Source organism: Metapseudomonas otitidis (genome assembly GCF_900111835.1).
Taxonomy (GTDB): Bacteria; Pseudomonadota; Gammaproteobacteria; order Pseudomonadales; family Pseudomonadaceae; genus Metapseudomonas; species Metapseudomonas otitidis.
Map to the genome: position 1 here is coordinate 223,718 of NZ_FOJP01000007.1, position 55,009 is coordinate 278,726.

A 55,009-nucleotide genomic window follows, 5' to 3' on the forward strand; every position below is an offset into this window, starting at 1 on the left:
GTCGGCCTGGCCACCCTGGCGGCCAGCGGGCTCGACCTGCAGGTGAACCGCGTGCAGGTGCCGGCCACCCTCGGCGAGGCCATCGACTGGCTGCAGCCGGCGGACCTGCTGCGCCTGGCCGATCCGCAGCTGCTGCTGGCGGCGCTGGTGCTGGCCTTCGTCGCCAGTGCCGAGACACTGCTCTCCGCCGCCGCCGTGGACCGCATGCACAGCGGCCCGCGCTCGGACCTGGACCGCGAGCTGTCGGCCCAGGGCGTCGGCAACCTGCTGTGCGGGGTGCTCGGCGCGCTGCCGATGACCGGGGTGATCGTGCGCAGCTCGGCCAACGTCCAGGCCGGCGCGCGGACCCGCCTCTCGGCGGTGCTGCACGGCGCCTGGCTGCTGGCCCTGGTGGCGCTGCTGCCGGGCCTGCTGCAGCAGATCCCCATCGCCAGCCTGGCCGGTGTGCTGGTCTACACGGGGATCAAGCTGGTGGACTTCAAGAGCCTGCGCGGCCTCGGCCGCTACGGGCGCGCACCGCTGGCGATCCATGCCGCCACGGCGCTGGGCATCGTCGCCTTCGACCTGCTCACCGGGGTGCTGATCGGCTTCGGTTTGACCCTGGCCAAGCTGGCCTGGAAGGCCTCGCGGCTGAAGATCGTCCTGGCGCCCATCGGCCCGAACGAGGCGGAGCTGCGCCTGGTGGGCGCAGCCACCTTCCTGCGGGTGCCGCAGCTGGCCGCGACCCTGGAGGGCGTGGCACCGAGCATGCGGCTGCATGTACCGCTGGACCGGCTCAGCTACATCGACCACGCCTGCATGGAGCTGCTGCAGGACTGGGGCCGCAACGCCGAGCGTCAGGGTGGCGAGCTGTGCATCGAGGCGCACGGGCTCAACCGGCGCCTGGAGGGGCGACGGCTGAGCCTGCGGGGGCGGACGGTCTGAGGGTCAGGCGGTGGCGCAGGGCGCCGGGTCCAGCTGCAGCTCGACGCCGAGCTGGCGCGACAGGCAGGGCCAGCGCTTCCACGCCGCCTCCACTTTCGGGTCGTGCAGCCGCGCGCGGTACTGCTGCACCGACTCGCGCTGGAACACGCCCGGGTCCAGCATGCCGTCCACCGCCAGGTGGACGGCCTCGTCCAGCTGGTTGGCGAAGGGCTCGCCGATGAGCTGGTGGGCGATCAGGTTGGCCACCGTGGTGTCCAGCGGGATCAGCGGCTCGCCCAGGTGGGCGATGTAGCGGTCGTTCACCTCCTCCACCAGGCGATGGGCCAGGTAGGCCTCGTCCAGCAGGCCGTCCAGCCCCTCGTGCCCGTGTACCACGCTGGGCGGCTGCAGGAAGAAGTGCTCGGCCACCTTCAACACCGGCTTCACCTCCGCCTCGATACCGGCTTCGGCCGCGACGCTGGCGGCGGCGTCGAGCACGTCCGGCACCTGGTCGATGTAGGCCGCGACGAAGCGCGAGAGCACCCCGTGGGCATCGTCGCCGGGCAGGCGGATGGCCGGGTGCAGGCGGGACAGCTGGGCATCGAGCAGGCGCGCCAGGTGGCCTTGGACGGCTTCCTGGGCGTGGGCCTGGCGGATCAGTTCGCGCAGGGCGAGGGTGTTCATGACTGCTCCTGATTCAGGACATGGGATGGGAAGAACAGACCTTAGCCTGCCGTGGCCGGCGGCTAAGACCGGATTGTCATAATCGCTTAACGCTTATGCATCCAAGCGATAACGGGTCCCATTTACTTTACCAGCGAAGCCACGTCCGGCGCGGTCTGCAGCGTTGGGAACGTTCCGCACAGGATAAATTTCCCCGCGAATTGCCAGGTCGGACCCCCTGTCTATACTCCGACCCGAAGGCGTTACCTGATGACACCCGACTGTGCACCACGTGCTAGAGGTCGGCCGTTAAAGTCAGCCGTATTGACGACCGTCCCCCAGCCGCTGGCCCAGCCGGCGGGAAGAACAAGAACGATAAGGGGAACCCGCAATGATGCGACATCCGCGTGCCTGGATGGGATTCCTGCTGTGGTTGACGTTGACCCCGGTCCAGGCGGCCTGGACGGTCAACATGACGCCCGGCGCCACTGAAGTCAGCCAGACCGTTTTCGACCTGCACATGACGATCTTCTGGATCTGCGTCGTGATCGGCGTGGTCGTCTTCGGCGTGATGTTCTGGTCGATGCTCGTCCACCGGCGCTCCACCGGCCAGGAACCGTCCCACTTCCACGAAAGCACCACGGTGGAGATCCTCTGGACCGTCGTGCCCTTCGTGATCCTGGTGGCGATGGCGGTGCCGGCCACCCGCACCCTGATCAACATCTACGACACCTCCGAGTCGGAGCTGGACATCCAGATCACCGGCTACCAGTGGAAGTGGAACTACAAGTACCTGGGCCAGGACGTGGAGTTCTTCAGCAACCTGGCCACGCCCACCGACCAGATCCACAACAAGGCCGAGAAGGGTGAGCACTACCTCTTGGAGGTGGACGAGCCGCTGGTGATCCCGGTGGGCACCAAGGTGCGCTTCCTGATCACCGCCGCCGACGTGATCCACTCCTGGTGGGTGCCGGCGCTGGCGGTCAAGCGCGACGCCATCCCCGGCTTCGTCAACGAGGCCTGGACCCGCATCGAGAAGCCCGGCCTCTACCGCGGCCAGTGTGCCGAGCTGTGCGGCAAGGACCACGGCTTCATGCCCATCGTGGTCGAGGCCAAGTCCCGCGAGGACTTCGCCAAGTGGCTCGACGAGCGCAAGGCCGAGGTGGCCAAGGTCAAGGAACTGACCGAGAAGGACTGGACCCTCGACGAACTGGTGGCCCGTGGCGACAAGGTCTACCACACCACCTGCGCCGCCTGTCACCAGCCCGAAGGGCAAGGCATGCCGCCCATGTTCCCGGCGCTCAAGGGCTCGAAGATCGCCACCGGGCCGAAGGAAGGCCACCTCGACATCGTCTTCCACGGCAAGCCCGGCACCGCTATGGCCGCCTTCGGCAAGCAGCTGTCGGAGGTCGACATCGCCGCCGTGATCACCTACGAGCGCAATGCCTGGGGCAACGCCAAGGGCGACATGGTCACGCCCAAGGAAGTCCTGGCCCTCAAACAAGCCGAGGAGAAATGACATGAGTGCAGTGATCGATCCGGACCACACTGGTCACGATCATGCCGGGCATGATCACCACCACGGCCCGGCCAAGGGCCTGATGCGCTGGGTGCTCACCACCAACCACAAGGACATCGGCACCATGTACCTGTGGTTCGCCTTCACCATGTTCCTGGTGGGTGGCTCCATGGCCATGGTGATCCGCGCCGAGCTGTTCCAGCCCGGCCTGCAGATCGTCGAGCCGGCCTTCTTCAACCAGATGACCACCATGCACGGCCTGATCATGGTCTTCGGCGCGGTGATGCCGGCCTTCGTCGGCCTGGCCAACTGGATGATCCCGCTGATGATCGGCGCGCCGGACATGGCCCTGCCGCGCATGAACAACTTCAGCTTCTGGCTGCTGCCGGCGGCCTTCGGCCTGCTCATCAGCACCCTGTTCAGCGCCGGCGGCGGGCCCAACTTCGGCTGGACCTTCTACGCCCCGCTGTCCACCACCTACGCGCCGGAGAGCGTCACCTTCTTCATCTTCGCCATCCACCTGATGGGCATCAGCTCGATCATGGGGGCGATCAACGTGATCGCCACCATCCTCAACCTGCGTGCCCCGGGCATGACCCTGATGAAGATGCCGCTGTTCGTCTGGACCTGGCTGATCACCGCCTTCCTGCTGATCGCGGTGATGCCGGTGCTGGCCGGCTGCGTGACCATGATGCTGATGGACATCCACTTCGGCACCAGCTTCTTCAACGCGGCAGGGGGTGGCGACCCGGTGCTGTTCCAGCACGTGTTCTGGTTCTTCGGCCACCCCGAGGTGTACATCATGATCCTGCCCGCCTTCGGCGCGGTCAGCTCGATCATCCCGGCCTTCGCCCGCAAGCCGCTGTTCGGCTACACCTCGATGGTCTACGCCACCGCCTCCATCGCCTTCCTCTCCTTCATCGTCTGGGCGCACCACATGTTCGTGGTGGGCATCCCGCTCACCGGCGAGCTGTTCTTCATGTACGCCACCATGCTGATCGCCGTGCCCACCGGGGTGAAGGTGTTCAACTGGGCCACCACCATGTGGCAGGGCTCGATGACCTTCGAGACACCCATGCTGTTCGCCGTGGCCTTCGTCATCCTCTTCACCATCGGCGGCTTCTCCGGGCTGATGCTGGCCATCGCCCCGGCGGACTTCCAGTACCACGACACCTACTTCGTGGTGGCCCACTTCCACTACGTGCTGGTGCCCGGCGCCATCTTCGGCATCTTCGCCTCGGCCTACTACTGGCTGCCCAAGTGGACCGGCCACATGTACGACGAGACCCTCGGCAAGCTGCATTTCTGGATGAGCTTCATCGGCATGAACCTCGCCTTCTTCCCCATGCACTTCGTGGGGCTGGCCGGCATGCCCCGGCGCATCCCGGACTACAACCTGCAGTTCGCCGACTTCAACATGGTGTCCTCCATCGGCGCCTTCACCTTCGGCGCCACCCAGCTGCTGTTCCTGTTCATCGTCATCAAGTGCATCCGTGGCGGCAAACCCGCCCCGGCCAAGCCCTGGGACGGTGCCGAGGGCCTGGAATGGAGCGTGCCCTCGCCGGCGCCCTACCACACCTTCAGCACCCCGCCCGAGGTGAAGTGACATGGACGGCGAGCTGGGAACCCGCCGCCTGATCCTGCGCCTGCTGGTGCTGGTGGTGGCGATGTTCGGCTTCGGTTTCGCCCTGGTGCCGATCTACGACGTCATGTGCGTCGCCTTCGGCATCAACGGCAAGACCAACGCCAGCGCCTACGAAGGCAGCCAGGTGCAGGACGCCCAGCGCCAGGTGCGGGTGCAGTTCCTCGCCACCAACGCGGCGGACATGACCTGGGAGTTCCGCTCCAAGGCGGACGACCTGGTGGTGCACCCGGGGGCCAGCAACGAAATGCTGTTCATCGCCCACAACACCACCGACAAGCCCATGACCGCCCAGGCGATCCCCAGCATCTCGCCGTCCAAGGCCGCCGCCTATTTCCACAAGACCGAGTGCTTCTGCTTCACCCAACAGGTGCTGCAGCCGGGCGAACGCATCGAGATGCCGGTGCGCTTCATCGTCGACCGCGACCTGCCGGCGGACGTGCACCACCTGACCCTCGCCTACACGCTGTTCGACATCACCGCCCGCAAGCCGCCAGTCGCCAAGAACTGAGGCGCGCAAGGAGAACGACACGATGGCTAGCCACGAGCAGTACTACGTCCCCGCCCAGAGCAAGTGGCCGATCATCGCCACCCTGGGCATGCTCATCACCGTCTACGGACTGGGCACCTGGTTCAACGACCTCAAGGCCGCGCGGCCCGAGTCCAACGGCCCGCTGATCTTCTTCATCGGCGCCCTGTGCCTGGCCTACATGCTGTTCGGCTGGTTCGGCGCGGTGATCAAGGAAAGCCGCGGCGGGCTCTACAGCCCACAGATGGACCGCTCGTTCCGCTGGGGCATGAGCTGGTTCATCTTCTCCGAGGTGATGTTCTTCGCCGCCTTCTTCGGCGCCCTGTTCTACATCCGCATGTGGTCCGGCCCCTGGCTCGGCGGCGAGGGCGCCAAGGGCGTGGCCAACATGCTCTGGCCGAACTTCCAGTACACCTGGCCGCTGCTGAACACCCCCGATCCCAAGCTGTTCCCCGGACCCAAGGCGGTGATCGACCCGTGGCACCTGCCGCTGATCAACACCATCCTGCTAGTGTCCTCCAGCTTCACCGTCACCTTCGCCCACCACGCGCTGAAGAAGAACAACCGCAAGCTGCTGAAGATCTGGCTGGCCCTGACCATCCTGCTCGGCGCCAGCTTCCTCGCCCTGCAGGCCGAGGAATATGTGCACGCCTACCACGAGCTGGGCCTGACCCTCGGTTCCGGCATCTACGGCGCCACCTTCTTCATGCTCACCGGCTTCCACGGCGCCCACGTGACCATGGGCACCCTGATCCTCACCGTGATGCTGGTGCGCATCCTGCGCGGCCACTTCGATGCCGAGCACCACTTCGGCTTCGAGGCCGCCAGCTGGTACTGGCACTTCGTGGATGTGGTCTGGGTGGGGCTGTTCATCTTCGTCTACGTGCTCTGAACCGCACGCAGGCATTACCAGGTGGCGTGGGACACCAGCTGGCCGCTGTAGAAGCCCCAGGCCACCAGCGCCAGGATCGACGCGGCCAGCACCACACGGAGGGTCAGGGCGTTCACCAGGCGGGGGCCCTTGCCGGCGTCCTTGACCAGGAAGAACAGCCCGCTGAACAGGCTGGCCACCATGGCCAGCAGCAACACCAGGATGAGCGCCTTGAGCATGGGGCGACTCCGTCGACAGAAGGGGGACGTCGTGCAGTATAGCCAGCCCTACCCGGGCACCCGGCGACCCCGGGCCCGGCGCTTCCGACCCGGCTGGGGCCCCACCCTGGCGGTGCTCCTGTTGCTGCCGCTGCTGGTCGGCCTGGGCCTCTGGCAGCTCGGCCGCGCCGAGGAGAAGCGCCAGCTGCTGGCCGGCTACGAAGCCCGCCGGCAGGCCGACCCGGTGAGCGTGCTGGACCTGGAGCGCCAGCCCGACCCCGCCTTCATGCGGGTGCGCCTGCAGGGCCGCTTCGACGCCCAGCACAGCCTCCTGCTGGACAACCGCATCCGCAACGGCCGCCCCGGCGTCGAACTGCTGCAACCCTTCTACGACCCCGCCAGCGGGCTCTGGGTGCTGGTCAACCGGGGCTGGCTGCCCTGGCCCGACCGCCGCACCCCGCCGACCTTCGACACCCCCGCCGCCGCCCAGGTGCTCGATGCCTGGGCCTACGTCCCGCCCGGTGCCAGCCTCGAACTGCGCCACGTGGAGAGCCGCGACTGGCCGCAGCTGATCAACCAGGTGGACGCCACCGCGCTCTGGCAGCGCCTCGGCCGTGGCGGCCTGCCCCTGGAACTGCGTCTGGAGCCCGGCAGCGCCGCCTACGACACCGACTGGCCGGTGGTGGCCATGGGCCCCGAACGCCACCTGGGCTACGCCGTGCAATGGTTCGCCATGGCCGTCGCCCTCTGCGCCCTGTACCTCTACCTCGGCATCCGCCAAGCACGGGAGCTTCCTGATGACGCCCGCCCTCGCTCTGCCTGAACGCCCGCGCCGCGCCCGTGGGCGCCTGCAACTGCTGCTGATCCTCGCCGTGGTGATCGGCCCCATGGTGCTGGCCTCGGCCATGTACCACCTGCGCTTCTGGGTGCCTGACGGGCGCAGCTACCACGGCACGCTGATCGGCAACGGCCAGCAGCGCGAAGACCTCGGCGTGCAGGGCGCCGCCGCCCCCGAGCGCTGGCAGTTGCTGGTGACCGCCCCGGCCGGCTGCGCCGCCGACTGCCAGCAGCTGGTCTACCTCGCCCGGCAGATCAACATCGGCCTGGGCCGCGAAGCCAATCGCGCCGACCACGCCCTGGCCCTGAGTGGCAGCCTCGACGAAGCCTTCCGCCAGACCCTGGAGCGCGACTACCCGCGCCTGGCCCGCTACGGCCTGGACCCGTCCATCTACAGAAAGGCCAGCGGCGGCAGCGTCCCGCAGCTGTGGATCGTCGACCCCCACGGCAACCTGGTGCTGCGCTACGACGGCCAGGTACCCGGCAAGCGCGTGCTCGACGACCTGCGCCACCTGCTGAAGCTGTCCAACATCGGCTGACCCGGCCCGCAGGAGACTGCCATGCCCCGCACCTCCCGACCCGGTTTCCCCCTCGCCGCCGTCGCCACGGTACTGGCCCTGGTGGTGGTGCTGCTCGGCGCCTACACCCGGCTCACCCACGCCGGCCTCGGCTGCCCCGACTGGCCGGGCTGCTACGGCTTCATCGGCGTACCGCAGACCGACGCCCAGCTGGCCCACGCCGAGCGCCACTTCCCCGAAGCCCCGGTGGAGGCGCAGAAGGGCTGGAACGAAATGGTCCACCGCTACTTCGCCGGCACCCTCGGCCTGGCCATCCTCGGCCTTGCGGTGCACGCCCTTGTGCGGCGCGGGCGTGACGGCCAGCCCCTGCGCCTGCCGCTGGTGCTGCTCGGCGTGGTCATCACCCAGGCCGCCTTCGGCATGTGGACGGTCACCCTCAAGCTCTGGCCCCAGGTGGTCACCGCCCACCTGCTCGGCGGCTTCACCACCCTGGCCCTGCTGTTCCTGCTCAGCCTGCGCCTCTCCGGTGCGCTGCCGGCGCTCGGCCTGCCGGCGGGCCTGCGGCGGCTGGCGGCAGCGGCCCTGGCCCTGGTGATCGGGCAGATCGCCCTGGGTGGCTGGGTCAGCTCCAACTACGCGGCGGTGGCCTGCGTCGACCTGCCCACCTGCCACGGCCAGTGGTGGCCGGCGATGGACTTCGCCAACGGCTTCCACCTCACCCAGCACATCGGCCCCAACTACCTGGGCGGCCAGCTGGACAGCGACGCCCGCACCGCCATCCACATGACCCACCGCCTCGGCGCCCTGGTGGTGACCCTGACCCTGCTGGCGCTGGCTTGGCGCCTGCGCGGCGAAGGCCTCGGGCGCCTCGCCGGGCTGCTCCTGGCGGTGCTGGCGCTGCAGGTGGGGCTGGGCATCAGCAACGTGCTCTTCCACCTGCCGCTGCCGGTGGCCGTGGCCCACAACGGCGGCGGCGCCCTGCTGCTGCTGACCCTGGTGCTGGTGAACTACCGCGTGCGCGCCCCAGCCCTGGCAACCGAACCGGGCGACCCCGCCCTGCGCCTGCCTGCCGGCAAGCCCGCCTGACGACAAGAAGAAGGAGAGACGCCATGGCCACGCTGCTCCAGCATGGACACACCCAGGTCCACGCCACCTGGCGGGACTACCTGGAACTGACCAAGCCCAAGGTCGTGCTGCTGATGATCATCACCTCCCTGGTGGGGATGTTCCTCGCCACCCGCGCCGGCGTGGCCTGGGAGGTCCTGGTATTCGGCAACCTGGGTATCGCCCTCTGCGCCGGCGCGGCGGCGGCGGTGAACCACGTGGTGGACCGGCGCATCGACGCCATCATGGCGCGCACCCTCAAGCGCCCCGTCGTCAGCGGGCGCGTCTCGCCGCTGGCGGCCCTGGCCTTCGCCCTGTTGCTGGCGGTGGCAGGCCTGGCCCTGTTGCTGCGCTTCACCAACGAACTGGCGGCCTGGCTCACCCTCGCCTCGCTGCTGGGCTACGCCGTGCTCTACACCGGCTTCCTCAAGCGCGCCACGCCGCAGAACATCGTCATCGGCGGGCTGGCCGGGGCCGCCCCGCCGCTGCTGGGCTGGGTTGCCGTGACTGGCCACGTCTCCGCCGAGCCGCTGCTGCTGGTGCTGATCATCTTCGCCTGGACCCCACCGCACTTCTGGGCCCTGGCCATCCACCGCAAGGCCGAGTACGCCAAGGCCGACATCCCGATGCTCCCGGTCACCCACGGCGAGCACTACACCAAGGTGCACATCGTCCTCTACACCCTGGTGATGTTCGCCGTCAGCCTGCTGCCCTACGCCATCCACATGAGCGGGCTGCTCTACCTGGCCTGCGCCGTGCTGCTCGGCGGGCGCTTCCTGCAGTGGGCCTGGAGGCTCTACCGCGACAGCCGACCGCACGCCGCCATCGGCACCTTCAAGTACTCTATCGCCTACCTTTTCCTGCTCTTCATCGCCCTGCTGCTGGATCACTACCTGCTGCTGGCGGTCTGAGCCCCCGGGCCCTGAGCAGGTCCTGATGCATCGCCCCTCGCGCCCCGTGCCGCGAGGGGCAGGCCGCATCCCCGCGTTCGGACGAGCCCCGGCCCACCGGGCCTGATAGGCTTGCCGGCACCGCCCATTCCAAGCGAAGAGCAACCATGACCCGCGTGCAGAAAACCGTATTCGTCCTCATCGCCCTGGTGGCCCTGGTCCTGGGCCTGACCGTGAACAAGGTGCTCAACGGCCAGCGCCAGGCCGACCCCACCCGCCTGCTCGACGCCGGCATCGTCCTGCTGCCCCAGCCGCGCACCGTGCCCGCCATCAGCCTGACCGACCAGGACGGCAAGCCGATCGCCATGAACGAACTGAAGGACAAATGGAGCCTGCTGTTCTTCGGCTACACCTTCTGCCCCGACATCTGCCCCACCACCCTGGCGCAGATGCGCGAGCTCAAGGGCCTGCTGCCCGAGGCCGCGCGTGACCGCGTGCGCATCGTCATGATCAGCGTCGACCCCAACCGCGACACCCCGCAGCAGCTCAAGCAGTACCTGGGCTACTTCGACCCGGCCTTCCTCGGCGCCACCGGCGAGCTGGCCAGCATCCAGAAGCTGGCCAACGCCGTCAGCATCCCGTTCATCCCGGCCGACACCAGCAAGGAGAACTACACCGTCGACCACAGCGGCAACCTGGTGGTGATCGGCCCCGACGGCACCCAGCGCGGCTTCATCCGCGCCCCGCTGAACAACCAGAAGCTCAAGGAACAGCTGCCGGTTCTGGTGACCCCAGCCAGCTGATTCCGTATCGATTTCTTATTTGAAATTGATTCTCAATAAAACTAGGATGGCGCTCCCTTCTCCTGTCAAAGCCAGGGAGCGCGCTTGTCGGAGCCCGATCTCAAGAGCCTGTTCATCCAGCACGCCAAGGCCCTTCGCAGCCTGCTGACGCGCAAGGTACGGGACCCGCAACTGGCCGCCGACCTGGTGCAGGAAAGCTTCCTGCGCCTGGCCGAGCAGCGCGGCAAGGACGCCATCGACAACGGCCCCGCCTACCTCTACCGCACCGCCCACAACCTGCTGGTGGACCACGTGCGCCAGCAGGCCCGCCGGCGCACCGACCTGGTCCCCCAGGAAGCCCTGCACGAGATCGTCGAAGACGCCCCGCCCCTGGACGAACAGGCCGCCGCCGAGCAGCATCGGCGCCGCCTGCGTGAGGCCCTGGCCGAGCTGCCGCCGCGCACCCGCGAGATCTTCCGCCTCAACCGCCTGCACGGCCTGACCCACGCCGAGGTGGCGCGCCAGCTGGATATCTCAGACAGCTCGGTGCAGAAGCACCTGGCCAAGGCCCTCGCCCACGTCATGCAGCGCCTGCAGGACGGCCCGCGGAGCGACTGACGGATGGTTTACGGTGAATGGCGTCCCCGAACGTCAGCCTTCCTATAACGAGAAACGAGAGACCGACGTGATCAGCCAGCACCTGCGGGAGCAGCAAATACGCGAGGAAGCCGCCGACTGGGCGGTGCGCCTCAGCCAGGGCGACCCGGACCCGGCGACGGCCGAGGCCCTGGCGCGCTGGTGCCAGGCCGACCCGCGCCACCCCGAGGCGCTGGCCTTCGCCCAGGCCACCTGGGACGCCCTCGGCCAACTGGCCGACGGACCGGCTGCCGGTGAACCGCCGCGCCGCCGTGCGCCCAGGGACGCCGCGCGCCCGGCCACCCGCACGCGCCGTCGCTGGCGCTGGGCCAGCGGGGTCGCCGCGCTGCTGCTGGTGGCGGTGCTGGGCGTGGACGCGGGCCGCCCGCTGCTGATGCCCCTGCTGGCCGACTACGCCTCCGGCACCGGCGAAGTGCGCCGGGTCACCCTGCCCGACGGCAGCGAGGTGGAGCTGGACTCCCGCAGCGCCATCGACGTCCTCTACAGCGACGGCGAGCGGCGCGTCCGCCTGCTGGCCGGGGAAGCCTGCTTCAGCGTCGCGCCCATGGGTGGCGACGAACGCCGGCCCTTCGTGGTGGAAAGTGCCGGTGGCACCACCCGCGCCCTCGGCACCCGCTTCCTGGTGGGGGAGCGCGGGCAAGGGGCCTGGGTCGGCGTGCTCGAACACAGCGTCGCGGTGAACCTCGAAGGCGTTCCCGGTGAACGGGTACTGAGCGAGGGCCAGAGCGCCCGCTACGACCGCGTCCAGGGCATCCAGCCCCTGCTCGGGCTTGATCTGCAGCGGGCCAGCAGCTGGCGGCGCGGGGTGCTGGTGTTCGACCGGGTGCCCCTGGCCGAAGTGGCCGAACAGCTCAACCGCTACCGCACCCGCCGCCTGGTGGTCACCGACGCCCGCCTGGCGCGCCGGGAGGTCAGCGGCGTGTTCCGCCTCGACATCCTCGACGAGGCCCTCGACACCCTCACCCACGAACTGCACGCCCAGCGCCTGGACGTGCCCGGCGCCACCTTCCTCTACTGACCCTCCCGTGCCCGTATCGACGGGCCTGCGGCCTGCCCTCCCACCCGCGCGGAAATTTCTTTTACTGACTTTGCGTGAGTGGCGCGTCTTGCTGTTGAGAGTGATTTGCATTCACCGAACAACACCAAGCAGCCACAGGAACACACGATGAACGCACGCAAAGGGATGGGCCGGCGATTCCGCCGTTCGCTGCTCGTCTTGGGGGGACACTGGGCCCTGATCGGCGCGGGGGCCCTGCCCCTGGTCGCGGTGGAACAGGTCCACGCCGAAGCCGTCCAGGTCGCCTTCGACATCCCGGCCCAGGCCCTCGACCAGGCGGTGCTCACCTTCGCCGAACAGTCCGGCGTGCAGGTGATCTTCGACGCCTCGCGCTTCGCCGACCTCCAGGGCGCCCCCGTACAGGGCCGCTACGCCGCCGACGAGGCCCTGCGCCGCCTGCTGCGGGGCACCCCGGTGAGCTTCCGCTTCACCTCCCCGCGTGAGGTCAGCCTGGTGCGCGAAGCCAGCGGCGACGCCCTGGAGCTGGGCGCCACCCAGGTGCAGGGCCAGGCCAACGCCCACGACTGGGTCTACGAGTCCCCCCGCTCGGTGGCGGTGATCGACCGCGAGCAACTGGACCGTAACCCACCGCGCCACGCCGCCGACATGCTCGAACAGAGCGCCGGCGTCTACACCGCCGTCAGCCAGCAGGACCCGGGCCTCTCGGTGAACATCCGCGGCCTGCAGGACTACGGCCGGGTCAACATGAACATCGACGGCATGCGCCAGAACTTCCAGCAGAGCGGCCACCAGCAGCGCAACGGCACGATGTACATCGACCCGGAACTGCTCTCCGCCGTGACCATCGAGAAGGGCGCCACCTCCGGCATGGGCGGCGCCGGGGTGATCGGCGGGGTGGCCGAGTTCAGCACCCTCAACGCCCGCGACTTCATCCACGAAGGCAAGGAGTTCGGCGGCCGCGTGCGCGCCACCACCGGCCTGGGCGGCTACGCCAACGGCACCGACTTCATCGGCAGCAGTGCCTTTGCCCTGGGCAACGAGGTCGGCGACCTCCTCTTCGCCGCCAGCGAGCGCCACCTGGGCGACTACGACCCCGGCACCCACGGCAGCATCGGCCAGCTGCGCACCGGCTCCAGCTTCAACCCCGGCGTCGAGGAGCGCATCAAGCACTCGCCGGTGGCCTACTCCGGCTCCACCATGCGCTCGCGCCTGGCCAAGCTCGGCCTCAACCTGCCGGCCGACCAGCGCGTGCAGCTCAGCTACCTGCGCACCCAGGTGGCCTACGACGACGCCAACATGATGAACGTGGAGAACGCCGAGCTCTGGGAGAAGCTCGGCAGCAGCAACGTGGTGTCGCAGAACGTCGCGCTGGACTACAGCTACAGCCCCGACGACCTGCTGGTGGACTTCAAGGCCAAGCTCTACCACGTCGACAACCGCAACCGGCAGACCACCCTGGCCCGTGGCAGCAGCGCCGGCTACGCCATCACCTACCAGACCGACACCTACGGCCTGCAGCTGGAGAACACCTCCACCTTCCTGCTCGGCGAGCTCACCACCCTGAAAGCCAACTACGGCCTGGAGTACTTCCAGGACAAGGTCCGCCCCGACTCCACCCAGGCCGTGGCCAGCGGCTCCGCCGTGGGCTTCCCGGTGTCCGAAGGCATGACCCCCAAGGGCGACCGCGCCATGGGCAGCCTGTTCGCCAACCTGCAGCTCGACTACGACGACTGGCTGACCCTGGACGCCGGCCTGCGCTACGACCGCTACCACCTGGAGGGCGAAACGGGCTTCAACATCACCCTCTATCGCCTCAACACCCCCGGCAACCCCACCTACAGCGTCCCGCTGCGCTACGAGGTGGACCGCGAGGAAGGCGCGTTCTCGCCCACCTTCGGCATCGCGCTCAAGCCCGGCCCGGACTGGCTGCAGCTCTTCGCCCGCTACGGCGAGGGCTGGCGTCCGCCGGCGGTGACCGAGACGCTGATTTCCGGGCGCCCCCACGGCAGCAGCGCGGAAACCATGTACCCCAACCCCTTCCTCAAGCCGGAAAGCTCCCAGTCCTGGGAAGTGGGGTTCAACATCTTCAAGCAGAACCTCTTCACCGACGGCGATGCCCTGGGCCTGAAGGTGGCCTACTTCGACACCCGCATCGACGACTTCACCTACATGTCGATCGGGCTGCAGCGCCCGGGGGTGGGGGTGGCCGCCCTGGGGGTGTCAGCCTACGTCAACGACCGCACCAGCACCCGCTTCCGGGGCGTCGAGTACGCCCTCGACTACGACATGGGCGCCTACTACGGCAACCTCGCCTACACCCACATGATCGGCGAGAACGAGTACTGCTCGAACGAGGCCTGGCTCGGCGGCGCGGTGTCCCCCGTCTACGGCAGCGGCCGCCGCCCGCCGGTGACCGGCTACGTGCCCAACGCCACCGCCAACGCCATGGTGAGCTGCGGCGGCCACATGGGCAGCGCCGAGCACATGCCCATGGACCGCGGCAGCCTGACCCTCGGCACCCGCCTGCTCGACCGCCGCCTCGACCTCGGCGCGCGGGCCCGCTACAGCGAGGGCTACGCCCTGGACGCCGGCGACGCCGCCGCGCGCGAGCAGGTCTACCCGGCGGACTGGAAGGCCTACACCGTCTACGACCTCTACGGCAGCTACAAGGCCACCGACAACCTGACCCTGCGCCTGGCCCTGGAGAACGTCACCGACCGCGCCTACCTGGTGCCCCTGGGGGACGTCCTCGCCTTCACCCTCGGCCGGGGCCGCACCCTGCAGGGCACCGTGGAATACACCTTCTGACCCGGATTTGCCCATGACGGGCAAAGCCGTCGCGCAGCGCCGTGCCGCGCGGCGGAAACCTCAACTGGAGACACTGCATGAGCCTTTCGATTTCCTACTCCGCCACCTACGCCAGCTGGACCATCACCGACTACCTGGCCGACTGGGCCGGCTACTTCGGCGATGCCAACCACCGCCCCGGCCAGGTGCAGGACGGCGTCAACACCGGCGGCTTCTACCCGGGACGGCTCGAGGGTACCGAGTACGCCCTGACCAGCCCCAATAGCAACGCAGCCTTCATCGCTGAGGGCAATCTCAAATACACGTTGTTCTCCAGCCCGGCCCACACCCTGTATGGCGACCTGGACAGCGTGTCCCTGGGCAGCGACCTGACCAAGAACGCCTCGGGCTTCGATTTCAGTGCGGGCAAGGAAGAGGCCAGCTTCAGCGGTCTGGGGCTGTCGAGCCTGCTCAACGAAGGCCACGCCGGCGCGGTCCACCAGGTGGTCTACGGCCTGATGGGCGGCAACACCAGCGCCCTGGAAAGCGTGCTGAACGACCTGCTGGACGACTACGGCGTGTCCACCGCCAGCACCTTCGACGCCGTGGCGGCCGCCCTGGCAGCCGGCCCGCTGAGCGTGGCACCGGCCGAAGCGGTGGGCCTGCAGCAGCCGCTGGACGACCTGGCCCTGGCGGCCTGATCGGCGGGAAAAGGAGACGCGAATGGAGGGTGACCCCCATTCGCGTGGAGTGACCCCCGCAGCCCGAGTCTTGGCGGGCGAGGGCTGCGGAGGGTGCGAATTCTGTGAGCCGCCGGGGTGGGCGTCAACCTGCCGCCGGCGCCTCTGGGGCCGTCCATGACCACCCTTCACCCTGATGACCTGCGCCAGGCCCTGGCCGCCAGCCGCCCGGCGCTGCTCAACGTCGGCCTGTTCACCGCCGTGATCAACCTGCTGATGCTGGTGCCGGCGCTGTACATGCTGCAGGTCTACGACCGCGTCCTGGCCTCGGGCAACGCCATGACGCTGCTGATGCTGACCCTCATGGCCCTCGGCCTGTTCGCCTTCATGGGCGCGCTGGAGTGGCTGCGCAGCCTGGTGGTGATCCGCCTCGGCGCACGCCTGGACATGGCCTTCAACGCCCGCATCCACGATGCCGCCTACCGCGCCGCGAGCCGCAGCGGTGCCAGCCCGGCCCAGGCCCTGGCCGACCTCAACAGCCTGCGCCAGTTCGCCACCGGGCCGGCGCTGTTCGCCTTCTTCGACGCCCCCTGGTTCCCGGTGTACCTGGTGGTGATCGGCCTGTTCAGCCCCTGGCTCGGCCTCTTCGCCCTGGCCGGTGCCCTGGCGCTGGTGGCCCTGGCCTGGCTCAACGAGCGGGTCAGCCACGGCCTGTTGCAGCAGGCCGGGCAACTGGCGCAACAGGCCAGTCAGCAGGCCACCGGGCACCTGCGCAACGGCGAGGCCATCGACGCCATGGGCATGCTCGGTCGCCTGCGGGCGCGCTGGCTGGCGCAGCACCGTGGCTTCCTCGCCTGCCAGGGGCTGGCCAGCGAACGCATGGCCGCCGTCGGTGCCCTCTCCAAGGGCGTGCGCCTGGGCCTGCAGTCCCTGGTGCTGGGGCTCGGCGCCTGGCTGGCGCTGGAACACCTGATCACCCCGGGGATGATGATCGCCGGCTCGATCCTCATGGCGCGGGTGCTGGCGCCCATCGACCAGCTGATCGCCGTGTGGCGCCAGTGGAGCGGCGCCCGCGACGCCTGGCAGCGCCTGCAGGCCCTGTTGCAGGCCGAGCCGCCACGCCGCGCCGGCATGCCCCTGCCGGCGCCACGGGGGGCGCTGGAGGTGGAGCAGCTGTCCGCCTTCGCCCCCGGCAGCCGGCGGCCCTGCCTGGCCGCCATCGGCTTTGCCCTGGAGGCCGGGCAGTCCCTCGGCATCATCGGCGCCTCCGGTTCCGGCAAGTCCAGCCTGGCGCGCCTGCTGGTGGGTGCCGCTGAGCCGGCCGGCGGCAAGGTCCGCCTGGACGGCGCCGACCTCGCCCTGGCCGACCGCGAGCGCCTGGGCGACCACATCGGCTACCTGCCCCAGGACGTGCAACTGTTCGCCGGCAGTGTGGCCGAGAACATCGCCCGCTTCGCCGAGCCGGACCCCGAGCAGGTGGTGGCGGCCGCGCGCCTGGCCGGCGTGCACGAACTCATCCTGCGCCTGCCCGAGGGCTACGACACGCGCCTGGGCGAGGGTGGCGCCGGCCTCTCCGGCGGGCAGCGCCAGCGCATCGGCCTGGCCCGCGCGCTCTACCGGCTGCCGGCCCTGGTGGTGCTGGACGAGCCCAACGCCAACCTCGATGAAGACGGCGAGCGCGCCCTGCTGGAGGCCCTCGCCCGCCTGGGCGAAGCCGGCCGTACCCGGGTGCTGATCACCCACAAGCCCAGCCTGCTGGCCAGCGTCGACCACCTGCTGGTGCTCAAGGGCGGCCAGATGCAGGCCTTCGGCCCCGCCGCGCGGGTGCTCCAGGCCCTGCAGCGCGAGCCCGCCGCTGCACCGCCCGCCGTCGCCCCGGCCCCTGCGCCCGCCCCCCGCCGGGCCGCCTCCGCCTACAGCCTCAACTACCGCCTGGATGCCACCCGCTCTTGAGCCGAGGATTGCCATGCCCGCCTTGCCCGATGCCCCCCGCCCCCTGGCCGATGTGCTGCCCCTCGACGACCACCGCCCCGCGCGGCTCGGCCGCTGGCTGGTGCTGGCCGGCTTCGGCGGCTTCCTGCTCTGGGCCGCCCTCGCCCCTCTGGACAAGGGCGTCGCCGTCAGCGGCAGCGTGGTGGTCGCCGGCCACCGCCAGGCCGTGCAGCACCCCACCGGCGGCGTGGTGGCGCGCCTGCTGGTGCACGACGGCGAGGCCGTGAGCGCCGGCCAGGTGCTGCTCACCCTCGACGCCACCCGCCCGCGCGCCGAACGCGACACCCTGCGCCAGCAATACCGCGACGCCCAGGCCGCCGCCGTGCGCCTGGCGGCCGAAACCGAAGGGCAGGCGCAGCTGCGCTTCCCGCCGAGCCTGCCGGCCGATGACCCCGACATGCAGGCCAGCCAGGCCCTGCACCAGCAGCTGTTCGCCAGCCGCCGCGAAGCCCAGCGCCTGCAACAGGCCGCCCTGCGCGAGGGGCTGGCCGGTGCCCGCGCCCACCTCGCCGGGCTGGAAAGCGCCCAGCGCTACCGCCGCGAGCAGCGCGAAGCCCTGCTGCAGCAGCTTCAGGGGCTGCGCGGGCTGGCGCAGGAGGGCTACATCCCGCGCAACCGCCTGCTGGAGAACGAGCGCCTGCTGGCCCAGCTCGACGGGGAGCTGGGCGAAGCCGTCGGCGCCATCGGCCACGCCCACCAGCAGGTGCAGGAGCTGGGCTGGCGCGAACGCCAGCAGGCCGAGGAGTACCGCCGCGACCTGCACCAGCAGCAGGTGGACAACCGCCTGCGCCTCGGCGAACTGGCCAGCCGCCTGGCCAGCGCCGAATTCGAACTGGTCCACACCGAGGTGCGCGCCCCGGTGGCCGGCACCCTGGTGGGGCTGGCGGTGTTCACCCCCGGCGGGGTCATCGCCCCCGGCCAGCAACTGATGGAGGTGGTGCCCCGCGATGCGCCGCTGCTGGTGGACGCCCGCGCCCCGGTGGAGCTGGTGGACCGCCTGCGCCCCGGCCTGCCGGTGGAGCTGCTGTTCGCCGCCTTCAACCAGAGCAGCACGCCCCGGGTGCCCGGCGAGCTGGTGCTGGTGTCCGCCGACCGCCTGCTCGACGAGCAGACCCGCGAGCCCTACTACCAGGTGCGCATCCGCGTCAGCGAGGACGGTGCCCGGCAACTGGCCGGCCTCGACATCCGCCCGGGCATGCCGGTGCAGGCGTTCGTCCGCACCGGCGAGCGCTCGCTGCTCAACTACCTGTTCAAGCCCCTGGCCGACCGCCTGCACCTGGCCCTGTCGGAGGACTGATGCGCGCCCTGCTCCCCGCCCTGCTGCTGGCGCTCGCCTGGCCGGCCAGCGCCCTCGACCTGCGCGACGCCTACGCCCTGGCCCTGCGCAACGACCCGACCCTGCAAGCCGCCCTGGCCGAGCGCGATGCCGGCCAGGAGGCCCGCGCCATTGGCCGGGCCGGGCTGCTGCCGACGCTGTCCTACAGCTACAGCAGCGCGCGCAACGACTCCGAGGTGACCCAGGCCAGCACCCAGGGCAACGTCACCAGCCAGCGTGACTACCGCAGCCGCGCCTCCACCCTCACCCTGCAGCAACCGCTGTTCGACTACGCCGCCTGGGCCGCCTACCGCCAGGGCGAGGCCGAGGCGCTGATGGCCGACGCGCGCTACCGCGGGCGCAGCCAGGAGTTGCTGGTGCGCCTGTTCAGCGCCTACAGCGAGGCGCTGTTCGCCCAGGACCAGATCGCCCTGGTCCAGGCCCAGCGCCGCGCCTATGCCGAGCAGCTGCAGCTCAACCAGCGGCTGTTCCAGGCCGGCGAAGGCACCCGCACCGACCTGCTGGAAACCGGCGCCCGCCTGGAGCTGGCCCGCGCCCAGGAAATCGAGGCTGTGGATAACCTCGACGCCGCCCTGCGCCAATTGCAGGCCATCGTCGGCGAGCCCCTGGCGGTGCAGGACCTCACCCCGCTGGCGGAGGACTTCACCCTGCAGCCGCTGCAACCGGCGCGCTTCGAGACCTGGCGCGACCTCGCCCTGGCCGCCAACCCGGAGCTGGCCGCCCAGCGCCACGCCCTCGACCGGGCCCGCTACGCGGTGGAGCGCAACCGCGCCGGGCACCTGCCCACCGTCAGCGCCTACGCCAGCACCAGCAAGACCCGCTCCGGCTCCGAGAGCACCTACAACCAGGAATACGACACCGACAGCATCGGCCTGCAGATCAGCCTGCCGCTGTTCGCCGGGGGCGCCGTCAGCGCCTCCACCCGCCGCGCCGTTGCCGAGGTGGAGCAGGCCAGCCACAGCCTCGACGCGCAGACCGCCGAGACCCTCAACCAGCTGCGCCAGCAGTTCAACCTCTGCGCCAGCAGCGCCGCCAAGCTGCGTGCCTACGCCCTGGCGGTGGAGTCCGCCAGTACCCTGATCGAGGCGACCCGGCGCAGCGTGGCCGGGGGCGAGCGGGTCAACCTCGACGTGCTGGATGCCGAGCAGCAGCTCTACAGCGCCCGCCGCGACCTGGCCCAGGCGCGCTACGGCTACCTGCGCGCGTGGCTGCAGCTGCGGTATCTGGCGGGGCAACTGGTGCCGGGGGACCTGGAGGCGCTGGCGGGGTATTTCGAGGGGAGCAGGAGGACTCCCGAAGCCTGAGCGGAGCAGCTTCGGGAATGGGGCTCGGCTGCTTTTCGCGTTCTGCGGATGTTTTCCGTTTCGCCCTCCCGGGCGAGCCCCTTTTGGCAGTCGCCCCAAAAGGGGCCAAAAGGGCTTGCCCCTGCATACGGGTCCCGCTGCGCGGGACTTCCCTCGTTCCGTCTTTGCTCCAGGGGCACGCGCTGACGGGCCACCCATGGCCCGGCAGCGCTCTCGCGACATCCATGTCGCTCAACCCCTTCTACAACGACTCCACTCAGCCTCCTGAAGGGGCGATTCCGCCGCCCCACCCTCGAGGGCAAGCCACATACATCAATGTGGGCGTCACATCCTGGGTAGCACTTACCGGCTTCTCTGCGTTGGAATCAGCCCAGTCTTCGGCGGTGGTGTTCTGAAACTGGCAGCTGTCCAATTATTTTTACTGAGTCTCGTTCGCTAAAACGTCATGTGTGAAAGGCCCGGCGCTTCGCCTGGGCAGTTCACTCGAATCGAGACATCGCCATGACCGCATCCCAGCCGCAACTGTCCCATCCCCTGCGCTCCCAGCGCCTGAACCAGGTCACCCACGAGCCCCACAGCCGCCTGGACGCGCTGGTGAAGAGCCACGACCCGTTCGGCAAGCGTGAGCACTTCGCCCGCTTCGTCGCGGCGCAGTACCTGTTCCAGATGGACCTGGCCGGGCTGTACGCCGACGCCAGCCTGGGCCAGCTGTTCGAGGACCTGCCGGCCCGTGCCCGTCACGAGCAAGCCAAGGCCGACCTGGCGGACCTGGGCCACCCGCTGCCGGCGGTCGAGGGCGAGGCGCCCACCGTGGGGCTGAGCCTGGGCGCGGCCCTGGGCTGGCTGTTCGTCTCCGAGGGTTCCAAGCTCGGCGCGGCGTTCCTCTACAAGCGTGCCGAGGGCCTGGGCCTCTCCGACACCTTCGGCGCCCGCCACCTGGGCGAGCCGGCCGGCGGCCGCGCCCAGGGCTGGAAGTCCTTCGTCGCCACCCTCGACGGCCTGGCCCTGGACGCCGAGCAGGAGCGCCTGGCCGAGGCCGCCGCCATCGCGGCGTTCAACCGCTTCACCGACCACCTGGAACGCTGCTTTGCCTGATACCCCCGCCCCCACACCTGGCCGCCTGCGCTGGCTGTGGATGGCCCTGGCCTACCTGGCCATCGGCCTGGCGCTGCTGGGCGTGGTGCTGCCGGGGCTGCCCACCACCGAGTTCGTGCTGCTGGCGGCCTGGGCCGCCTCCCGCGGCTCGCCGCGCCTCAGCGCCTGGCTGGAGAACCACCGCCTGCTGGGCCCGCCGCTGCGCAACTGGCGCCGTGGCGGGGTGATCACCCGCCGCACCAAGCTGGCGGCCAGCGTCAGCATGAGCCTGGGGCTGACGCTGATGGCCTGCACCGTGTCGCACACGCCGTCGGTGATCATGGCCGGAGTGGGGATGGCGTTCGGGGCCGCGTGGATCTGGTCGCGGCCGGAGCGGGTGGTCGCATCGCAGTGATGCCAACTGCTTGAGGTATTCGAGCCCAGCTCGTTATCGCGTGTGCTGATGCGTTCTGTTTCGCCTTCCCAGGCGAGTCACTTTTCTCAATCGTCGGAATGCCGCCCACAGAAAAGTAACCAAAAGGGCTCGCCCCTGCATCCGGGTCCCGCTTCGCGGGACTCCCCTCGCTCCGTCGCTGCTACGGGGGCCGGCGCGATGGGCCATCCCTGGCCTGGCGCGCCTCTCGCGGCATCCATGCCGCTCGTCCCCCTGCGCAACGACTGCTCTCGGCCTCCTGAAGGGGCAGTGTCCCCGCCTCCCCTTGGTCGCCTGACACGACGTCAGCGTGCGCTTCGGATCTGCACCACTCTGCCCTCCAAGAGGAGTGCCGGGAGCGCGTGGCTGCAGGGTTCTCAGGGGGTGGCAACCGAGGAACGGCGGCACAGCCACAAAAAAGCCCGCTCGATGAGCGGGCTTCTTCATGACCGGGAAGCGATCAGAACGCCGGTACCACGGCGCCCTTGTACTTCTCCTCGATGAACTTCTTCACCTCGGGGCTGTGCAGGGCCTTGGCCAGCTTCTGCATGTCGGCGCTGTCCTTGTTGTCCGCACGGGACACCAGGATGTTCACGTAGGGCGAGTCGCTGCCTTCGATGGCCAGGGCGTCCTTGGTGGGGTTCAGCTTGGCTTCCAGGGCGTAGTTGGTGTTGATCAGGGCCAGGTCGACCTGGGTCAGCACGCGCGGCAGGGTGGCCGCTTCCAGTTCACGCACCTTGATGCCCTTGGGGTTCTCGGCGATGTCCTTGGGGGTGGCGGTGATGCCGGCCTCGGGCTTGAGGGTGATCACGCCGGCCTTGGCCAGCAGCAGCAGGGCGCGGCCGCCGTTGGTGGCGTCGTTGGGGATGACCACCGAGGCGCCCTGGGGCAGTTCGTCGAGCTTCTTGATCTTGCTGGAGTAGGCGCCGAAGGGCTCGATGTGCACGCCGGCGACGCTCACCAGCTGGGTGCCCTTGGACTTGTTGAACTCATCCAGGTACGGCTGGTGCTGGAAGAAGTTGGCGTCCAGGCGCTTCTCGGCCACCTGCACGTTGGGCTGCACGTAGTCGGTGAAGACCTTGATCTTCAGGTCCACGCCTTCCTTGGCCAGCTGGGGCTTGATGAATTCGAGGATCTCCGCGTGGGGCACCGGGGTGGCGGCCACGGTCAGGGTGTCGGCCTGGGCGGAGAGGGCGGCGAAGGCGGCAGCGGCCACCAGCAGTTTTTTCATGGAACGCTCCTTATGGGAATGCGAGGGCCGGGTCGGGTGGACGCCGGCCATCCTTTCATTTGCGGGAGAAATGCACCACCAGCTTGTCGCCGACGGTCTGCAGTATCTGCACGAGCACCAGCAGCAGGACCACGGTGACCACCATCACGTCGGTCTGGAAGCGCTGGTAGCCGAAGCGGATGGCCAGGTCGCCGAGGCCGCCCGCGCCCACCACGCCGGCCATGGCGGTGTAGGACACCAGGGTGATGGCGGTGACGGTGATGGCGGCGATGATGCCCGGCCGGGCTTCCGGCAGCAGGGCGTTGACCACGATCTGCCGGGTGGTGGCGCCCATGGCCTGGGTGGCTTCGATGATGCCGCGGTCCACTTCGCGCAGGGCGGTTTCCACCAGGCGGGCGAAGAACGGCGTGGCGCCCACCACCAGCGGCGGGATGGCGCCGGCGACACCCAGGGAGGTGCCGGTGATGAGGACGGTGAAGGGGATCATCACGATCAGCAGGATGATGAACGGCAGCGAGCGCAGCACGTTCACCACCAGCGACAGCAGGCTGTAGACGGCGCGGTTCTCGAACAGCTGGCGCGGGCTGGTGAGGAACAGCAGCACGCCCAGCGGCAGGCCCAGCAGGACGGTGAACAGCAGCGAGCCGCCCAGCATCATGAGGGTGTCGAGGCTGGCCAGCCAGATTTCGTACCAGTCGATGTTGGCGATGAGTTCGTTCATCAGCGCAGGACCTCCAGGTGAACGTCCGCTTCACGGAAGCAGGCCAGCGCGGCCTCGATGTCGCCGCCGGTGAGGGCCAGGGTCAGCTGGCCGTAGGGGGTGTCCTTGATGCGGTCGATGCGCCCGGCCAGGATGCTGAAGTCCACCCCGGTCTGGCGGGCGACGGTGCCCAGCAGCGGGGCGTAGGTGGCTTCGCCCTGGAAGGTCAGGCGCAGGATGCGGCCCTGGACGTGGGCGAAGTCCTCGCGCTGCTCGCCTTCGTCCACCTGCTCGTCCTCCTGGACGAAGCGCTGGGTGGTGGGGTGCTGCGGGTGCAGGAAGACGTCGGCCACCGGGCCCTGCTCGACGATGACGCCGGCGTCCATCACCGCGACGCGGTCGCACACGCGGCGGATCACGTCCATCTCGTGGGTGATGAGGACGATGGTCAGGTTCAGCTCGCGGTTGATCTCCGCCAGCAGCTGCAGGACCTGGCCGGTGGTCTGCGGGTCGAGGGCGCTGGTGGCCTCGTCGCAGAGCAGGATCTTCGGCCGGGTGGCGAGGGCGCGGGCGATGCCGACGCGCTGCTTCTGCCCGCCGGAAAGCTGGGCGGGGTACTTGCGGGCGTGGGCGGCGAGGCCGACCCGGGCCAGCAGTTCCTCGACGCGCTGCTCGATCTCGGCGCGGGACAGCTCGCCGGCCAGCTTCAGCGGCAGGGCGACGTTGTCGGCGACGGTCTTGGAGGACAGCAGGTTGAAGTGCTGGAAGATCATGCCGACGCGCTGGCGGAAGCGCCGCAGGCCTTCGGCGTCGAGGGCGGTGATGTCTTCGCCGTCAATGACGATGCGCCCGCCGCTGGGCTCCTCCAGCCGGTTGATCAGCCGCAGCAGGGTGCTCTTGCCAGCACCGGAATGGCCGATCAGGCCGAACACTTCGCCTTGGGCCACGCTCAGGTCGGTCGGTCGCAGCGCGGGGATGTCGCGGCCTTCGACTCGATACGCCTTGTGGACGTCATGGAATTCGATCACGTAGGGAAACCTTGTGGGGCTCTCGGGGGCCCGATGGGGCCTAAAAAGCCGCGTAGTCTACCGCTTCGCGGGGGGTGGCCGAAAATCTTTGTCGGCCTAGGGGTATAGCCACTTGGAATAACGCGGGGGCGAAAGCGGGGTTTTGCGGCCCGGCCCGCGAGGGGGCCGGGCGCGGGGATCAGCGTGCGGGGTTCAGTTGCAGGCGCGGGGTCTGGCTGGGGTCGATGCTGTGGGCCAGGCGCAGTTTGTAGGCGGGGTCGAGCTTCTTCACCCGGGCCTGGAGCAGGGCCACCACCCAGGGGTACTGCTTGGCTTCGCGCACATGCAGGCGCACGTCGCAGTCGAAGGCGACCACGTCGGCGGCCACTGCGTCGAGCAGGCTGCGCAGGCGCTCGTTGTCGTCGTTGTCCAGCATCGGCAGGGCCACGTCGTTGGCGACGCGGCGCACCGGGCGTGCGGGGGCGGCGGGCTTCTCCTCCACCGGCTGGGCCTGGGGCGCCGGGGTGGCGGCCTGGCGCTGGGCGGCGAGCTGCTGCTGGCGCGCCTGCTCGGCACGGGCGGCGGCTTCACGGGCGGCGGCCAGTTGGGCGGCACGCTCGCTTTCGCTGGCTCGGGCGTGGGCGATGGCGCCGTCCAGGCCGGTGGTCAGCGCCGGGGCCTGGGGCATCAGGCTGCGGGCGTGGCTGAGGGCGGTGGTGGCGCTGTTGAGGTCACCCTGCTGCAGGGCGGCCTGGCCCTCCTTCAGCCAGGCTTCGGAGAGCTGGCGCTGGTACTGCTCGAGGCGGGTGTCGCCGGCGGCGCTGGTCTGCAAGGCCTTGAGCTGGGTCTCGGCCTCGGCGAGCTGGCCGTTGGCCAGGGTCAGGTCGAGCTGGCGGAAACGGGTGACCAGTTCATCGGCGGGGATGACGGTGTCCTGGGGTTTGCTCTGGCACGCGGCTAACAGCAGGGAAATCGCGATAACGGGAAGGTATCGGGTTGCGAACGGCTTCATTCCTGCGATTCTCGGTTTGTTCAAAAAACGCGCAATTCTACACGGCGCGACCGGGCAGGACAAAAGTGTAGGCGCGGGCCTGCCCTCAGCGTGCTATCAGACCCGTTGCCTGGCCTGGCGTTCGCCGGCCGTCGGGAAAATCAGCCGAGGCGGGTCCGACCTTTCCGGCCGACCGGGCCGGCGGCCTGCTAGGCTCGGCCCTGCCCGACAAAACGACAATAAGAGGAAGGCCCCATGGACCTCGAACCCCTCCCCTACGACTACCTGATCGTCGGCGCCGGCCCGGCCGGCTGCCTGCTGGCCAACCGGCTGTCGGCCGACCCGGCCTGTCGCGTGCTGCTGCTGGAAGCCGGCGGGCGCGACAACCACCCGTGGATCCACATTCCCGTGGGCTACCTGTTCTGCATCGGCAACCCGCGCACCGACTGGTGCCTGCGCACCGAGGCCGAGCCGGGGCTGAACGGCCGTTCCCTGGGCTACCCGCGCGGGCGGGTGCTGGGGGGCAGCTCGTCGATCAACGGGATGATCTACATGCGCGGCCAGGCGGCGGACTACGACCACTGGGAGGCGCTGGGCAACCCCGGCTGGGGCTGGGGCGAGGTGCTGCCGCTGTTCAAGCACTGCGAGGACCACTTCGGTGGCGCGTCGGCGCACCACGGCGCCGGGGGCGAGTGGCGGGTGGAGCGGCAGCGCTTGTCCTGGGCGCTGCTGGAGGCCTTCCGTGCCGCCGCCGGAGAGACCGGCATCGCCCCGGTGGATGACTTCAACACCGGTGACAACGAGGGCTGTGGCTACTTCCAGGTGAACCAGCGCGGCGGCGTGCGCTGGAACGCCTCCAAGGCCTACCTGCGGCCGGTGCTGGGCCGGCCGAACCTGCGGGTGCTGACCGATGTGGAGGTGGAGCGGGTGGTGCTCGAAGAGGGCCGCGCCTGCGGCGTGGTGGCGCGCTGGCGGGGCGACCTGTGCAGCTTCGCCGCGCGGGAGGTGGTCCTCGCGGCGGGAGCCATCGGTTCGCCGACGCTGCTGCAGCGCTCGGGGATCGGCCCGCGCCCGCTGCTGGAGCGCCTCGGCATCGGCGTGCGGCACGAGCTGCCGGGGGTGGGCGGCAACCTGCAGGACCACCTGCAGCTGCGGCTGATCTACAAGGTCAGCGGCGTGCCGACCCTCAACCAGATGGCCGGCAGCCTGTGGGGCAAGGCCGGCATGGGCCTGCGCTACCTGCTCAGCCGCAGCGGCCCGCTGGCCATGGCGCCGAGCCAGCTGGGCGCCTTCGCCCGCTCCGGCCCGGAGCAGGAACGGGCGAACCTGGAGTACCACGTACAGCCGCTGTCCCTGGAGCGCTTCGGCGAGCCGCTGCACCCCTTCCCTGCCTTCACCGCCTCGGTGTGCAACCTGCGTCCGGCCAGCCGGGGCCGGGTGGACATCCGCGCTGCCGAGGCGAAGGCGTCACCGCTGATCCAGCCGAACTACCTGAGCGAAGAGGAAGACCTGCGGGTGGCCGCCGACGCCATCCGCCTGACCCGGCGCATCGCCGCCGCGCCGGCACTGGCGCCGTACCGGCCGGAGGAGTACCTGCCGGGCCCGGCGTTGCAGAGCGAGGCGGAGCTGCGCCAGGCGGCGGGCGACATCGGCACCACCATCTTCCACCCGGTGGGCACCTGCCGCATGGGCGCGGACCGCGAGGCGGTGGTGGACGCGCGCCTGCGGGTGCACGGGGTGCCGGGGCTGCGGGTGGTGGATGCGTCGATCATGCCGACCATCGTGTCGGGCAACACCTGCTCGCCGACGCTGATGATCGCCGAGAAGGCGGCGCGGATGATCTTGGAGGATCGCCGCTCAAGCGTCCGCCAGCCCGCGCGCAGCGAGCCGGCGACGGTCGGCTAGGTGCGGCGCGGGGCGGCGAAGCTGAGCAGGAACAGCGCTGCCGCCGAGACCACGATGGACGGGCCGGCGGGGGTGTCCTTGAACCAGGACAGCGCCAGGCCGGCGCACACCGCCACCAGGCCCAGCAGGCTGGCGCCGACGGCCATCTGCTCGGGGGTGCGGGCGTGGCGCTGGGCAGCGGCGGCGGGAATGATCAGCAGCGAGGTGATCAGCAGCACGCCGACGATCTTCATGGCCACGGCGATCACCACGGCGATCAGCAGCATCAGCGCCAGGCGGATGGCGGTGACCGGCAGCCCCTCCACCCGCGCCAGCTCCTCGTGCACGGTGATGGCCAGCAGCGGCCGCCACAGCGGCACCAGCAGGCCCAGCACCAGGGCGCTGCCGCCGAGGATCCAGGCGAGGTCCGTGGGGCTCACCGCCAGCAGGTCGCCGAACAGGTAGCCTATCAGGTCCACCCGCACTTCGCTCATGAAACTCAGGGCCACCAGGCCGAGGGACAGGGTGCTGTGGGCGAGGATGCCCAGCAGGGTGTCCGAGGCCAGCGGCTGGCGCTGCTGGAGGGTCACCAGCAGCACGGCCAGCAGCACGCAGCCGACGGTCACCGCCAGGGTCGGGCTGATGTCGAGCATCAGGCCCAGGGCGACGCCCAGCAGGGCGGCGTGGGACAGGGTGTCGCCGAAGTAGGCCATGCGCCGCCACACCACGAAGGAGCCGAGCGGGCCTGCCACCAGGGCCAGCGCAAGGCCGGCGAGCAGGGCGTTGACGAGGAAATCAGCCATGGTTGCAGTCGGGGCCGTGCGTGTGAACGGGGGTGAAGCGGGTGCCGGTGGGGAAGCCGGGGCGCTCGATCACTTCGCCGTGGAGGTCGTGTTCGTGGTCGTGGTGATGGTGGTAGACGGCCAGGCTCTGTGCGTCCTTGCCGAACAGCTCGACGAAGGCCGGGTCGAAGCTGACCTGCTCGGGGTGGCCGGAGCAGCACACGTGGCGGTTCAGGCACACCACCTGGTCGGTGGTGCTCATCACCAGGTGCAGGTCGTGGGAGACCATCAACACGCCGCAGCCGAGGCGATCACGCAGCTGGGTGATGAGGCGGTACAGCTCGGCCTGGCCGGCGACGTCGACGCCCTGCACGGGTTCGTCCAGCACCAGCAGCTCGGGCTCACGCAGCAGGGCGCGGGCCAGCAGCACGCGCTGCAACTCGCCGCCGGAAACGGTCTGCAGCGGGCTGTCGATCACCTGGGGGGCGCCCACTTCACTGAGGGCGGCGAGCGCCGCGGCGCGGTCGACCCCCGGCACCAGCCGCAGGAAGCGCAGCACGGTAAGCGGCAGGGTGGCATCCACCTGGAGCTTCTGCGGCATGTAGCCGATGCGCAGGCGCGGCTTGCGCCAGACGCTGCCGCGCTGGGGCTGCAGCAGGCCGAGCACGGTGCGCACCAGGGTGGTCTTGCCGGCGCCGTTGGGGCCGATCAGGGTGACGATCTCGCCGGGGCGCAGGGTCAGCCCCACGTCCTGCAGCACCGCCTGGCCGGCGAAGGTGACGCCGACGCCCTCCAGGCGGATCAGCGCGTCCTGGCTCATGCCTTGCCCCGGCAGGTGGCGCACAGGCCGACCACTTCCACGGTCTGCCCTTCCACGGCGAAGCCGACGGCCTGGGCGCTGGTGATGATGGCCTCGCTGATAGCCGGCTGCTCCAGCTCGATGGCGGTCTGGCACTGGCGGCAGATCAGGAACTGGCCCTGGTGGGCTTCGCCGGGGTGGTTGCAGCCGACGAAGGCGTTGAGCGAGGCGATGCGGTGCACCAGGCCGTTCTCCAAGAGGAACTCCAGGGCGCGGTACACCGTGGGCGGTGCGGCGCGGCGGCCGTCTTCCTCGGTCAGCACGCCGAGGATGTCGTAGGCGCCCAGGGGCTTGTGGCTGGCCCAGACCAGCTCCAGCACGCGCTTGCGCAGGGCGGTCAGGCGCAGGCCGTCGCGGGCGCAGAGGGCTTCGGCCTCGGCCAGCGCATCCCGCACGCAGTGGGAGTGGTCGTGGGGGCGGCAGGCCAGGGGGGCTTGGGTCTTGATCGGCTTGAGCATGGCGGCGACGTTGAGTCAAAGAGACGTTATTCTATTACGCCTTTGTGTCGGAGTCCTCCCCGTGTCGCGTCTCGTCCTGCTCGCCCTCCTTGCCTGCCTGGCGCTGCCGGCTGGCGCCGACGTCCGTGTGCTGACCAGCATCAAGCCGCTGCAGCTGATCGCCGCTGCCGTTCAGGACGGCGTGGGCGAGCCCGAGGTGCTGCTGCCGCCGGGGGCCTCGCCGCACCAGTACGCGCTGCGACCGTCCGACGTACGGCGGGTGCGCGAGGTGCCGCTGCTGTATTGGGTCGGCCCGGACCTGGAAGGCTTCCTGCCCAAGGTGATCGCCGGGCGCAGCGCGCCGGCCGTGGCGGTGCAGGACCTGCCGGGCATGCAGCTGCGTCATTTCGAGGCCCTCGGCCACGACGAGCATGAGCACGAGGACGCCCACGAGCACGACCATGACCACCGCCCCGGCTCCCTGGACGCGCACCTCTGGCTGCTGCCGGCCAACGCCCGGGTGATCGCTGCCCGCATGGCGGCGGACCTGTCGGCGGCGGACCCGGCCAACGCGGCGCGCTACCAGGCCAACCTGAAGGCCTTCGGCGAGCGTCTGGACCAGCTCGACGTTCGCCTCAAGGCCCGCATGGCGGCCGTCAGCGGCAAGCCGTTCTTCGTCTTCCACGAGGCCTTCGACTACTTCGAGAGCGCCTACGGCCTGCGTCACGCCGGGGTGTTCAGCGTGGCGGCCGAGGTACAGCCGGGTGCCCGCCACGTGGCGGCGATGCGCGAGCGCCTGCGGGCGGCCGGCCCCAGCTGCGTGTTCAGCGAGCCGCCGGTGCGCCCGCGCCTGGCCGAGACCCTGACCCAGGGCCTGCCGGTGCGCCTGGCCGAGCTGGACGCACTGGGCATGCAGGTGCCGGTGGCTGCAGGCGGTTACGAGCGCCTGCTGGACGACCTGGCCCAGGGCCTGGCGGGGTGCCTGGAGGCGCTTTGAGGCGCCCCGGGCCACTTATCCACAGCGCGTAGCCTGCGCGCGCCCACAAGCCACACCATCGGTCGAGTCGCGACGACTTTTCGTTGGTCGACGGTCTAACTTCCTCTCGGGACATCCCCGCCCCGGCGACAGGAGGCTCCGACCCCCATGACCCGCACCGGCTCCCCCGCGAAGACCCGCCTGCCGCTGCCCTTGCAGGCGGCCTCCGAAGACATCTGGGACAGCAAGTACCGCCTGCGTCGGCGCGACGGTACGCCGCTGGACGACACCCCGGACCACAGCCTGCAACGGGTGGCCCGGGCCCTGGCCGAGGTGGAGCCGAAGGACGTCGAGCACTGGTACGAGCGCTTCCTCTGGGCCCTGCGCCAGGGTGCGCTGCCGGCCGGGCGCATCCTCTCCAACGCCGGTGCCCAGGCCCACAAGCCGGCCACCTCGACCATCAACTGCACCGTCTCGGGGGTGATCCATGACGCCATGGACGACATCCTCGGCAAGGTCCACGAAGCCGGCATGACCCTCAAGGCCGGCTGTGGCATCGGCTATGAGTTCAGCACCCTGCGCCCCCGGGGCGCCTTCGTTTCCGGTGCCGGGGCGCACACCAGCGGGCCGCTGTCGTTCATGGACGTGTACGACCGCATGTGCTTCACCGTCAGCTCCGCCGGGGGCCGGCGTGGGGCGCAGATGGCCACCTTCGACATCGCCCACCCGGACGTGCGCGAGTTCATCCGCGCCAAGCGCGAGGACGGCCGCCTGCGCCAGTTCAACCTCAGCCTGCTGGTGACCGATGCCTTCATGCAGGCCGTGGAGCAGGACGCCGAGTGGCCGCTGGTGTTTCCCCTGCATGCCCGCGAGCTGGACGAGGTGGACCTGGACGACCCGGCCCAGGTGCTCTGGCGCGACTGGCCGATCCACGCGGGCTACCAGGTGCGGGAGGACGGCCGGGTGGCCTGCCGCATCTACGGCCGGCTCAAGGCGCGGCACCTGTGGGACATGGTGATGGCCTCCACCTACGACTACGCCGAGCCGGGCTTCATCCTCATCGACCGGGTCAACGCGCTGAACAACAACTGGTGGTGCGAGGCGATCCGTGCCACCAACCCCTGCGGCGAGCAGCCGCTGCCGCCCTACGGTTCCTGCCTGCTGGGCTCGATCGACCTGACCCGCTTCGTCGACGACCCGTTCACCGACCAGGCGCGGTTCGACTGGGAGCGCTTCCGCGAGGTGGTGAAGGTCTTCACCCGCCTGCTGGACAACGTGGTGGAGATCAACGGCCTGCCCCTGGCGCAGCAGCGCGAGGAGATCACCGGCAAGCGCCGCCATGGCATGGGCTTCCTCGGGTTGGGGTCGGCGCTCGCCCTGCTCGGCCTGCGCTACGGCAGCCCGGAATCCTGCGTGTTCACCGAGGAAGTGGCCCGGGAGATGGCCCTGGTGGGCTGGCAGGCGGCCCTCGACCTGGCGAAGGAGAAAGGCCCGGCACCGCTGCTGGCGCAGCGCTTCACGGTGACCGAGGCGATGCTCCGGCAGCGCCCGGAGATGGCCACCGACGGCTACAAGGTGGGCGACTCGGTGCCCGGCAGCGTGCTGCACGCGCGTTACTCGCGCTACATGCAGCGCATCGCCGAGCACGCGCCGGAGCTGGTGGCGCAACTGGCCGAGGTGGGTGCGCGCTTCACCCACCACAGCTCCATCGCCCCCACCGGCACCATCAGCCTGAGCCTGGGCAACAACGCCTCCAACGGCATCGAGCCGAGCTTCGCCCACGTCTATTCGCGCAACCTGATCCGCCCCGGGCGCAAGACCAAGCAGAAGGTCGAGGTGGTCAGCTACGAGCTGCTGGCCTACCGCGCCCTGGTGGACCCGCAGGCGGCGCCCGGGGCCGAGTCGGCGGGCCATGGCCTGCCGGAGTGGTTCGTCACCGCCGAGGACATCACCCCCGCCCAGCATGTGGACATCCAGGCGGCGGCGCAGAAGTGGGTCGACTCCTCCATCTCCAAGACCGCCAACGTGCCCACCGACTACCCCTTCGAGGCCTTCAAGGACATCTACCTCTACGCCTGGCGCCAGGGCCTGAAGGGCTGCACCACTTTCCGCTTCAACCCGGCGGCCTTCCAGGGCGTGCTGGTGAAGGACGCGGACCTGGAGAAGACCCGCTACCGCTTCGAACTGGAGGACGGCAGCGTGGTGGAGCTGAAGGGCAACGAGGAGGTGGAGTACGACGGCGAGGTGCACACGGCGGCGAACCTGTACGAGGCCCTCAAGGAGGGCTACTACGGGCGTTACTGAGCGGAGGCGGCGATGAGCGTGAAGATCAACCAGCGGATCAAGGGTTTCCAGGTGGTGGACGTGGAGGCCGAGCGCGCCCGCCGCGCCGCCGAGGAAGCGGCCGCCGTGGTGCAGATGGACGAGACCCTGCAGCGCCCGGAAACCCTGGTGGGGGCGACCTACAAGATCAAGTCGCCGCTGTCGGAGCACGCGCTGTACGTGACCATCAACGACATCGTCCTCAACCCCGGCACGCCCCACGAGCAGCGCCGGCCCTTCGAGATCTTCATCAACTCCAAGGGCATGGAGCACTTCCAGTGGATCGTCGCCCTCACCCGCATCATGTCGGCGGTGTTCCGCAAGGGCGGCGACTGCACCTTCCTGGTGGAGGAGCTGAGCGCGGTGTTCGACCCCCGTGGTGGCTACCTCAAGCGCGGCGGGCTGTACATGCCCTCCCTGGTGGCCGAGATCGGCGCCGTGCTGGAACGCCACCTGGTGGCCATCGGCCTGATGCAGGGCCCCCAGCCCGACCCGGAGCAGCAGCGCTTCCTCGCCGAAAAGCGCGCCGCCTACGAAGCCAGCCTCGGCACCACCACCGCCGAACCCGGCGAAGGCTTCCCCCCCGGCGCCCAGCTCTGCGGCAAGTGCAACACCCAGGCCGTCGTCCGCATGGACGGCTGCGCCACCTGCCTCAACTGCGGACACTCGAAATGTGGGTGAGCCCGTTCAAAACGCATGCGTTTTGAAGGGCGAACGACCGGCCATGGATGGCCGGGCCGGGGTTGAGCTTGGGCAGCGGAGTACCGACAGGGATGTCTGCGCCTCAGTGGATCTTCACGCCAGACGAGCATGCTTCGCCCCGGCGAACGACCGGCCATGGATGGCCGGGCCGGGGCTGAGCTTGGGCAGCGGAGCAGCGACAGGGATGTCTGTGCCTGAGCGGATCTTCACGCCAGACGAGCATGCGTTTTGAAGGGCGAACGACCGGCCATGGATGGCCGGGCCGGGGCTGAGCTTGGGCAGCGGAGCAGCGACAGGGATGTCTGTGCCTGAGCGGATCTTCACGCCAGACGAGCATGCGTGTCCCGGCGAGCACCACCAAAATCGTTATGCATGACCGTCGACACCCCGCCATCCCTGGGCTGAAGCCCAGGTACGGTTTGCGGTGTGCCCGAGCTTGGGCAGAGGGATGCGTACGACAGACCGGCAATCGCGTGGGCTGAAGCCCTCCTTACGGTCCATCCCGACATGCTCGACAGACCCGGTGCTTAATCCACTCGGACCCGGCACCATGGCCGCTTCGTCATTCCACGGAAAGGAGTCACCTGCATGATCCGTTTCACCCTTTCGGACGTGGCGCAGGGAGCGCGCTATCCACGCCTGCCGGCCGACGCCGTCATGCGTGCGCTGCTCAATCGGCCGGTGGAAGCGCTGGACTGCATGACCGCCGAACTGCTGGAGGAAGACAACTGCAACGCCTTCGCCAAGGCCGCATGCCGTGCCTTCTATGGTCACCACCCGCTGGTCATCCGCCCGGACGATATCTGGTTCTGCATCGCCCAGGGCTTCGCGAACCATATGGCCCTGCATGGCGAGCAGTTGCGCCCTGACCTGGTGAGCCACCAGGGCAAGAAGACGCTGAGGGTGCTCTGCCCGGACTATCCCTTTGCCGACAAGAGCCGCTGGGTCGAGCTGTTCGGTGACTTCTCCCGGCAGATCGCCGGGGAGATCCCGCAGTTCTCCGGCTTCATAGTCACGGCCTTCTCCACCACCGGGCCCGTCGAGCAGGCGGCCTTCTCGCTGTGCTGGATGGATGCCTTCAGCGGCTACTTCGACTACGAGATGCTGGCCGGTTGCGGCATCCCCGAGATCGAACTGCAGGGCACCGAGGACGACTGGCGCCTGATCATCGAGCGCTTCACCGCCCTGGAGGGCTACGGCCTGGGCCATTGGGTGGCGAGTCTGAAGCCGGTGCTGGAGGTGATCGCCCGCACCGCGGCCGGCGAGGTGGACCGTGCATTCTGGGAGTCCTTCTTCCGCTATCGCAGCGGCTCGGGCCCGTCGGAGCTGACGGGCTGGATCCTGACGCTCTTCCCCTACATCGTCGACACGGCCACCGACGCGCTGCGGCCGAACCCCTACCTGGGGGATTGGCAGGTGCGTTTCGAGCGGGCGGGCGTGGCGGCGCTGAGTGGTGACTGGCTGATGGCGGACCAGGCCCAGGGGCCGGACATGCAGGCCATCCCCAAGAGCCTGGTGAGCGCGGCGCTGCTGATCAATGAGTTCACCATCGGCAAGAAGCGCAATGCACGGTTGGTGGGCGGGCTATTCGGCGTGGCCCAGCGCGACGAGGACGGCGCGCTGTACCCCGCCTTCGGCTGGGCGGTGGTGGAAGAGCCGGCCGCCTAGAGCGCAAAGGGCAGCGGCAGCTCCACCACCTGGCGATGGGCCAGGCGGCGCTGGAATTCGGCGGGGTCGTGGATCAGCACGTCCTGGCCGGCGAAGGCCTCGGCGGCGATCAGGCGCGACAGCCAGAAGCGCACGCAGGCGACGCGCAGCAGTGTCGGCCAGAGTTCGGCCTCGGCGGCGGTGAAGGGGCGCAGGGCAACGTAGGCGCCGAGCAGGGCGCGGGCGCGGGCCTCGTCGAGCTGGCCGTCGTCGTCGGAGCACCAGTCGTTGAGGGTGATGGCCAGGTCGTAGAGCATCGGGCCGGAGCAGGCGTTGTAGAAGTCGATCACCCCGGCCAGGTGCGGGCCGTCGAACAGGGCGTTGTCGCGGAACAGGTCGGCGTGCAGGTTGGCTCGTGGCAGGGCCTGGATGCGGGGCTTGAGGCGTTCGATCTCGGCCAGGGCCTGCTCCAGCAGCGGGCGGGCCTGGGCGCCGAGGCGCTCGGCCTGGTGCGGGCCTTCGCTGAGCATCCAGTCGAGCCCACGGTCGCTCTTGCGTTCGATGGGCTGGTCGCGGGTGGCCAGGTGGATGCGCGCCAGCAGCGTGCCGACTTCGCCGCAGTGGTGTGGGTTGGGTTCGCGCAGGTGGCGCCCGGCGAGGCGCGGCTGCAGCAGCGCGGGCTTGCCGGCGAGGCTGCGCAGGGCCTCGCCGTCTTCGCTGCGCAGGGCGTAGGGCACCGGCAGGCCGGCGGTGTGGAGCACGTCCAGCAGTTCGATGAAGAACGGCAGGTCGGCCACCGGACCTCGTTCCACCAGGGTCAGGACGTATTCACCCCGCTCCAGGCTGACGAAGAAGTTGCTGTTCTCCGAACCTTCGGCGATGCCCTTGAAGTCCCGGAGCCGGCCCAGCCCGTAGGGGGCGAGGAAGGTTTCGAGTTCGGGGCGCTGCAGCGGGGTGAAAACGGACATTCGACTACCTTGTTACGGCCACCGTGGCGGCCTTACCAGCTGAAGATCTCCCACTGCGGGATCAGCATGTCGGGGTTGTCCGACCGGATGAAGTTGCTGTCGCCGTCAGCGCGGACCAGGAAATAGGGTTTGCCACCCTTGGGGGTGACCTTGATCGCATAGAGGAAACCGTTCACACGGTATTCCTGGATGGTCTTGTCGCCGTCCTGGCGGATGGTGACGTCGGGTTCCGGCGAGGGGGCCTCGTCGTCGGCGAAGACACTCACCGGCAGGAGGGCCAGCAGACCGGCGAGCAACAGGCGGTTGAAAGCGCGCATGGTGGTAACCTTGTCCCTTATCGTCAATGACCGGGCCATTCTACTGCGGGTCCGGTGAATAAAGGTTGAATTCACGCATGAGCCAAGCCCCTCTCGTCCTCGTCGACGGTTCCTCCTACCTGTACCGCGCCTTCCATGCCCTGCCGCCGCTGATGACTTCGGCGGGCCTGCCCACCGGTGCGGTCAAGGGTGTGCTGAACATGCTCAAGAGCCTGCGCAAGCAGTACCCGGACAGCCCGTTCGCGGTGGTCTTCGATGCCAAGGGCGGGACCTTCCGCGATGCGATGTTCGCCGAGTACAAGGCCAACCGGCCGTCCATGCCGGACGAGCTGCGGGTGCAGGTGGAGCCGCTGCACGCAACGGTGCGGGCCCTGGGCCTGCCGCTGCTGTGCGTCGAGGGCGTGGAGGCCGATGACGTGATCGGCACCCTGGCCCGGCAGAGCGCGGCGGGCGGGCGCCAGGTGGTGATCTCCACCGGCGACAAGGACATGGCGCAGTTGGTCGATCCGCACATTACGCTGGTCAACACCATGACCGGTAGCACGCTGGACATCGATGGCGTGAAAGAGAAATTCGGCGTCGGTCCTGAGCTGATCATCGATTACCTGGCCCTGATGGGCGACAAGGTCGACAACATCCCCGGCGTGCCCGGCGTGGGCGAAAAGACCGCCCTGGGCCTGCTCACCGGCGTGGGCGGCGGGCTCGATGTGCTCTACGCCAGCCTGGACAAGGTGCCCGAGCTGCCGATCCGCGGTGCCAAGGGGCTGCCGGCCAAGCTGCTGGAGCACAAGGACATGGCCTACCTGTCCTACCAGCTCGCCACCATCAAGTGCGACGTGGAGCTGAACGTCGAGATCGATGCCCTGCACCCCGGCGAGCCGGACCGCGAGGCCCTGGCCGAGCTGTACCGCACCCTGGAGTTCAAGAGCTGGCTGGATGACCTGCAGCGCCAGGCCAAGTCGGACGGCGAACAACTGGCCCTGCTGGATGCCCCCGCGGAGCCGGCCGTCGAGACGCGCTATGAAACCGTGCTGGAGCAGGCGCAGTTCGACGCCTGGCTGAAGAAGCTGGAGGCGGCGCCGCTGATCGCCTTCGACACCGAGACCACCAGCCTCGACGCCCAGCAGGCGCAGGTGGTGGGGGTGTCCTTCGCCGTGGAAGCCGGCGAGGCCGCCTACGTGCCCCTGGCCCACAGCTACATGGGCGTGCCCGCGCAGCTGGACCGCGACGCGGTGCTGCAGGCCCTGAAGCCGCTGCTGGAAGATCCGGCCAAGGCCAAGGTCGGCCAGCACGCCAAGTACGACATGAACGTCCTGGCCAACGCCTCGACCCCCATCACTGTCCAGGGCATCGCCTTCGACACCATGCTCGAGTCCTATGTGCTGGACTCCACGGCCACCCGCCACGACATGGACAGCCTGGCCCTGAAATACCTGGGCCACAGCACCATCCGCTTCGAGGACATCGCCGGCAAGGGCGCCAAGCAGCTGACCTTCGACCAGATCGCCCTGGAGCAGGCCGGCCCCTACGCCGCCGAGGACGCCGACGTGACCCTGCGCCTGCACCAGGCGCTGTGGCAGAAGCTGGAGGCTGTCCCGTCCCTGGTCACGGTGCTGAAGGACATCGAGATGCCGCTGGTGCCGGTGCTGGCGCGCATCGAACGCAACGGTGCGCTGGTGGACGGCAAGCTGCTGGGCCAGCAGAGCCTGGAGCTGGGCGAGAAGATGGTGGCCCTGGAGCGCCAGGCCTACGAGCTGGCCGGGCAGGAGTTCAATCTGGGTTCGCCCAAGCAGCTCGGCGCCATCCTCTACGAGAAGCTCGGCCTGCCGGTGCTGGCCAAGACCGCCACCGGCCAGCCCTCCACCGCCGAGAACGTGCTGGCGGACCTGGCCGAGCAGGACTTCGAGCTGCCCAAGGTGATCATGCAGTACCGCTCCCTGAGCAAGCTCAAGAGCACCTACACCGACAAGCTGCCGGAGCAGATCAACCCGCGCACCGGGCGCATCCACACCTCCTATCACCAGGCGGTGGCGGCCACCGGGCGCCTGTCCTCCAGTGATCCGAACCTGCAGAACATCCCGATCCGCACGGCCGAAGGGCGGCGCATCCGCCAGGCCTTCGTCGCACCCAAGGGCTACAAGCTGCTGGCGGCGGACTATTCGCAGATCGAGCTGCGCATCATGGCCCACCTGGCCAAGGACGAAGGCCTGCTGGACGCCTTCCGTCATGACCGCGACGTGCACCGGGCGACGGCGGCGGAAGTCTTCGGCGTCGAGCTGGACCAGGTCAGCAATGACCAGCGCCGCAGCGCCAAGGCCATCAACTTCGGCCTCATCTACGGCATGAGTGCCTTCGGCCTGGCCAAGCAGATCGGCGTCGACCGCAAGCAGTCCCAGGCGTACATCGACCGCTACTTCGCCCGCTACCCCGGCGTGCTCGCCTACATGGAGCGCACCCGCGAGCAGGCGGCTGCCCAGGGCTTCGTCGAGACGCTGTTCGGGCGCCGGCTGTACCTGCCGGAAATCCACTCGAAGAACCAGGCCATGCGCAAGGGCGCCGAGCGCACCGCGATCAACGCGCCGATGCAGGGCACGGCGGCGGACATCATGAAGCGCGCCATGGTGGCGGTGGATGCCTGGCTGCAGGAGAGCGGCCTGGATGCGCGGGTCATCCTCCAGGTGCACGACGAACTGGTGCTGGAGGTGCGCGAGGACCTGGTGGACACCGTGCGCGACGCCATCCGTCCGCTTATGAGCGATGCCGCCGAGCTGGATGTGCCGCTGGTGGTGGAAGTCGGGGTGGGCGACAACTGGGACGAGGCGCACTGAGTGCGCCCATCGGCTTAGCGCTGTTTCGCATAAGGGGCAGCGCTGACCGGACGAATAATTTCTGACGCAGCGGTGAACTTTTGTGAAGCACGCCCGGTCAGAGACTGGGAATGGCTGGTGAAGCCTTCGATGCTCCTTTTGCTGTGTTTAGTGTTGGCAGATATCTGAACCCCGCCCTAGCGGTTCAGACTTGAACCCCGGAACTTCCCCCTCCCCATACGAAGTCCGGGGTTTTTTTTGCCTGCGATTCAGGCGTCGGATGCGTCGCCGCCTTCTTCGAATTCCTCGCCCAGCTGCAGCCAGCGGGCTAGCACGGCCTGGGCCTCTTCCACGCCCTGGCGCTTGGGTGCGGAGAACAGCTGGATGCTGACGTCATCGCCCCAGCCCTTGCGGATTTCCTGGCGCACCTTCAGCAGCGCGTTCTTCGCGGCGCCATAGGCCAGCTTGTCGGCCTTGGTCAGGAGGATGTGCAGCGGCATGTGGCCGGCGCTGGACCAGTCCAGCATCAGGCGGTCGAAGTCGGTGAGCGGGTGGCGGATGTCCATCATCAGCACCAGGCCGACCAGGCTCTCGCGGCTGCTCAGGTAGGCCTCCAGGTGGTGCTGCCAGTGCTGCTTGAGAGGGATCGGCACCTTGGCGTAGCCGTAGCCGGGCAGGTCCACCAGGCGGCGGTCCTCGTCCAGGGAGAAGAAGTTGAGCAGCTGGGTGCGGCCCGGGGTCTTCGAGGTACGCGCCAGGTTGGCGTGGGTCAGGGTGTTCAGCGCGCTGGACTTGCCGGCGTTGGAGCGGCCGGCGAAGGCGACCTCCAGGCCCTGGTCGGGCGGGCACTGGTCCACCTTGGCGGCACTGATGAGGAAGCGGGCCTGCTGGCACAGGCCGATGATCGGATTCTTGAATGACATGAAGGAGTCCACAGGGTGCGACCTGGTGTCGCAGAGGGCGGTTTCGTTTCCGTTTGGGCAGCGCCAGTATATAATGCCGCAGATTTAGTGTGCGCTTTATCCCCCAGGGTACAAGGGCCACGGGAACGACCAGGGCACTGCAGAAAGCCCGGCGAAGCCCCTCTGATGAGGTTGATCATGAAGAAGATGGTATTCGTCGCAAGCCTTGCGGCGCTGGCCTTTGGCGCTCAGGCTGCTCAGGATCCGGAAGCCGTTTTCAACCGGACCTGCGGGGCCTGCCACAATGGTCAACTGCCTATGGCGCCCAAGAAGGGCGACAAGGCGGCCTGGGAGCCGCGACTGGCCAAGGGCACTGATGCTCTGGTTCAGAGCGTCACCAATGGTTTGAACGCCATGCCTCCCCGAGGCTTGTGCATGGACTGCAGTGCCGAAGACTACAAAGCGGTCATCCAGTGGATGAGCCAATAACGAAGGTAGTCGGGCGCTAGATTCTTTCACCCTTAGCCGTAATTGGATTAGCTGATGAACAAAGTACTCGTGAGTCTGCTGTTGACCCTGGGCATCACCGGTCTGGCCCACGCCGCAGGCGACGCCAAGGCCGGCCAGGCCAAAACCGCCGTATGCGGCGCTTGCCACGGTCCGGACGGCAACAGCCTTGCCCCGAACTTCCCGAAACTCGCCGGCCAGGGCGAGCGCTACCTGCTCAAGCAGCTGCATGACATCAAGGACGGCAAGCGCCAGGTGCTGGAAATGACCGGCCTGCTGACCAACCTCAGCGACCAGGACCTGCAAGACATCGCCGCCTACTTCTCCAGCCAGTCCGGCAGCGTCGGCGCCGCCGATCCCAAGCTGGTGGCCCGTGGTGAAGCCCTGTTCCGTGGCGGCAAGCTGGAAGAAGGCATGCCCGCCTGCACCGGCTGCCACTCCCCGAACGGCGCCGGCAACGCCGCTGCCGGCTTCCCGCACCTGGGTGGCCAGCATGCCCAGTACGTGGCCAAGCAGCTGACCGATTTCCGCGAAGGCAACCGCACCAACGACGGCGACAACATGATCATGCGCGCCATCGCCGCCAAGCTGAGCAACAAGGACATCGAAGCCGTTTCCAGCTATATCCAGGGTCTGCACTAAGCTTTCCCGAGCGGTAGTAAACGGTAAATGAAAGGGTGGCTATGGCCACCCTTTTTCATTGGCAGCCTCGCTACAATGCGGAACCCGCCCAGCGGCCCCCGGTCGAAGCTGGGCCCGTCGCAGAACCCCACGATCCGTCTAGGAGCCAAGCATGCGTAACCTGATCCTTTCCGCCGTACTCGCCAGCGCGAGCCTGTTCGGCATGACCGCCGCCCACGCCGAAGACATCCAGGCGGGCAAGCAGTATGTCGAGCTGAGCAGTCCGGTGCCGGTCTCCAAGCCCGGCAAGATCGAGGTGGTGGAGCTGTTCTGGTACGGCTGCCCGCACTGCTACCAATTCGAACCGACCGTCAACGCCTGGTCCGAGAAGCTCCCGGAAGACGTCAACTTCGTGCGCGTTCCCGCCATGTTCGGCGGCCTGTGGAACGTCCACGGCCAGCTGTTCATCACCCTCGAGAGCATGGGTGTGGAGCACAGCGTGCACAAAGCCGTGTTCGACGCCATCCACAAGGAAGGCAACAAGCTCGCCACCAAGGAAGCCATGGCTGATTTCCTCGCCGCCCACGGTGTCGACAAGGAGGCCTTCCTCAAGGCCTTCGACTCCTTCGGCGTGAAGAGCCAGATGGAGAAAGCCAAGAAGCTGGCCGTCGCCTACCAGATCTCCGGCGTACCGACCCTCATCGTCAACGGCAAGTACCGCTTCGACATCGGCTCCTCCGGTGGCCTGGAGCAGACCACCGCCGTCGCCGACTACCTGATCGCCAAGGAGCGTGCCGCGAAGTAAGCGGCACCGGGGGCAGGCCCATGCTGCGCCGCTGGAGCAACGATCGCACCGCTGGCCTGCGCACCGCGCAGGTCAACCCTCATTGCGACGCCAGCGGCTTGCCCGAAGACGGCCGGCTGCGCCTGCTCAGCTTCAACATCCAGGTCGGCATCAACACCGGCCACTACCGCCACTACCTCACCCGCGGCTGGCAGCACCTCCTGCCCCATGCCGGGCGTGCCGGCAACCTCCAGCGCATCGGCGCTCTCCTGGGTGACTTCGACCTCGTCGCCCTGCAGGAAGTGGACGGTGGCAGCCTGCGCTCCGGCTACGTCAACCAGGTCGAACACCTGGCCCAGCTCGGTGCCTTCCCCTACTGGTACCAGCAGCTCAACCGCAACCTCGGGCGCCTGGCGCAGCACAGCAACGGCCTGCTCAGCCGCCTGCAGCCCACCCAGCTGGAAGACCACCCCCTGCCCGGCCCGCCCGGTCGCGGCGCCATCCTCATGCGCTTCGGCGAGGGCGACGACGCCCTGGTGGTGGTCATGATGCACCTCGCCCTCGGTACCAAGGCCCGCACCCGCCAGCTGGCCTACATCCGCGAACTGATCGGCAACTACCGCCACCAGGTGCTCATGGGCGACATGAACACCCACGCCACCGACCTGCTGCACCACTCGCCCCTGCGTGACCTCGGGCTGCTGGCACCGCAGGTCGAGGCCACCTTCCCGAGCTGGCGCCCCCAGCGCTGCCTCGACCACATCCTGCTCAGCCCCAGCCTCACCCTGGAGCGCGTGCAGGTGCTCAGCCAACCCATCTCCGACCACCTGCCGGTGGCCGTGGACATCCGTCTGCCCGCCTCCCTGCGCGGCGACGCACTCCCGGCCAGGCTCGACCCTTCCGGATCCGCACCATGAGCGACGACGGCCAGCGCTGGAAAGCCAAGTACCTGGAAAGCCTGGAAGAGCAGGAAAAGCTCGAACGCCTCTGGGAGGCGCGCCTCGACCTGCTGCGCCGGGGCCTGGTGCGCAGCTCCCTGGCCGCCGAAGGCACCGACAAGGCGGTGGACGCCTGCATGCAGGAGCTGCGGGAGATCATCCGTGGCGACAAGATCGACGCCGGCCTGTCCGCCCTCATCCCCCGGCTGGAAAAGGCCGTGCTCGACTCCGAGCAGCGCCGCCAGCAACGCATCCAGCAGAACGTCGGCGCCCTGGGTGGCCTGGCCAACCAGCTGCTCAAGCTCGACGTGCCACGGGATGTGCGCAAATCCCTCAAGCAGTTCGCCAAGCGCCTCGACGAGCGCGCCGGCAGCTCCCGTGAGATGCCTGCCCTACTCAGCGAACTGAGCGAGCTGCAGAACCGTGCCCTCGAAGTGCTGACCGGCGACGCCCCACCGCCGCGTCCCGGCCTGCTGCAGCGCCTGTTCGGCAACGGCGAGGGCGGGGCCGACGAGGCCCAGCCCGCCGCGCCGGATGCCCCCGTAGCCAACGCCCCGGCCGCGCCTGCGCCGGCGCCCGTCCAGGCCCCGGACGACGATGAGGACGACGCGCTGGACAGCCCCGCTGCCGCGCCCCAGCCTGCTGCACCTGCACCTGCACCTGCACCTGCACCTGCACCTGCACCTGCACCTGCACCTGCACCTGCAACCAGCACCGCAGCCCCGCCGAGCGCTCCCGAGCCGGCGGCAGACGCCGTCGCCCCCAGCACCCCAGGGCCGGATGCCCCGCCCGCTGCCGCCCCGGCCGCCCTCGCGCCCAGCCCGGCCACGCCCGAGGCAACGTCCGCCGTCCGGCCCGTAGCCGCTGCGGATGAACCCCGCCCGGGCCTGGACAGCCTGCCCATGCCCCACAGCCTGATCACCGGCGAAGGGGACCCGGCCTACGAACTGCCGCCCGCCCCCGAGCCCGGCTACAGCGCGGTCGCCCCCCACGTCGCCGCCAGCCTGCGCAGCCTGCTGGACGAGCTGGAGCTGCCCGAACGCCACAAGCCCCAGGCCGAAGACCTGCGGCGGCGTCTGGAAGGCAACCTCAACTGGTACGAGCTGGTCCCCGTGCTGGATGACCTCGCCGTGCTGGTGCTGGCCATCACCGACAACGGCCACCGCGAATTCGCCGGCTACCTGCAGCAGCTCAACGAGCGCCTGGCGGCCTTCGTCGCCACCCTCACCAGCGCCCACCAGGGCTACAACGACGAACTGCAGAACGCCCGCCAGCTCGACGACCAACTGCGCGAGCAGGTCAGCGGCCTGCAGAACAGCGTGCAGGAGGCCACCGACCTGGATGACCTCAAGCGCGCAGTCGAACAGCGCCTCGAAGGCCTGCTCAGCACCATGAACAGCTTCCAGCGCGAGCGCGAAGTGCGCGAGGCCGAGGTCAGCGGGCGCCTGCAGAGCCTCATCGAGCGCGTGTCCACCATGGAGCAGGAAGCCAACACCTTCCGCGACCACCTCGAAGAGCAGCGCCAGAAAGCCCTGCGCGACACCCTCACCGGCCTGCCCAACCGCGCCGCCTGGAGCGAACGCCTGGAGCTGGAGGTGGCCCGCTGGAAGCGTTACGGGGGCGAGCTGCTGCTGGGCGTGCTGGACATCGACCACTTCAAGCGGATCAACGACAACTACGGCCACCTGGCCGGCGACAAGGTGCTCAAGCTGATCGCCGGCGAGATCGCCAAGCGCCTGCGCAAGACCGACTTCATCGCCCGCTTCGGTGGCGAGGAGTTCGTCCTGCTGATCCCCGCCACCCAGCTCGACGGCGGCCGCCAGCTGCTGGACAACCTGCGTGCCGGCATCGAGCAGTGCCCGTTCCACTTCAAGGGCGAGCCGGTGACCATCACCCTCTCGGGCGGGCTGGTGTCCTTCGCGCAGGGGGAAAGCGACGCGGCTGCCTTCGAGCGTGCCGACCAGGCCCTCTACCGGGCCAAGCGCGGCGGCCGCAACCGCATCGAACTGGGTTGAGCGCCGCCTACGCGGCGCTCGTCAGGTAGGGCTTCCACGCCTCCGGCACCTGCTCCAGGCGCGGGTAGTCCAGCGCATCCAGCTGCAGGCGCGACAGCACGAAGGGCGTATGCCGCAGGTTGCGCGGCACCGCCCGCAGCTCCGGCAGCCACAGGCTCACGTACTCCGCCTCCGGGTCCAGATGGCGCGCCTGGTGCAGGGCATTGAACGCCTGGCTGCGCTGCGGATCGCTCGCCACCCCGGCCAGGTAGGCCCAGTTGCCCCAGTTGCTCGCCGGGTCGTGGTCCAGCAGGTGCTCCTCGAACCAGGCCGCGCCATGGCGCCAGTCCTGCTGCAGGTCGCTGACCAGGTAGCTGGCCACCACCTGGCGCAGGCGGTGGGCGAGAAAGCCTGTGGTCGCCAGCTCGCGCATGGCCGCATCCACCAGGGGCAGGCCGGTGCGCCCGTGGCACCAGGCCTCGAAGCGCGCGTCCAGGTTCTGCGGTGCCCGCGCCGTGGCGCGCACGCCGCCGGGCTGGAACAGCGCCTCGCCGTGGCGCAGCAGCGTCCAGCGGAAGAAGTCGCGCCACAGCACCTGTTCCCACAGCAGGCGGGTCGAGGCATTGGCGCCGTACTGCGCCTCGTGGCGGCGCAGCTCCGCCACCACCCGGCGCGCCGACAGGCAGCCGTTGGCCAGCCAGGGGGAGAACTTCGAGGAGTATTCGGTTCCGGTCAGGCCGTAGCGGGTGGTCTCGTAGTCGCGGACCCCGCGCCCTTCCCACAGGTAGTCGCGCACCCGGGCCAGGGCCGCCGGTTCGCCGCCGGCGAAGGGGAAGGTGCTGTTCACATGGGCCAGGGGCTCCCCCAGGCCGAGGCGGGACAGGCTCGGCAGCGGCTCGAACAGCCGGTCCGCCGGTTCCGGCGTCGGGGGCAGGGCGGCCGGGGCCGAGCGCGGCTGGAACACGCTGAGGCGTTGCTGCACCTGGTCGCGGAACTGGCTGAACACCGCCGGCAGGGCCTCCACCGGCGCCGGCAGCTCCTCTCGGCGCAACAGCGTATCGCCGGCGAAGGTGGTCAGCGGCACGCCGGCCAGGGCCTGGCGGGTCTCCTCGATCAGCGTCCGCGCCGCCGGTGCCACCTCGTCCAGGGTCAGCACCTCGTCCAGCTGCAGGTGGTCCACCAGCGCGGGGATCACCTGGGACGCCACGCCCTGCACCACCAGCAGGCGTGAGCCACGGTGGCGCAGCTCGCCGTCCAGCGCTGCCAGGCTTTCCAGCAGGAAGCGCATGCGGTGCACGCCCATCGGCCGGGTGCCGAGGGGGCCGGGGCGCAGCAGGGTCGGGTCGAAGACGTAGAGCGGCAACACGCGCTCGGCGCCCAGGGCGGCCTGCACGGCCGGGTGGTCGTCGAGTCGCAGGTCCTGTTTGAACCAGAGCAGGCGACGCATGGCGAGGGTCCTCATTGGGCTGGTCCGTTTCCCGGGTTGTCCTTGTGTCTGTACACGTTATAGGCAATTTCCGGTCGTTGAACAGTGCCGTCCGGAAGGGCCGGACGCACGCCGGGCGGCTGCGTATAATCGCGCCCCCTTGCCTGGCACCCCCGCGATGAACGGGGGGCCGTCATCCTCACCGGAGCCTTTCGATGCGTGCATCCTTCCACCGCGCCGCCTGCTGGCTGGGCGCGCTGGCCCTGGGCCTGTGCTCCGCCCAGGCGCCTGCCGAATCCCTGCTGCCGCTGATGGACAGCAACCTGGCGTTCACCACCCTGCCCTATTCCGCCGGGGAGAGCTTCGTCCGCCCCGGCAACGAGGCCCCGCGCCCGCCCCTGGCCAGCGCCGGCCTCGGCTGGCACGCCAGCAGTGCCGAGCACCTGGCCCTGAGCGGGCTGAGCCTGATCGTCGCCGCGCCGGAGCTGGAGCTGCTGGATCTGGCGCTGCTGCCCCGGGACGACGCCCGCGAACCGGGTCGCACCGCCCAGTTCAGCGGCACCTGGCTGTATGCCTTCGGCATCGGCGACAGCGAATGGCTGCTGGATGGCGGCCTCGACTGGGCCGGCAGCGAAGGCTCGCGAGCGGCCGGCTTCGGCTTCAGCCCGCAACTCAGCTTCGATGCCGGCGACTACTTCTTCTCCCGCGAGCGCGAGCTGCTGCTCGGCCTGCAGTACCTGCAGCAGAGCGGCGGCCTGGGCCAGGGCGACGACCGCCTGCTGCCCCTGCCGGGCGACCAGCGTGCCCTGCGCGGCACCCTGCGCTACCGCTTCTGACGCCTCGCCGGGTGCCGCTCGACGGCACCCGGCCCACCCTCCTACCATTCCGTATCCCGCACAGGAGCGCTCATGGACATCCTCGGAATCGCGGTGCTGATCTTCCTGGTCACCGACCCCTTCGGGAACATCGCCATCTTCATCGCCGCCCTGAAGAACGTCGCCCCCGAGCGGCGCCTCAAGGTCGCCCTGCGCGAGCTGGTGTTCGCCCTCGGCCTGCTGCTGCTGTTCCTCACCTTCGGCGAGAACATCCTCAGCGGCCTGGGCCTGTCCCGCGAGGCCATCGCCATTGCCGGCGGCATCATCCTCTTCATCATTGCCCTGCGGCTGATCTTCCCCCGGCCCGAAGGCGTGCTCGGCGACCTGCCCGGCGGCGAGCCGATGCTGGTGCCCCTGGCCACCCCGGCGGTGGCCGGCCCCTCCGCCCTCGCCGTGCTGATGACCCTGCGCAACACCCACCAGGGCCAGCTGTGGGAGCTGTACATCGCCGTGATCCTGGCCTGGGCCTGCACTGCCGTGATCCTCCTGCAGGCCGCCTTCCTCCAGCGCTTCCTCGGCCAGCGCGGCCTCATGGCCGTCGAGCGCCTCACCGGCATGCTGCTGATCATGCTCAGCGTCGACATGCTCCTGGACAACCTGCAAAGCGTGTTGCACATCCGCCCATGAAACGACTTCTCCCCCTCGGCCTGTGCCTGACCCTGCTCGGTGGCTGCGCCCACGACGGCCTGCAGATCGACCGCAGCCACCCCTCGCAGAACCAGAACAGCCGGGTGCAGTACATCGTCCTGCACTACACCTCCACCAACCTGGCCAACTCCCTGCACCTGCTGACCGAAGGCGACGTCAGCGCCCACTACCTGATCGGCGCCCAGCCGCCCACCGTCTACCAGCTGGTGGGCGAGGACCGCCGCGCCTGGCACGCCGGGCAGAGCGAATGGCAGGGGCGCACCTGGCTGAACGCCAGCACCATCGGCATCGAACTGGTCAACGAAGGCTACCGGCAGACCGGCCACGGGCTGGAATGGGAGCCCTTCGACGAGGGCCAGATCAACGCCCTCATCCCGCTCCTCAAGGACCTGGTCAAGCGCCACGGCCTGCCGATGGGCAGCATCATCGGCCACAGCGACATCGCCCCCCAGCGCAAGGTCGACCCGGGCCCGCTGTTCCCCTGGAAGCGCCTGGCCGACGCCGGCCTGGTGCCCTGGCCGGACGACCGCGCGGTGGCCGAGGAACAGGTGCGCTTCGCCACCGCCCTGCCCACCGTGGACTGGTTCCAGATGCAGCTGGAGCGCCAGGGCTACGCCGTGCCGCGCAACGGCCAGCTGGACGAAGCCACCCGCAACGTCATCGCCGCCTTCCAGATGAAATACCGCCCGAGCCGCTACGACGGCCAGCCGGACGCCGAGACCGCCGCCCTGCTGCTGGTGCTCAACCGCGGCGCGCGCTGAGCGCCGCTTCTACACCGGCAGCGTCAGGTAGAACTGCGCCCCCTCGCCGGGGCGCGAATAGATGCCGATGCGCCCGCCGTGCAGCCGCACGATCTCCTTGCACAGCGCCAGCCCCAGGCCCACGCCGCCGGGGTTGTGCCCCAACTGCACGAAGGGCTCGAAGATGCGCGCCTGCTGGCTGTAGGGCACGCCGTCGCCGTTGTCCTCCACGCTGAGGATCACCCGCTCGCCATGGCGTCGTGACTGCAGGCGGATGCGCCCGTCGCGGGGGGCGTGGCGCAGAGCGTTGCTCATCAGGTTGTCCAGCACCCGCTCCAGCTGTGGCCGGTCCACCGGCACCCGGGGCAGCGGGCCCTGCAGGTCCAGCTCGATGGCCACCTGCCGCTCCTCGGCCTGGGCCAGGAAGCGCTCGCGCACCCCGCCGAGCAGCTCGTCCAGGTCGCAGGGCGCCAGGGTCAGGGTCTGCATGCCGTTCTGGTAGCGGGAGAAGTGCAGCAGGTCGTTGATCAGCCGCACCAGGCGCTGCATCTCCTCGTCCACCGTCTGCAGCAGGTCCGCCTCGCGGGAGTCCGGCGCCACCTTCACCCGCTCGCGCAGCAGGCCGAAGGCCATCTGCATGCCGGTCACCGGCGTGCGCAACTCATGGGAGGCGCGCAGCACGAACTCGTTGCGCACCCGCTCGAAGGCACGCTGCTCGGTCACGTCGCGCAGCACCATCACCGCGCCCATCACCCGCGCGTCGTCCAGGCTCACCGGGGTCAGCCGCCAGCTCAGCAGGCGGTGCTCGCCCTCGGCGAGGATGTCCAGGTCCGGGTGCACCTGGTCCAGCGCCTGGCCGGCCAGCACCCGCCGGGTGGTCTCTTCCAGCGCCGGCACCGCCAGGGCGCGGCTCAGCGGCTGGCCCAGCTGCTCGGTGTCCCAGGCCAGCTGGCGCTGCGCCACCGGGTTGGCGTGCTCGATGCGGCCATCGCGGTCGAGGATCAGCAAGCCGTCGTCGATGCTGTCCAGCACCGCCTTCAGCCGCCGCTGCTCGGCCAGCATCTTCTCGATGTTGGTCTCCTTCAGCTGCCGCAGGGCCTCCGCCATCAGCCCGAAGCGCCGGCTCAGGGAGGCCATCTCGCTCACCGAGGAGAGCGGCAGGGTGACCTGGAAGTCGCCCTGGCCGATGCGGTCCGCCGCCCGCGCCAGCGCCTCGATGGGCGCGCCGAAGCGCCGCGCGATGCCGTGGGCGGTCACCACCCCGATCAGCAGCACCGCCAGGGCCAGCAGGCCCAGCAGCCCGGCCACCAGCACCGCCCGCTCGCGGGTGTAGCGCTCGGTGCTGGAGATGTTGTCCAAGGCGAGGCGCTGTAGGTCCAGCATGGCGTTGCGGGTGGCGTTCAGGGCCTCGCTGAAGGCCACATCGTCCATCGGCTGGCGGTCGTCGCGGGCCGGCGTTGCCGACACCTCGACGAAGCGTGCGAAGTGCTCGGCGATGGCCCGGAAGCCCTCCCGGGTGCTCTCGTCCCGCGCATTCATCAGCCCCCGCTCCACCACGCTGCGAAAGTGCTGCTGGGCGTCGTGCAGCTTCACCGGGTCGGTGTGCGGCGCCGTCAGCAGCACCAACTGGTCGCCCAGGTGGCGGCGCATCTGCTCGCCCAGGTCGATGGTGGAGAAGTTGTAGGCGATCAACTGCTCCTGGGAACGCGCCAGCTGCATCACGCTGGTCACCCCCAGCAACAGTCCCAGCAGGGCCACGGTGATCAGCGCGGAGATGCTGAGGAACAGCCGCGTGCGCAGCTTCATCGGGAACCTCATAGGCCGTACTGCTTGCGCTTCCGGTACAGCGTGGAGGCGTCGATGCCGAGCGTCCGGGCCGCCTGGTCCAGGGTGTCGCTGGTGGCCAGCACCGCCGCGATGTGGGCCTTCTCCAGGTCCTCCAGGCTCATGGCGGCGCCGATGCGCGGGGCGTTGTTGGCGCTCGGCGCCTCGCTCAGGCCGAGGTTGCCGACGTCCACCAGCTCCTGGCCGCAGATGATGCTGGCGCGCTCGATGACGTTGCGCAGCTCGCGCACGTTGCCCGGCCAGGCGTAGTTCAGCAGCGCCTCCCGCGCTGCCTCGCTGAAGCCCCGGGCCGGCCGCGCGTAGTCCTTCACGAAGCGCGCGAGGAAGCGCTCGGCTAGGCCCAGCAGGTCCTCGGTGCGCTCGCGCAGCGGCGGCAGGTGCAGGGTGATCACGTTCAGGCGGTAGAGCAGGTCCTCGCGGAAGCGCCCCTCGCGGACCATCTCGTCCAGGTTGAGGTTGGTGGCGGCGAGGATGCGCACATCGGCACGGCGGGTCACCGCATCGCCCACCCGCTCGTATTCCTTGTCCTGGATGAAGCGCAACAACTTGGGCTGCAACGTGAGGGGAAAATCGCCGATCTCGTCGAGGAACAGCGTGCCGCCGTCAGCCTGGCTGACCCGGCCCAGGGTGCTCTCGCTGGCCCCGGTGAAGGCGCCACGGGTGTGGCCGAACAGCTCGCTCTCCATCAGCTCCGCCGACAGCGACGGGCAGTTGATGGTCACGCAGGCCTTCTTCGCCCGCTTGCTCCAGCCGTGGATGGCGCGGGCCAGCTCGCCCTTGCCGGTGCCCGACTCGCCGAGGATGAGGATGTTGGCGTCGGTGTTGGCCACCTGCCGGGCCGTTTCCAGCACCGCCATCATCGCCGGGCTCTGGGAGTCCAGGCCGTCACCGGGCTTGCGCACCTCGCCCTCCAGGGCTTCCAGGCGCGCGGTCAGCTGGCGCACTTCCAGCTGCTTGGCCGCCGACAGGCGCAGCTGGTCGGGGCTGCAGGGCTTGACCAGGTAATCCGCCGCGCCGGCCTGCATGGCGTCCACCGCCGTGTCCACCGCCGAATGCGCGGTGACGATCACCACCCGCATCCACGGCGCCTGCACGCGCATCTGTGCCAGCACGTCCAGGCCGTTGTCCTCGCCCAGGCGCAGGTCGAGGAAGCACAGGTCGAACACCTGCCGCTGCAGGATCGCCTCCGCCTGCGCCGCGCTGCTGGCGGTGGCCACGCTGTAGCCCTCGTCCTCCAGGCAGTACCGGAAGGTGCGCAGGATCGCCGATTCGTCATCCACCAGCAGGATGCGTCCGCGGGTTTCCGTTGCCGATGCCATGTTCTTGCTCCGCTGTGTCGTGTCGTTGTTCGAGGGCGCGTACCCCGCCATCGGGGCGGGACGCGTAGGGGGCCTAGGTGGCCGTCTGGTGCTTAGTCCAGGAAAGAACGTGCAAGTTGCAAGATGATTTCTTACACGGATTGCAGCCTGCATGCAGGCGGTATTTTCGGAGCGAGGCTAACTGACTGTTTTAAAAGGAAAAACGACTTTTTCAAAACCTGGCACAACGCTTGCGAAATCTCCTGCCGAGAGCGTCCGGAATCGCTCGGACCAGGAGAACGGAAGATGACCAGCACCACCGCACAACTGAATGAACTGATCGAGATCACCCGCGACGGCGAGCGCTTCTACCAGCACGCCATCGAAGAAGTCCGCGACCCCAACCTGCAGAGCCTGTTCCGCGAGATGGCCAGCGCCAAGACCGAGGTCATCCAGGCGCTCACCGTGCGCGTCGCCGCCAACCACGAGACGCCCTCCACCGGCGGCACCCTCATGGGCACCCTGCGCCAGGTCTATGCCGACACCCGCGCCGCCCTGGCCAAGGACGAGTACGCCGCCTACGTCGGCCAGCTGGAGCAGGCCGAGGACCGCATCCTGCACGCCTTCGAGGATGCCCTGGAGACCGCCGAACCCAAGGTCCGCGAGCTGATCGCGGTGGAAATGCCCAAGGTCCGCGCCTGCCACGACCGCATGCGCAGCCTCAAGCAGTCCATGGCCTGAGGCGGCCCCGTCCGCCACCTGTGCAGGGAGGAGAACCGGCATGAACCGTCCACAACCCCGTCTCGCGCTCATCGGCAAAGGCCTGCTGGTCGCCTTCGCGGTGTTCCTGCTGATGCTGGTGGAACACCAGCTGCGCAGCGCCCTCAAGGCCCGCGAACACCTGCCCGCATTGCCCGCCCACATCGAAGTGGTGCCCACGCCGGCGGCGGACCAGCGCCCGGCCACCGCGCCGGCGGACGACCTGCACACCGTGGCGCAACAGCGCTTCCTCGAACCGACGCAGCAACCGCGCTGGGTGTTCTGACCCCAAGGAGCACGACCATGTGGACCCTGGCCCTCGTATTCGCCGCCCTGCTCACCCTCAGCCTGCTGGCCCTGGCCAGCGCCCTGGCGATGGGCAACGCGCTGCTGGAAAGCCATTACCTCAGCGACCTCGACCTCGACACCCCGGATCCCCACACGCCCCAGGACGAAGCCTCCGCCTCGTTCGGTGCACAGCACGACCTCGGCCTCGGCCTGGCGCGCTGAACCTACCTACCACGCAGGAGAACTCACCATGCTCAGTTGGGCCCTTACCTTCCTCGTCATCGCCATCGTCGCCGCTGTCCTGGGCTTCGGCGGTATCGCCGGCACCGCTGCAGGCATCGCGAAGATCCTCTTCGTGCTGTTCCTGGTGCTGTTCATCGTCTCGTTCATCTTCGGCCGCCGCCGCGGCTAGGGAGGCCCGATGCGCACGCTGCGCCCACTCTGCGCCGCCCTGCTGCTCGGCCTTGCCGGCAGCGCGGCGCTGGCCGCCGACACCGACGCCGAATACCGCCTCAACGAACTGCTGGGTACCGACCCGCAGTACCGCGAGACGTGGCAGGATCTGGTGGAGGACGAAAGCCGCCTGCCCGAATGGGTGATGAACCTCAGCGGCACCGCCACGCCCATGCAGGCGGTCAACGAGGATGGCGACAAGTACCTGGTGGGCCAGCTGTGCGACAGCGCCGACTGCGCCCACCAGAAGCTGCTGGTGGCCTTCAGCTGGGACAAGGAGGACGCCTACGCCCTGCTGGTGCAGGTCCCGCCGGGCCTGCCGGCGGACAAATCGCCCAGCCGCCACGCCAGCCTGCGCTGGCTGGGCGAGCCGGACGAGGCCCAGAAGGCGATCCTCGACGCCGAGCTCCGGCGTGATCCGAACTGGTACTGAGCATTCAGACCACAGGCCCCGCAGGCGGGGCCACATGACCAGGGGGCCGGGTTGTTCCGCGTCGACAGGAGCGGCATGACCTAGGGGTACAGGGGGTACCTCCGCACAGGCGGGCCGGGTCAGGCGAAACCGACGCCGGGCGTTCCACACGGGACGCCCGGCGCGGCTCATTCCGGGGTCAGCTCATGCGCGCCGCCAGCTTCGCCACATGGGCGCCCTGGAAGCGCGCCAGGGCCAGCTCCTTGGCACTCGGCGTGCGCGAGCCGTCCGCCCCGGCGATGGTCGCCGCCCCGTAGGGCGAGCCGCCGCGCACCTCGCTGATGTCGGTCAGCTCCGGGGCCGCGTAAGGCAGCCCGCTGATCAGCATCCCGTGGTGCGCCAGGGTGTGCCAGAACGAGGTGATGGTGGTTTCCGAGCCGCCCCCGGTGCCGGTGGAGGTGAACACGCTGCCCAGCTTGCCCACCAGCGCGCCCTTGGCCCACAGGCCGCCGGTCTGGTCGAGGAAGGTGCGCATCTGCCCGGCCATGTTGCCGAAGCGTGTCGGCGTGCCGAACAGGATGACGTCGTAGTCCGCCAGCTCCTGGGGCGAGGCCACCGGCGCCGCCTGGTCCAGCTTCGCCCCGGCCTTGCGCGCGATGTCTTCCGGCATGGTCTCGGCCACCCGCTTCAGGGTCACCTCCACACCGGGCACGCTGCGGGCCCCTTCGGCCACCGCCTCGGCGAGGCGCTCGATGTGGCCATACATGGAGTAATACAGCACCAGGATCTTCTTCATCCGCCTGTCCTCATCGGGTTGGGAAACCCCATGGAGCCTAGACCCCGGGGCCGCACGCGCCCATCCGCCCGCCCGGCGGTCGTCCTGGCGCCGCCCCGATGCCCGCCGCTATCATCCGCCCCCATCGGATTCGAGGGACATCCCCCATGCTCAACGGCCTCTGGCTCGGCTTCTTCCTGGTGGCGGCAACCGCCGCGGCGGCACGCTGGATCGGCGGCGATCCCGGCGTTTGGGCGGCCATGGTGGAGAGCCTGTTCGCCATGGCCAAGCTCTCGGTGGAGGTCATGGTGCTGCTGTTCGGCACCCTCACCCTCTGGCTCGGCTTCCTGCGCATCG

The 55,009-nt window shown here is 69.3% G+C and carries 55 protein-coding genes (2 of these 55 cut by a window edge); 39 read left to right on the forward strand and 16 right to left on the reverse strand.

Annotated elements, in window-relative coordinates; all coding sequences use genetic code 11:
* Positions 1-924: the 3' portion of a SulP family inorganic anion transporter gene (locus tag BM198_RS10950; RefSeq protein WP_074969911.1), read on the forward strand. Its footprint begins 606 nt before the window's first position; the window shows 924 of its 1,530 coding nt (coding positions 607-1,530); the start codon falls outside the window, past its left edge; the stop codon is at positions 922-924.
* 3 nt (positions 925-927) lie between these two features.
* Here BM198_RS10950 and BM198_RS10955 read toward each other — a convergent pair whose 3' ends face one another.
* Complete coding sequence (locus BM198_RS10955) at positions 928-1,587, reverse strand: hypothetical protein (RefSeq protein WP_074969913.1); 660 nt, start codon at positions 1,585-1,587, stop codon at positions 928-930.
* Positions 1,588-1,957: 370 nt separating this feature from the next.
* Between BM198_RS10955 and coxB the strand changes: the two genes are divergently transcribed.
* Genes coxB through BM198_RS10975 form a run of 4 tightly spaced genes read left to right on the forward strand, consistent with a single transcriptional unit; the run spans position 1,958 to position 6,148 of the window.
* Positions 1,958-3,085, forward strand: a complete 1,128-nt coding sequence (gene coxB / locus BM198_RS10960) for a cytochrome c oxidase subunit II (RefSeq protein WP_074969915.1) — start codon at positions 1,958-1,960, stop codon at positions 3,083-3,085.
* A gap of 1 nt (position 3,086) precedes the next feature.
* A complete protein-coding gene (ctaD, locus tag BM198_RS10965) occupies positions 3,087-4,691 on the forward strand; it encodes a cytochrome c oxidase subunit I (RefSeq protein ID WP_074969917.1) in 1,605 nt (534 codons plus the stop codon).
* A gap of 1 nt (position 4,692) precedes the next feature.
* Positions 4,693-5,238: a cytochrome c oxidase assembly protein gene (locus BM198_RS10970; RefSeq protein ID WP_044410214.1), complete on the forward strand. Its 546-nt coding sequence runs from the start codon at positions 4,693-4,695 to the stop codon at positions 5,236-5,238.
* Between the two features lie 22 nt (positions 5,239-5,260).
* Entirely contained in the window at positions 5,261-6,148 is an 888-nt protein-coding gene (locus BM198_RS10975) for a cytochrome c oxidase subunit 3 (protein ID WP_044410217.1), read from the forward strand.
* Positions 6,149-6,162: 14 nt separating this feature from the next.
* On the opposite strand, the gene BM198_RS10980 is transcribed toward BM198_RS10975, so the two are convergent.
* Positions 6,163-6,366, reverse strand: a complete 204-nt coding sequence (locus tag BM198_RS10980; RefSeq protein WP_044410219.1) for a twin transmembrane helix small protein — start codon at positions 6,364-6,366, stop codon at positions 6,163-6,165.
* Between the two features lie 31 nt (positions 6,367-6,397).
* Here BM198_RS10980 and BM198_RS10985 point away from each other — a divergent pair, with 31 nt between their 5' ends.
* The 14 genes from BM198_RS10985 (at position 6,398) to BM198_RS11050 (ending at position 21,739) form a co-directional block, all read left to right on the forward strand.
* Positions 6,398-7,168, forward strand: a complete 771-nt coding sequence (locus BM198_RS10985; protein ID WP_074969919.1) for an SURF1 family protein — start codon at positions 6,398-6,400, stop codon at positions 7,166-7,168.
* Complete coding sequence (locus BM198_RS10990; protein ID WP_074969921.1) at positions 7,143-7,721, forward strand: hypothetical protein; 579 nt, start codon at positions 7,143-7,145, stop codon at positions 7,719-7,721. Before BM198_RS10985 ends, BM198_RS10990 begins: the two co-directional genes overlap by 26 nt.
* A 21-nt stretch (positions 7,722-7,742) precedes the next feature.
* A complete protein-coding gene (locus BM198_RS10995) occupies positions 7,743-8,786 on the forward strand; it encodes a COX15/CtaA family protein (RefSeq protein ID WP_074969923.1) in 1,044 nt (347 codons plus the stop codon).
* A 23-nt stretch (positions 8,787-8,809) separates the two neighbouring features.
* Positions 8,810-9,715 (forward strand): heme o synthase, encoded by a 906-nt coding sequence (cyoE, locus tag BM198_RS11000; RefSeq protein ID WP_074969925.1) that lies wholly within the window; start codon positions 8,810-8,812, stop codon positions 9,713-9,715.
* Between the two features lie 146 nt (positions 9,716-9,861).
* The gene (locus BM198_RS11005) at positions 9,862-10,497 is read left to right on the forward strand and encodes an SCO family protein (protein ID WP_074969927.1); all 636 of its coding nucleotides are present in this window, start codon (positions 9,862-9,864) and stop codon (positions 10,495-10,497) included.
* 84 nt (positions 10,498-10,581) lie between these two features.
* Positions 10,582-11,094: an RNA polymerase sigma factor gene (locus BM198_RS11010; RefSeq protein ID WP_044410239.1), complete on the forward strand. Its 513-nt coding sequence runs from the start codon at positions 10,582-10,584 to the stop codon at positions 11,092-11,094.
* Positions 11,095-11,161: 67 nt separating this feature from the next.
* Positions 11,162-12,151: a FecR family protein gene (locus BM198_RS11015; protein WP_074969929.1), complete on the forward strand. Its 990-nt coding sequence runs from the start codon at positions 11,162-11,164 to the stop codon at positions 12,149-12,151.
* A gap of 147 nt (positions 12,152-12,298) precedes the next feature.
* Positions 12,299-14,959 (forward strand): TonB-dependent receptor, encoded by a 2,661-nt coding sequence (locus BM198_RS11020; RefSeq protein ID WP_074969931.1) that lies wholly within the window; start codon positions 12,299-12,301, stop codon positions 14,957-14,959.
* A gap of 77 nt (positions 14,960-15,036) precedes the next feature.
* Positions 15,037-15,639: a heme acquisition protein HasA gene (locus tag BM198_RS11025; RefSeq protein ID WP_074969933.1), complete on the forward strand. Its 603-nt coding sequence runs from the start codon at positions 15,037-15,039 to the stop codon at positions 15,637-15,639.
* 156 nt (positions 15,640-15,795) lie between these two features.
* Positions 15,796-17,571: a type I secretion system permease/ATPase gene (locus BM198_RS11030; RefSeq protein WP_074970006.1), complete on the forward strand. Its 1,776-nt coding sequence runs from the start codon at positions 15,796-15,798 to the stop codon at positions 17,569-17,571.
* Positions 17,572-17,584: 13 nt separating this feature from the next.
* Positions 17,585-18,907, forward strand: a complete 1,323-nt coding sequence (locus BM198_RS11035; protein ID WP_074969935.1) for an HlyD family type I secretion periplasmic adaptor subunit — start codon at positions 17,585-17,587, stop codon at positions 18,905-18,907.
* Entirely contained in the window at positions 18,907-20,250 is a 1,344-nt protein-coding gene (locus BM198_RS11040; protein WP_074969937.1) for a TolC family outer membrane protein, read from the forward strand. Before BM198_RS11035 ends, BM198_RS11040 begins: the two co-directional genes overlap by 1 nt.
* Before the next feature lie 501 nt (positions 20,251-20,751).
* Positions 20,752-21,345, forward strand: coding sequence for a biliverdin-producing heme oxygenase (locus BM198_RS11045; RefSeq protein ID WP_074969939.1), 594 nt, complete (start codon positions 20,752-20,754; stop codon positions 21,343-21,345).
* Between the two features lie 40 nt (positions 21,346-21,385).
* Positions 21,386-21,739 (forward strand): YbaN family protein, encoded by a 354-nt coding sequence (locus tag BM198_RS11050; protein ID WP_074970008.1) that lies wholly within the window; start codon positions 21,386-21,388, stop codon positions 21,737-21,739.
* A 478-nt stretch (positions 21,740-22,217) separates the two neighbouring features.
* Here the strand turns inward: BM198_RS11050 and BM198_RS11055 are convergent, their stop codons facing one another.
* The 4 genes from BM198_RS11055 to BM198_RS11070 form a co-directional block, all read right to left on the reverse strand.
* Positions 22,218-22,988, reverse strand: a complete 771-nt coding sequence (locus BM198_RS11055) for a MetQ/NlpA family ABC transporter substrate-binding protein (protein WP_074969941.1) — start codon at positions 22,986-22,988, stop codon at positions 22,218-22,220.
* A gap of 55 nt (positions 22,989-23,043) precedes the next feature.
* A complete protein-coding gene (locus tag BM198_RS11060) occupies positions 23,044-23,709 on the reverse strand; it encodes a methionine ABC transporter permease (protein WP_044403853.1) in 666 nt (221 codons plus the stop codon).
* Entirely contained in the window at positions 23,709-24,716 is a 1,008-nt protein-coding gene (locus tag BM198_RS11065) for a methionine ABC transporter ATP-binding protein (RefSeq protein WP_044403850.1), read from the reverse strand. Before BM198_RS11065 ends, BM198_RS11060 begins: the two co-directional genes overlap by 1 nt.
* Before the next feature lie 178 nt (positions 24,717-24,894).
* Positions 24,895-25,707 (reverse strand): hypothetical protein, encoded by an 813-nt coding sequence (locus BM198_RS11070; RefSeq protein WP_074969943.1) that lies wholly within the window; start codon positions 25,705-25,707, stop codon positions 24,895-24,897.
* Positions 25,708-25,941: 234 nt separating this feature from the next.
* Here BM198_RS11070 and BM198_RS11075 point away from each other — a divergent pair, with 234 nt between their 5' ends.
* Positions 25,942-27,591: a GMC family oxidoreductase gene (locus BM198_RS11075; RefSeq protein ID WP_074969945.1), complete on the forward strand. Its 1,650-nt coding sequence runs from the start codon at positions 25,942-25,944 to the stop codon at positions 27,589-27,591.
* Here the strand turns inward: BM198_RS11075 and znuB are convergent.
* The 3 genes from znuB to BM198_RS11090 are packed head-to-tail and all read right to left on the reverse strand — an operon-like array spanning position 27,588 to position 29,669.
* Positions 27,588-28,373: a zinc ABC transporter permease subunit ZnuB gene (gene znuB / locus BM198_RS11080; RefSeq protein ID WP_074969947.1), complete on the reverse strand. Its 786-nt coding sequence runs from the start codon at positions 28,371-28,373 to the stop codon at positions 27,588-27,590. The genes BM198_RS11075 and znuB overlap by 4 nt on opposite strands.
* Complete coding sequence (znuC, locus tag BM198_RS11085; RefSeq protein ID WP_074970010.1) at positions 28,366-29,172, reverse strand: zinc ABC transporter ATP-binding protein ZnuC; 807 nt, start codon at positions 29,170-29,172, stop codon at positions 28,366-28,368. The genes znuB and znuC overlap by 8 nt, the downstream gene beginning before the upstream one ends.
* Positions 29,169-29,669: a Fur family transcriptional regulator gene (locus tag BM198_RS11090; protein ID WP_074969949.1), complete on the reverse strand. Its 501-nt coding sequence runs from the start codon at positions 29,667-29,669 to the stop codon at positions 29,169-29,171. Before BM198_RS11090 ends, znuC begins: the two co-directional genes overlap by 4 nt.
* Here BM198_RS11090 and BM198_RS11095 point away from each other — a divergent pair.
* The 4 genes from BM198_RS11095 (at position 29,668) to BM198_RS11110 (ending at position 35,316) form a co-directional block, all read left to right on the forward strand.
* Positions 29,668-30,645, forward strand: coding sequence for a zinc ABC transporter substrate-binding protein (locus tag BM198_RS11095; protein WP_083422369.1), 978 nt, complete (start codon positions 29,668-29,670; stop codon positions 30,643-30,645). The genes BM198_RS11090 and BM198_RS11095 overlap by 2 nt on opposite strands.
* Before the next feature lie 147 nt (positions 30,646-30,792).
* Entirely contained in the window at positions 30,793-32,928 is a 2,136-nt protein-coding gene (locus BM198_RS11100) for an adenosylcobalamin-dependent ribonucleoside-diphosphate reductase (RefSeq protein WP_074969953.1), read from the forward strand.
* 12 nt (positions 32,929-32,940) lie between these two features.
* A complete protein-coding gene (locus BM198_RS11105; RefSeq protein ID WP_044403830.1) occupies positions 32,941-33,627 on the forward strand; it encodes a TSCPD domain-containing protein in 687 nt (228 codons plus the stop codon).
* A gap of 609 nt (positions 33,628-34,236) precedes the next feature.
* Positions 34,237-35,316: a DUF4419 domain-containing protein gene (locus BM198_RS11110; protein ID WP_074969955.1), complete on the forward strand. Its 1,080-nt coding sequence runs from the start codon at positions 34,237-34,239 to the stop codon at positions 35,314-35,316.
* Here BM198_RS11110 and BM198_RS11115 read toward each other — a convergent pair.
* Positions 35,313-36,263 (reverse strand): homoserine kinase, encoded by a 951-nt coding sequence (locus BM198_RS11115; protein WP_074969957.1) that lies wholly within the window; start codon positions 36,261-36,263, stop codon positions 35,313-35,315. The genes BM198_RS11110 and BM198_RS11115 overlap by 4 nt on opposite strands.
* Positions 36,264-36,295: 32 nt before the next feature.
* Entirely contained in the window at positions 36,296-36,580 is a 285-nt protein-coding gene (locus BM198_RS11120) for a DUF2782 domain-containing protein (RefSeq protein WP_044403825.1), read from the reverse strand.
* Between the two features lie 77 nt (positions 36,581-36,657).
* Between BM198_RS11120 and polA the strand changes: the two genes are divergently transcribed.
* The gene (gene polA, locus BM198_RS11125) at positions 36,658-39,408 is read left to right on the forward strand and encodes a DNA polymerase I (RefSeq protein WP_074969959.1); all 2,751 of its coding nucleotides are present in this window, start codon (positions 36,658-36,660) and stop codon (positions 39,406-39,408) included.
* 248 nt (positions 39,409-39,656) lie between these two features.
* Here the strand turns inward: polA and yihA are convergent, their stop codons facing one another.
* Entirely contained in the window at positions 39,657-40,310 is a 654-nt protein-coding gene (yihA, locus tag BM198_RS11130) for a ribosome biogenesis GTP-binding protein YihA/YsxC (protein ID WP_074969961.1), read from the reverse strand.
* Between the two features lie 177 nt (positions 40,311-40,487).
* Between yihA and BM198_RS11135 the strand changes: the two genes are divergently transcribed.
* The 5 genes from BM198_RS11135 (at position 40,488) to BM198_RS11155 (ending at position 45,154) form a co-directional block, all read left to right on the forward strand.
* A complete protein-coding gene (locus tag BM198_RS11135; RefSeq protein ID WP_044403820.1) occupies positions 40,488-40,778 on the forward strand; it encodes a c-type cytochrome in 291 nt (96 codons plus the stop codon).
* 54 nt (positions 40,779-40,832) lie between these two features.
* A complete protein-coding gene (locus tag BM198_RS11140; protein ID WP_044403817.1) occupies positions 40,833-41,438 on the forward strand; it encodes a c-type cytochrome in 606 nt (201 codons plus the stop codon).
* A gap of 151 nt (positions 41,439-41,589) precedes the next feature.
* Positions 41,590-42,222, forward strand: a complete 633-nt coding sequence (locus tag BM198_RS11145) for a thiol:disulfide interchange protein DsbA/DsbL (protein ID WP_074969963.1) — start codon at positions 41,590-41,592, stop codon at positions 42,220-42,222.
* A gap of 20 nt (positions 42,223-42,242) precedes the next feature.
* Entirely contained in the window at positions 42,243-43,118 is an 876-nt protein-coding gene (locus BM198_RS11150) for an endonuclease/exonuclease/phosphatase family protein (protein WP_139233606.1), read from the forward strand.
* On the forward strand, positions 43,115-45,154 hold the full coding sequence (locus BM198_RS11155) for a GGDEF domain-containing protein (RefSeq protein ID WP_074969965.1): 2,040 nt from the start codon (positions 43,115-43,117) through the stop codon (positions 45,152-45,154). Before BM198_RS11150 ends, BM198_RS11155 begins: the two co-directional genes overlap by 4 nt.
* A gap of 7 nt (positions 45,155-45,161) precedes the next feature.
* Here BM198_RS11155 and BM198_RS11160 read toward each other — a convergent pair whose 3' ends face one another.
* Positions 45,162-46,580, reverse strand: coding sequence for a DASH family cryptochrome (locus tag BM198_RS11160; protein WP_074969967.1), 1,419 nt, complete (start codon positions 46,578-46,580; stop codon positions 45,162-45,164).
* 194 nt (positions 46,581-46,774) lie between these two features.
* Between BM198_RS11160 and BM198_RS11165 the strand changes: the two genes are divergently transcribed.
* The 3 genes from BM198_RS11165 to BM198_RS11175 all read left to right on the forward strand — a co-directional run bounded on the left by BM198_RS11165 (position 46,775) and on the right by BM198_RS11175 (position 48,843).
* On the forward strand, positions 46,775-47,395 hold the full coding sequence (locus BM198_RS11165) for a hypothetical protein (RefSeq protein WP_074969969.1): 621 nt from the start codon (positions 46,775-46,777) through the stop codon (positions 47,393-47,395).
* A 72-nt stretch (positions 47,396-47,467) separates the two neighbouring features.
* Positions 47,468-48,061: a MarC family protein gene (locus BM198_RS11170; protein ID WP_044406231.1), complete on the forward strand. Its 594-nt coding sequence runs from the start codon at positions 47,468-47,470 to the stop codon at positions 48,059-48,061.
* Complete coding sequence (locus BM198_RS11175; RefSeq protein ID WP_074969971.1) at positions 48,058-48,843, forward strand: N-acetylmuramoyl-L-alanine amidase; 786 nt, start codon at positions 48,058-48,060, stop codon at positions 48,841-48,843. The genes BM198_RS11170 and BM198_RS11175 overlap by 4 nt, the downstream gene beginning before the upstream one ends.
* Before the next feature lie 9 nt (positions 48,844-48,852).
* On the opposite strand, the gene BM198_RS11180 is transcribed toward BM198_RS11175, so the two are convergent.
* Positions 48,853-50,640, reverse strand: a complete 1,788-nt coding sequence (locus BM198_RS11180) for a KinB sensor domain-containing domain (protein WP_074969973.1) — start codon at positions 50,638-50,640, stop codon at positions 48,853-48,855.
* Positions 50,637-51,986 carry a sigma-54-dependent response regulator transcription factor AlgB gene (algB, locus tag BM198_RS11185; protein ID WP_044406239.1) on the reverse strand — a complete coding sequence of 450 codons (1,350 nt, stop codon included), beginning with the start codon at positions 51,984-51,986 and terminating at the stop codon, positions 50,637-50,639. The genes BM198_RS11180 and algB overlap by 4 nt, the downstream gene beginning before the upstream one ends.
* Positions 51,987-52,271: 285 nt before the next feature.
* Here algB and BM198_RS11190 point away from each other — a divergent pair, with 285 nt between their 5' ends.
* From BM198_RS11190 to BM198_RS11210, 5 genes are read left to right on the forward strand one after another with little or no spacing between them, the layout of a single operon-like run.
* Complete coding sequence (locus BM198_RS11190; protein WP_044406241.1) at positions 52,272-52,706, forward strand: ferritin-like domain-containing protein; 435 nt, start codon at positions 52,272-52,274, stop codon at positions 52,704-52,706.
* 40 nt (positions 52,707-52,746) lie between these two features.
* Entirely contained in the window at positions 52,747-53,010 is a 264-nt protein-coding gene (locus BM198_RS11195) for a hypothetical protein (protein ID WP_044406243.1), read from the forward strand.
* Between the two features lie 17 nt (positions 53,011-53,027).
* The gene (locus BM198_RS11200) at positions 53,028-53,234 is read left to right on the forward strand and encodes a hypothetical protein (protein ID WP_074969975.1); all 207 of its coding nucleotides are present in this window, start codon (positions 53,028-53,030) and stop codon (positions 53,232-53,234) included.
* Between the two features lie 28 nt (positions 53,235-53,262).
* Positions 53,263-53,424 carry a DUF1328 domain-containing protein gene (locus BM198_RS11205; protein WP_044406249.1) on the forward strand — a complete coding sequence of 54 codons (162 nt, stop codon included), beginning with the start codon at positions 53,263-53,265 and terminating at the stop codon, positions 53,422-53,424.
* A gap of 9 nt (positions 53,425-53,433) precedes the next feature.
* Positions 53,434-53,898: an inhibitor of vertebrate lysozyme family protein gene (locus BM198_RS11210; RefSeq protein WP_074969977.1), complete on the forward strand. Its 465-nt coding sequence runs from the start codon at positions 53,434-53,436 to the stop codon at positions 53,896-53,898.
* Between the two features lie 178 nt (positions 53,899-54,076).
* Here BM198_RS11210 and wrbA read toward each other — a convergent pair whose 3' ends face one another.
* On the reverse strand, positions 54,077-54,673 hold the full coding sequence (wrbA, locus tag BM198_RS11215; protein ID WP_074969979.1) for an NAD(P)H:quinone oxidoreductase: 597 nt from the start codon (positions 54,671-54,673) through the stop codon (positions 54,077-54,079).
* A gap of 146 nt (positions 54,674-54,819) precedes the next feature.
* Here wrbA and BM198_RS11220 point away from each other — a divergent pair, with 146 nt between their 5' ends.
* Positions 54,820-55,009, forward strand: partial view of a nucleoside recognition domain-containing protein gene (locus BM198_RS11220; RefSeq protein ID WP_074969981.1) — the beginning only. Its footprint extends 1,037 nt past the window's final position; only the first 190 of its 1,227 coding nucleotides appear in the window; the start codon lies at positions 54,820-54,822; the stop codon falls past the right edge of the window.

Excerpts from the sequence above, each read along its gene's own strand:
- znuC (WP_074970010.1), bottom strand. The coding sequence starts at position 29,172 with ATGAGCCAGGACGCGCTGATCCGCCTGGAGGGCGTCGGCGTCACCTTC.
- BM198_RS11135 (WP_044403820.1), top strand. The coding sequence starts at position 40,488 with ATGAAGAAGATGGTATTCGTCGCAAGCCTTGCGGCGCTGGCCTTTGGC.
- BM198_RS10975 (WP_044410217.1), top strand. The coding sequence starts at position 5,261 with ATGGCTAGCCACGAGCAGTACTACGTCCCCGCCCAGAGCAAGTGGCCG.
- BM198_RS11105 (WP_044403830.1), top strand. The coding sequence starts at position 32,941 with ATGAGCGTGAAGATCAACCAGCGGATCAAGGGTTTCCAGGTGGTGGAC.
- yihA (WP_074969961.1), bottom strand. The coding sequence starts at position 40,310 with ATGTCATTCAAGAATCCGATCATCGGCCTGTGCCAGCAGGCCCGCTTC.
- BM198_RS11035 (WP_074969935.1), top strand. The coding sequence starts at position 17,585 with ATGCCCGCCTTGCCCGATGCCCCCCGCCCCCTGGCCGATGTGCTGCCC.
- polA (WP_074969959.1), top strand. The coding sequence starts at position 36,658 with ATGAGCCAAGCCCCTCTCGTCCTCGTCGACGGTTCCTCCTACCTGTAC.
- ctaD (WP_074969917.1), top strand. The coding sequence starts at position 3,087 with ATGAGTGCAGTGATCGATCCGGACCACACTGGTCACGATCATGCCGGG.
- algB (WP_044406239.1), bottom strand. The coding sequence starts at position 51,986 with ATGGCATCGGCAACGGAAACCCGCGGACGCATCCTGCTGGTGGATGAC.
- BM198_RS11205 (WP_044406249.1), top strand. The coding sequence starts at position 53,263 with ATGCTCAGTTGGGCCCTTACCTTCCTCGTCATCGCCATCGTCGCCGCT.
- BM198_RS11090 (WP_074969949.1), bottom strand. The coding sequence starts at position 29,669 with ATGCTCAAGCCGATCAAGACCCAAGCCCCCCTGGCCTGCCGCCCCCAC.
- BM198_RS11175 (WP_074969971.1), top strand. The coding sequence starts at position 48,058 with ATGAAACGACTTCTCCCCCTCGGCCTGTGCCTGACCCTGCTCGGTGGC.
- BM198_RS11165 (WP_074969969.1), top strand. The coding sequence starts at position 46,775 with ATGCGTGCATCCTTCCACCGCGCCGCCTGCTGGCTGGGCGCGCTGGCC.
- znuB (WP_074969947.1), bottom strand. The coding sequence starts at position 28,373 with ATGGCTGATTTCCTCGTCAACGCCCTGCTCGCCGGCCTTGCGCTGGCC.
- BM198_RS10995 (WP_074969923.1), top strand. The coding sequence starts at position 7,743 with ATGCCCCGCACCTCCCGACCCGGTTTCCCCCTCGCCGCCGTCGCCACG.
- BM198_RS11155 (WP_074969965.1), top strand. The coding sequence starts at position 43,115 with ATGAGCGACGACGGCCAGCGCTGGAAAGCCAAGTACCTGGAAAGCCTG.
- BM198_RS11115 (WP_074969957.1), bottom strand. The coding sequence starts at position 36,263 with ATGTCCGTTTTCACCCCGCTGCAGCGCCCCGAACTCGAAACCTTCCTC.
- coxB (WP_074969915.1), top strand. The coding sequence starts at position 1,958 with ATGATGCGACATCCGCGTGCCTGGATGGGATTCCTGCTGTGGTTGACG.
- BM198_RS11190 (WP_044406241.1), top strand. The coding sequence starts at position 52,272 with ATGACCAGCACCACCGCACAACTGAATGAACTGATCGAGATCACCCGC.
- BM198_RS11025 (WP_074969933.1), top strand. The coding sequence starts at position 15,037 with ATGAGCCTTTCGATTTCCTACTCCGCCACCTACGCCAGCTGGACCATC.
- BM198_RS11120 (WP_044403825.1), bottom strand. The coding sequence starts at position 36,580 with ATGCGCGCTTTCAACCGCCTGTTGCTCGCCGGTCTGCTGGCCCTCCTG.
- BM198_RS11050 (WP_074970008.1), top strand. The coding sequence starts at position 21,386 with ATGGCCCTGGCCTACCTGGCCATCGGCCTGGCGCTGCTGGGCGTGGTG.
- BM198_RS11045 (WP_074969939.1), top strand. The coding sequence starts at position 20,752 with ATGACCGCATCCCAGCCGCAACTGTCCCATCCCCTGCGCTCCCAGCGC.
- BM198_RS11195 (WP_044406243.1), top strand. The coding sequence starts at position 52,747 with ATGAACCGTCCACAACCCCGTCTCGCGCTCATCGGCAAAGGCCTGCTG.
- BM198_RS11150 (WP_139233606.1), top strand. The coding sequence starts at position 42,243 with ATGCTGCGCCGCTGGAGCAACGATCGCACCGCTGGCCTGCGCACCGCG.
- BM198_RS11145 (WP_074969963.1), top strand. The coding sequence starts at position 41,590 with ATGCGTAACCTGATCCTTTCCGCCGTACTCGCCAGCGCGAGCCTGTTC.
- BM198_RS11095 (WP_083422369.1), top strand. The coding sequence starts at position 29,668 with ATGGCGGCGACGTTGAGTCAAAGAGACGTTATTCTATTACGCCTTTGT.
- cyoE (WP_074969925.1), top strand. The coding sequence starts at position 8,810 with ATGGCCACGCTGCTCCAGCATGGACACACCCAGGTCCACGCCACCTGG.
- BM198_RS10980 (WP_044410219.1), bottom strand. The coding sequence starts at position 6,366 with ATGCTCAAGGCGCTCATCCTGGTGTTGCTGCTGGCCATGGTGGCCAGC.
- BM198_RS11070 (WP_074969943.1), bottom strand. The coding sequence starts at position 25,707 with ATGAAGCCGTTCGCAACCCGATACCTTCCCGTTATCGCGATTTCCCTG.
- BM198_RS11210 (WP_074969977.1), top strand. The coding sequence starts at position 53,434 with ATGCGCACGCTGCGCCCACTCTGCGCCGCCCTGCTGCTCGGCCTTGCC.
- BM198_RS10970 (WP_044410214.1), top strand. The coding sequence starts at position 4,693 with ATGGACGGCGAGCTGGGAACCCGCCGCCTGATCCTGCGCCTGCTGGTG.
- BM198_RS11140 (WP_044403817.1), top strand. The coding sequence starts at position 40,833 with ATGAACAAAGTACTCGTGAGTCTGCTGTTGACCCTGGGCATCACCGGT.
- BM198_RS11060 (WP_044403853.1), bottom strand. The coding sequence starts at position 23,709 with ATGAACGAACTCATCGCCAACATCGACTGGTACGAAATCTGGCTGGCC.
- BM198_RS11200 (WP_074969975.1), top strand. The coding sequence starts at position 53,028 with ATGTGGACCCTGGCCCTCGTATTCGCCGCCCTGCTCACCCTCAGCCTG.
- BM198_RS11030 (WP_074970006.1), top strand. The coding sequence starts at position 15,796 with ATGACCACCCTTCACCCTGATGACCTGCGCCAGGCCCTGGCCGCCAGC.
- wrbA (WP_074969979.1), bottom strand. The coding sequence starts at position 54,673 with ATGAAGAAGATCCTGGTGCTGTATTACTCCATGTATGGCCACATCGAG.
- BM198_RS11100 (WP_074969953.1), top strand. The coding sequence starts at position 30,793 with ATGACCCGCACCGGCTCCCCCGCGAAGACCCGCCTGCCGCTGCCCTTG.
- BM198_RS11110 (WP_074969955.1), top strand. The coding sequence starts at position 34,237 with ATGATCCGTTTCACCCTTTCGGACGTGGCGCAGGGAGCGCGCTATCCA.
- BM198_RS11180 (WP_074969973.1), bottom strand. The coding sequence starts at position 50,640 with ATGAGGTTCCCGATGAAGCTGCGCACGCGGCTGTTCCTCAGCATCTCC.
- BM198_RS10955 (WP_074969913.1), bottom strand. The coding sequence starts at position 1,587 with ATGAACACCCTCGCCCTGCGCGAACTGATCCGCCAGGCCCACGCCCAG.
- BM198_RS11075 (WP_074969945.1), top strand. The coding sequence starts at position 25,942 with ATGGACCTCGAACCCCTCCCCTACGACTACCTGATCGTCGGCGCCGGC.
- BM198_RS11170 (WP_044406231.1), top strand. The coding sequence starts at position 47,468 with ATGGACATCCTCGGAATCGCGGTGCTGATCTTCCTGGTCACCGACCCC.
- BM198_RS11020 (WP_074969931.1), top strand. The coding sequence starts at position 12,299 with ATGAACGCACGCAAAGGGATGGGCCGGCGATTCCGCCGTTCGCTGCTC.
- BM198_RS11160 (WP_074969967.1), bottom strand. The coding sequence starts at position 46,580 with ATGCGTCGCCTGCTCTGGTTCAAACAGGACCTGCGACTCGACGACCAC.
- BM198_RS11005 (WP_074969927.1), top strand. The coding sequence starts at position 9,862 with ATGACCCGCGTGCAGAAAACCGTATTCGTCCTCATCGCCCTGGTGGCC.
- BM198_RS10990 (WP_074969921.1), top strand. The coding sequence starts at position 7,143 with ATGACGCCCGCCCTCGCTCTGCCTGAACGCCCGCGCCGCGCCCGTGGG.
- BM198_RS11040 (WP_074969937.1), top strand. The coding sequence starts at position 18,907 with ATGCGCGCCCTGCTCCCCGCCCTGCTGCTGGCGCTCGCCTGGCCGGCC.
- BM198_RS11055 (WP_074969941.1), bottom strand. The coding sequence starts at position 22,988 with ATGAAAAAACTGCTGGTGGCCGCTGCCGCCTTCGCCGCCCTCTCCGCC.